The organism is Desulfuribacillus stibiiarsenatis (genome assembly GCF_001742305.1).
GTDB classification, from domain to species: domain Bacteria; phylum Bacillota; class Bacilli; order Desulfuribacillales; family Desulfuribacillaceae; genus Desulfuribacillus_A; species Desulfuribacillus_A stibiiarsenatis.
The window spans coordinates 1-48,654 of sequence record NZ_MJAT01000007.1 but is presented as its reverse complement, the minus strand read 5'-3'; the positions used below and the strand labels follow the sequence as shown (position 1 = coordinate 48,654).

Sequence of the window (48,654 nt, the reverse complement as noted above, 5' to 3'; positions counted from 1 at the left end):
ACAGCAAGTCACACCTGTAATGCCAATCTATCCTGTTCTACCAATGCCATTTGATCCTTTCTGCCCACAATTCTCTCCTCAAGAAGCATTGGAAAAAGGAACATTATTTAAATGGTTATACGATCCATATGTACCTACAATGCCTAGAAGAAGAGGTTTGTTCGGGTAATATTCAATGAACTAAACAAATTATTTTTCATGAGGCTGTTGCTCAACGAATTAAAATTTCGATGAGTAACAGCCTTTTTGTTATTTTTATTTGTCGAATATTGACATCTTATGTCGACAAGGAAGGATTTTCCACTATTTTTGTCGAAAGGTTTGGAAAATCAATTGCATATTCAGTGTTCATGGCATAAATGATTAAAACTCAAAGCGTAGAAATGTCTATAATGGGCAGTTATGAATAGATTTATTAATTTAGTTGTAATTTCGGCTTTAATTTTCACGACAATCTTTGCATATCCGATTAATGCAAATGCTGCACCAAAAAATAATGTATCAGAGTTTACGTTTACGGTTGATGATGTAATTTATACTGCTAGTATTATAGAACATGGCAAGGGCTCAATAACTACAACTGTAACGGGTAGTGATGGATCTCATGAGGTTTCAAAAGCTACTCGCAATAAAGACATTGTCACTATAGAAACCGAAGGAAAAACTACTTTAATAGATGTATCTATTAAAGAAATAGATTCAATGTTTGTTCCAGAAGTAGCGCTTATGTCAAATTACATTCATAAAGGAATTATTAACTATAATCCACCTATTGGTCATGGTGACATAGCAAGAATTGATTATTTATATAGAATAGTGGATAGATCAGAAGTAAATGTTGATTTACATGCGATATTAGGACTTACAGTATCCGCTGCTATTACTGTCATTGCATTCGTACGTACACCTCAATTAGCTCCCATGTATTGGCAAGCACTAGTTACGGGATCAGTATTTATATCAAGTGGAATAGTGGTTTACGTTATCGCAAATAGTGTAACAGCCATACGTAATGTGTATGAGGTTAAGGGTAGGAGAAATGGAGTAATAGGTAGTAGTAGCTACGCTGGAGATAAATATTTTATCAGAAATGCATATGGTGTTACAACTGGAGAACATAACTTGGGTTTCGTACCAGAATATTGGACAGATGAAACAATTGCATTTCTATTATTCAAAGATTTTTTTGCTCAAGCACTATACAATGGTGTTAGATCGCATACTTGGTTGCTATTTGATTAATGATTATAGTGCAAGGCCTCTAGTTTTTAAGACAAATTAGAGGCTTTGCATAAATTATTCCAACGGGGGTTCGAAATGAGGAATATTGGCACATATGCCTTTGAAGGATTAACTTTCATTATTTGGTTATTAGCCATTGGAACGCTATTCAATGTAAATATTTTTTATTTCAAGGAATATCGACTTGAGTATGCGAATCTAGAGTCAGCTATAAAGGAGATTTGGCCTTCTTCAGAAATAGTTAATGAATGGGATTTAAAGGGCAATAAATTATTTGTTTTTAAAACACCCACGGAGTATCGATATATTTTTTTTCCAAAAGGTTTAATAAGTAATCGTTATGCTTTAAATGATAATAGTATATTGCATTCCTATAGTCTATTTGATGTAAATAGACCGATTAGAAGACAACTCAAGCATTTCACTGGCACATATTATGTTGAAATTAGTACTGAAGAACTAATAATAGAGAAACACGATAGATGGGAAAACTTATCGTTGTATCCGCTTTTTTTTCAGATTTTAATTTCTATTGGATTTATTAGTTATTACACAAACACTTTTATAGAAAGGTATAAAATTCGCAAGATGAAACGAGATTTGGATAATAGAGAAAACATAGGGTAGGACTAAATATATAACTCTGTAATTCTATAATTGAAAAAGAAATATTTTTTAATTAAATTACGGTAATTGATAAGTGATTCTTCTAGTAATAGAAAATAAAGTACGTTGAAAGTAATTATTAAGTAGGTGAGAATTCTGGTTAGTGAGATTCAAGAAATTAATAGCATTCTAAGTGATTTATTTATACTTACCATTCATATCAGGGTACAACGATTTTCCGTTTCTCAAGGGAAATTGACCCAGAGTGATGTTAAGAACTATTTAATGAGATCCGGATATCTTTTCAATCGATAAGTGATTGTCTCAAAAGATATACCGGATTTTTTATTGAATTTCCTAAAGGGAATATTTTTAAGAAGTTAAAGTTCGTGGCCCACTAAAGTAATTTATCGACATAGGATCAAGGTAATCCTTGGACGGCGCGCATATTCAAGCGAAAGGCGACCCGATTGCTGACTAACAGAAAACATCGCTGCTGAAGAAAAAGCCAGGACAGCCCACAGGTAAAGGGCTGTCCTTTTCGCTTGATACCTGCATCAAGGTTTTATTCTAAATTGTTGTCTGGATTAAAGTCTGGCATAGAACGAATAAACTGCTTGCCATTACGTGTAAATACTTGATAATCGGAGTACTTATCAATGTTCTCGATTACTTGTTCGCGGGTAAGAATCTCACCTGTGACAGTATCTTCAAACTTCTCATTTCCTCCAGTACTACTTTCCTCTACAACCTTTAATCTTGGCTGTCCAGAATTCATATTATCACCTCATTCGTAGATACAGGCATCATTCTCAGTATCTCTTTATTGTGATAATTTATCCGAATAGAACACTGATGAAAGTTAATTCGACAAAAAACTACTATAGAGCAGTATTCCTGTCGAATAATATGATTTCCCACGGAATAAGTTGAATGGATAGGTAACAATCAATAAGAAGGGTGGTTTCCTATGGAATTAAAACCATTTGACTTAATTCTCGTCCGTGGAGGAAGTCCAATCTCTAAACTAATTCAAAAACATACCAATTCCCCGTATTCTCATGTCACAATTGTACTTGATCAGCTTCATCTGATGGAAAATAGCTGGTATTTCCCGGTTTCCATCCGACATTTAGAATATCAGGAAGAGAGCTTTGATGTATTTCGACCGAAATCACTCACTATGGAAGAAAAGCAAATTATTTCAAAATTCTTAATGGCTCATATCAATACTAAGTATGATTATTTTCAAGTGTTTACGCATTGGCTACATCTACTCTTTGACTTTCGAATTATAAATTCGAATACTCGATTTCATTGCGCAGAATTGATTAATGAAGCATTTCAAGCTGCTGGAATATTCTTGGTTAAGGGTTTTCCGACTCCAGGGGAAATATCGAAATCGGAATTTCTAAAAAAGGTAACGTAAAATACTAAAAAAAGAAATAAATCTCATAAGTATGTTAAAACTAGAAGGAATTAGAAATTAAATCGAGAATTTCGTTAGAAAAGGAAAAAAGGACGTGAATTAGTGAAACGAGTGACATTTGATTGGTCCAATGCAAAAGACTATATTAACTTACAGGAAATCCAAGCATATTCAGAAAAGGTAGAAAAATGCCATGCGGAGTTGCATGAAGGAACAGGACAGGGGAATGACTTTCTTGGTTGGTTAGAGCTGCCACAGAAATATAATCAAGAAGAATTTAATAGGATTTTAAAAGAAGCCAAAAGAATACAAGAAAACTCCGACATTCTGATTGTAGTAGGTATCGGTGGTTCATATTTGGGCGCACGCGCTGTCATTGAATCATTACAGCATACGTTCTATTCTCTGTTACCAAAAGAAAAGCGCACCGCTCCACAAATCCTTTATTTAGGAAATAATATTAGTTCACGATATATAAATGATTTGCTTGATGTGATAATAGATAGAGACGTATCTGTGAATGTTATATCTAAATCTGGTACTACAACAGAACCGGCGATTGCTTTTAGAATAATAAAAGATTGGTTAGAAAACAAGTATGGAAAAGAAATTGCAAAGAGCCGAATTTACGCCACCACAGATCAACAAAAAGGAGCATTAAAACAACTTGCAAACGAAGAAGGATATGAAACTTTTGTAGTGCCAGATGATGTAGGTGGGCGATACTCTGTTCTAACGGCTGTAGGATTATTACCGATTGCGGTTTCAGGAATTAATATAGAGGAATTGATGCAGGGAGCAAAGGATGCCTATGCAGATTTACTTGCACCTAATCTTATGAAAAATGACGCATATCTCTACGCAGCAATTCGTAATACTCTTTACAATAAAGGGAAAACAATAGAAGTGTTTGCGTCATACGAGCCTTCCTTGACGTATATATCCGAATGGTGGAAGCAACTATTTGGTGAAAGTGAAGGAAAAGATGGAAAAGGTATATTTCCAGCCGCAGTAAACTTTACGACTGACTTACATTCTATGGGCCAATATGTGCAAGATGGTCTAAGAAATTTATTTGAGACCGTTGTATACGTTGAAACCTCAAATCGTGAAATAGTCATAGAAGCTAAGGAACAAGATGCGGATGAACTCAATTATCTTGCAGGAAAGTCTTTAGATTTTATTAATTACAAAGCACTGCAAGGCACTATGTTAGCCCATACTGACGGGCATGTACCGAACCTTACAATTATGATTCCGGAATTGTCACCGTACTATATAGGCTATCTACTTTACTTTTACCAAAAAACCTGTGCGATTAGCGGTTATTTATTAGGAGTAAATCCGTTTGATCAACCAGGAGTAGAAGCATATAAGAAGAATATGTTTGCACTTCTAGGAAAGCCTGGTTATGAAGATAGGAAAGCTGAACTTGAAAAACGACTAAAGGGTTAAAAAAAACCAGAAAATTACGTAGCAGGGAGAAATAAATAGTGGATCCGCAAATGATATTAACATTTACTATCCTATTGATCACAACAGTATTATTCATTTTTGGACGGTTTCGCACAGATATCGTTGCTTTAGGATCTTTATTAGCATTGACTTTAACGGGCATATTGACGACTGGGGAAGCACTAGCCGGCTTCTCCAATCCTATAGTTATCATGATTGCGGGACTTTTTGTTGTTGGTGCAGGCATATTTCAAACTGGATTAGCCCGCGTAGTTGGGAAGCAACTATTAAAGGTAGCAGGAAATAATGAGACCAAACTATTAATTATGATTATGCTTGTTGTTGCATTTTTGAGTGCTTTCATTAGTAATACAGGAACTGTAGCGGTCTTAATGCCAGTCGTTGTGTTACTATCCTTCGAACTAAAAATTAACCCAGCTAAGTTCCTTATTCCCTTAGCTTATGCAAGTAGTCTTGGTGGAGTATTAACGTTAATTGGGACAGCCCCAAACTTAGTCATTAGTCAAACGCTTGTTCAATATGGATATGGACGCTTGTCTTTTTTTGACTTTACTCCTATTGGTGCGATTGCGCTCTTTACAGGAATAATATTTATCGTTCTAGTGAGAAACTTCTTACTACCTAATGATAAAAATCCTCAAAATTCAGCGAGTGGTGCTGATTTATCGTTAGATGAATTAATAGATTCGTATCATCTGCAGAGTAATATCTATCGCTTAACGATTTCACCAGAGTCAGAAATGATTCGAAAATCGCTAGCAGAATTAAAACTACCGAACACGTACCGTGTTAGTGTAATAGGAATCGAAAGAAAACATACGACAGGTAAAGCAGTGATTCATGGTTATAACGGTTATTCGAATATTATTCCTGGACCAGCCACGGTCATTGAAGAATCTGACATTTTATATGTGCAAGGCGCGTTAGATCAAATAAAGATATTATGTCGAGAGAACCAACTAAAGTTAGAGGATACCATTACTCCAAACTCTATAGAAACTGGATCTATACATAAACAGTTAATCAATAAGTATATAGGAATTGCTGAGGTTTTATTGACGCCAAATTCAAACTTAGTCAATCATTCCATAGAAGAGATTCACTTCCGTGAAAAATACAACCTGAATGTGATTAGCATTAATCGTAAAGGTCATTATATTCAGAAAGACGTCTCGAAGAAGAAACTACTCTTTGGAGATGCTTTATTAGTCCAAGGAAATTGGAAAGACATTGAATTGCTTTCTAAAGACAACCAGGATGTTGTTGTCCTCGGTCAAACAAGTAAGCATGCGAGTATGGCTGCCGCTAGCGGAAAAGCTCCGATGGCAGCACTGATTATGCTATTTATGTTGGGTTTAATGACTTTAGAAATCGTGCCACCTGTCATAGCAGTATTAATATCAGCCATGTTTATGTTAATTACAGGTTGTGTTCGTAATATGGATGACGCGTATCGCACCATTAATTGGGAAAGTGTTATCTTAATTGCTGCCATGTTACCGATGGCTACGGCTCTTGAGAAAACTGGTGGAGTTGCATTTCTGTCAGAGACTATTATACAGAAAATAGGCATATACGGACCGTTAGCTGTACTTGCTGGATTCTACATTATGACCACAGCATTCAGTCAATTTATTAGTAACACGGCAACTGCAGTGATTTTTGCACCGATTGCTATTACCACAGCTTTGAGTCTTGGGGTACATCCTTTACCTTTTCTTATGACAGTGGCGGTGTCAGCAAGTATGGCATTTGCAACGCCTGTAGCTTCACCTACGAATGCATTGGTTATGACAGCAGGGAATTATAAGTTTAGTGATTTCGTTAAAGTTGGCTTACCGCTACAAATTGTAATTGGTATTGTTATGATTTTAACTTTACCTATGATATATCCATTTTAATAGTTTGAATATTTGAAAAATATCTTAAAATTCCACAAAAAAATGAAGGATAACTTGTCTTAATCTCGAATAGATTGTACTGAGGGTACTTAAATCTATTGGGGGGATGAAATGGATGAATGGTTATCAAGGAAAGTTATTACGTGTAGATTTATCAAGTAATTCAGTGAACGTTGAACCATTATCATTGGAAAAGGCAGTTGCATTTATCGGAGGCAGAGGATTAGCAGGGAAATTAATTGCTGAGGAAATTCCAGCGGGAATCGACGCGCTAAGCGAGCAGAACAAATTGATTATTGCTACTGGCTTACTTACGGGAACTACTGCGCCTACTGCAGGTCGCTATATGGTTGTAACGAAATCTCCTTTAAATAACACGATTGCATCTTCTAACTCCGGTGGGTTCTGGGGCGCTGAATTAAAGTTTGCTGGATACGATATGGTGATTATTGAAGGTAAAGCAAGTGCGCCTGTGTATATTTACATAAACGATGACCAAATCGAAATTCGGCCAGCAGATAAGTACTGGGGTAAATGGGTAGCTGAGACTACCGATGAGCTACTTGAGGAAGTTGGAGATGCTAAGGCTAGAGTTCTAACAATAGGCCCTGCCGGAGAGAAACTTTCACGCATCGCTTCGATTATGAATGAGAAAGATCGTGCAGCTGGAAGAACGGGCGTAGGAGCTGTAATGGGCTCTAAAAACCTTAAAGCAATCGTAGTTCGAGGAACGAATAAAGTAGAAGTTGCAGATGCAGATAAATATAAAGAAGTTATTAGCGGTATCATGAAGAAAATTCGTGAAAATGGTGTTACAGGGCAAGGCTTACCTGCGTATGGAACTGCAATTTTAGTAAATATCATTAACGAGAACGGTTCATTGCCGACGAATAACTTCCAAGAAAGCTATTTTGATGAAGCTGATCAAATTTCAGGTGAAGAACTCGCTGAAAAGTATTTAGAGCGTAAAGACCCTTGTTTCCGCTGTCCTATTGCTTGTGGACGTTATTGTAAGTTTGATGGCGACGAAAGCGGAGGACCAGAATATGAATCCGTATGGGCATATGGTTCAAACTGTGGAGTATCCGATTTAACAGCTATTTTAAAAGCGAATAAAATGTGTAATGAATTGGGCCTTGATACAATCTCAGCGGGTGCTACTATTGCTGCTGCAATGGAGTTAGTACAACGTGGAATTATAAAGCCTGAAGAAGTTGATGGACCAGCCCTAGAATGGGGTAGTAGTGAAGCGATTGTAGAATGGACGAGAAAAATGGGTCTAGGAGAAGGTCTAGGGGCTAAGCTCGCAATGGGTTCTGCGAACTTATGTGCAGAGTATGGCAGTCCTGAGCTTTCTATGTCCGTGAAAAAGCAAGAGCTACCAGCGTACGATCCGCGCGGTATTCAAGGTATTGGATTGAATTATGCAACATCGAATCGTGGTGGCTGCCACGTACGTGGATACTTAGTATCTCCTGAAATTTTAGGAATTCCAGAGAAATTAGATAGATTCTCTATAGAAGGTAAGGCTGAATGGGCGAAGGTATTCCAAGACCTAACGGCTGTCATTGATAGCTTAGGGCTATGCTTATTTACTTCTTTTGCATTAAGTGCTCAGGATTATGTAGATCTTTATAACGCTGTAAGTGGCAAGAACATTACTGTAGATGATTTATTAACTACTGGAGACCGCATTTGGAATGTGGAAAGATTATTTAATATGCAAGAAGGATATACGTCAAAGGACGATACTCTTCCTAAGAGATTACTAGAAGAAGAAATTTCTAGCGGTCCATCTAAAGGTAATGTAAGTAGATTAGCAGAAATGCTACCGTTATATTACAAAGCTCGTGGTTGGGATGAGAATGGTGTTCCGACAGAGGAGAAAAAACAAGGTCTTGGTTTATAGATTAAATATTAAGAGTTTAGAAATTAAGGGAGGGCTTTCTAGGAAGTCCTCTTTTCATTAAGGAGGTATTGAATGTATACTCCGATTCATAATCAAGAGTGGGAAGTAGTATTTAAACCTAACACGTATATTCGCAAATTATATATCGAACTTACGAACTTATGTAACCTGACGTGTATTATGTGTTATCGACATAGCTGGCATACATCCGAAGGGGAAATGAGCTCGGAGACTTTTCATAAGATTATATTAGAATTACCGAAACTAGTAAATTTGCAAGAGATTGTTCTGGGTGGATTAGGAGAGGCAATGAGTCATAGCGAGTTTTACGCGATGCTAGAAGAGCTCCATCGGACTGTTCCAAAAGTAGATATAACTTTGACAACTAATGGAGTGCTTTTATCTGTTGAAGACATCGATAGATTATACGAATTAGGTGTCAAGAAAATTGTAGTATCAGTTGATGGCGCTGAGGCTGTTACCCAAAGAATTGTGCGGGGTGAGATTGCGGGTTACGTGAACGATAAATTAGAAAGTCTAGGCCACTCTATGAAAGCTAAGAAAATCCTTTGGTGGTGGGAAACAGTTTGGCAGCGCAAAAATAAAGATCAGCTACTACCATTAATAGAACTAGCTGCTAAATGCCAAGTGGATCATGTAATGATTAGTCATCTTATGCCTACATCAGAGACGATGCTGCACGAAAATTTATGCCTCCCAGAAGAAGCAGAAGAAAATGATAAGATTTTCGCAAAGGTACGGAATCTAGCATTGCGCCATCGCATTACTGTTGATTTTCCTAAAAACTCTCTTAATACAGAAAGAACATGTAATTTCGTAGAGCAGAAAAGTCTAGTGATTAGCTGGCAAGGGAATATAGCCAGTTGTTATCGCTTCTTACACGGATGTACAGAGCTTTATATGAATCGCAAAAAAGAAGTGTTGCCATTTTACTTTGGCAATATTAGAAATCAATCGATACTAGATATCTGGAACAAAAATGATTATATGCATTTCCGCTATCGTGTAGCAAATAATTTATATCCTTCTTGTCCAGATTGCATTTTAATTAACGGTTGTGATAACGTCACTCGGGCTGACAGTGACTGTGATGGAGGAATACCATCTTGTGGGGATTGTTTATGGGCCCGTGGCTTCATACAATGTCCATAACTTACGTATGGAGAGGTGATCAACATGCAAATTACTATAAAATTATTCGCCACTTTACGAAATCAAAGGTTCAAAGTTGAAGTGCAAGAATACCCTGAGGGTTCAAGTGTAAAAGATGTGGCATCAGCCCTTGATATACAGGAAGAAGATCTAGCGATTATCCTGGTGAATGGAAGAGATGCTGACTTAGATACAATCCTCGTGAATGATGCTGTATTATGTTTTTTTCCACCGGTCGGGGGTGGATAAGATGGATAACAAAACAATAGCACAAATGGAGATTATTCGCGGTAGGTTAGAACAAGCAGCTGCGACAGATTCGAAAGGGAAATTACTGTCATGGGAAGATCACATACTGATTGCTAAAGATAGTCGTGTATCTGTTAGAAAAATCGAGCATATCGCATTACAAAACGGCATCATGCCGGCGAAATATCAACGGAATCGCAATACAATTACAATAGAAGAGCAACTGAAGCTTTTTCAATCTAAAGTAGCAGTTGTCGGTTGTGGCGGCTTAGGTGGTTATGTAATAGAAGAATTAACTCGATTAGGGGTGGGCACACTAACTTTAATAGATCCAGATATATTTGAAGAGCACAATTTAAATCGCCAAGTATTATCTTCTGTGAAAGATTTAAAAAGCTATAAAGCCAAAGTTGCCGCCAAAAGAGTGAAACAAATCAATCCTGCAGTAAAGGTCCGACCAATCGTTGATTATTATTCACTAGTGAATGGAAAAGAAAACTTTGAAGATGTAGACTTAGTGATTGATGCATTAGACAATATTTCTACGCGTTTGGATTTAGCTCAGACATGTAAGGACATATCCGTTCCGCTCATACATGGCGCGATTGCTGGTTGGTTTGGCCAAGTCACTACCCAGTATCCAGAAGAACATACAATAGAGAAGTGGTATGGAAGAGTAAAGGAAAAGAAAGGAATAGAAGGGGTACTAGGTAATCCATCGTTTACTCCTGCTGTAGTTGCTAGTATTCAAGTAGCGGAAGCTTGTAAAGTCCTATTAGACAAGGGAGAAACCCTAAGAAATAAAGTAATGTCAATCAATTTATTAGATATGGAGTTTGAACTCTTTACAATTTAATCACTAGTTATATATGGCTATTTTCAGATTGATTATCCACGAAATGAAAATGTGATGATATACTTTATGAAATCTAATCTTTTCAAAAGTAATTCAATGTAATTCAAAGGTAAGGGGAGGTGCCATGAAAACAAGATGGTAAAACAAGCAAGAATTAATCAATTGGTCGATCCAAATAGCTTTAACCCCATTGGCCAGGTCGAAGGAGTATTTGCAGGCTTTGGAAGTATCAATGGGAACACAGTTTGTGTATTTGCCACTGATGGTGGAGGAATTGGACAGCGTCAAGGTCAAATTATTGCACAAACCATTCAAATGGCTACGAAAGCGGGTATTCCAATCATTGGGTTATGGGATTCCTCCGGTATTTTAGTAGAGGAAGGAATTAGCGGACTTGAAGGATACGGTCAAATTGTACAAAGTTTAACCCAAGCTTCTGGAATTGTTCCTCGAATAATGGGATTATTAGGGTCAAGTATAGGTACTGCAGCGTTGATTCCACCGCTTGTTGATTATTTAGTAGCGGTCAGAGGATTAAGTAAGACGTATTGCAATACTCCGCACGTCACCAAAAACCTAACAGGTGAAATATTAGACGTAGAAAGTATGGCAAATGCAGATGTTCAGGAACAAATTCTTGCAACCGCTCATGTGGTTACAGATAACGAATCTTTATGCTTCCAAACCATAAGGGATTTAGTAACTTATCTGCCAAGTAATCATCTTTCAGAAGCACAGAAGGTTGATGCAATGCCAAGAATCGAAAAATTTGATGGTCAAGATATCAATGACACAGAACAAGTCGTACGTTTTATTTCTGATCAAGGATCATTTATGCCGATTCAGTACAATTATGGCAAAAGCATGTTGATAGGGTTCTCGCGCATTGCTGGACAAACCATCGGCATTGTGGCGAACCAATCAAACGTAAATGACGGGCTGCTTGAGATTCAAGGTGTAGGGAAGGCTGTTCGATTCATTAGATTCTGTAACGCATTCAACATACCGATAGTATCACTTGTAAACTCACAAGGTATTTTGCCAGGTGTTAGTCAGGAATTAGGGGGTATTAGTAAACAAGTTGCTAAACTAGTTCATGCGTATAGTGAGTCTACTATACCAAAGATTACAATTATTTCTGGTAAAGCTCTTGGGAGTTCATTGTTAGCGATGGGTAGTAAATGGGTCGGGGCAGATCTAGTCTATGCGTGGCCAAAAGCAGAGATAGCACCAGCCAATTTAGAAGCTATGGTAAGTCTATTATATTATAATCAACTTACTTCTGATGAAGATCCAGCAAAGTTTAGAGAAGAGAAATTAGATACCCATAGAGAAGAGTTCGCCACACCTAAAGGCGCATTGTTAAAAGGGTATATAGATCAAGTAATCTCCCCAGAAGAAACTGCTATCGCGATTAACAATGGGCTATATCTACTTCAAGGGAAAAGGGTCGCTAAACTGAATAGAAAATCAAGTAATATTCCACTATAGATTAGGGTGATTATATTGGATCGACTCATAATGGCTTTAGAGGTAGGAGTTTTGGGTATTGTTATAGTGTTTATGATTCTTGCACTGTTAATTATTTTAATACGAGTACAAGGCATATTCTTGAATTCTTTGGAAAAACGTAGAGACAATGTGCGTACTGACCAAGTTGAGCAAGTAGAGGCAGTGAAACAAACACAAATAGAAATGCATCAAAATGATTCATCGAGCGAAGCAGGCGATATTACACCTAGAGAGGTTGCTATCATTACTGCTGCAATCAGTGCTTACTTAGGAACGAGCTTGCGCATTCACTCGATTCGTCCATTGCCTCAAAACATAGCAAAAAACGATACAATGACTAGCTGGAAACTGCAAAGTCGACTGGAACAAAACTATTAGGAAGGAGAGTGTGAATGAAAAAATTTAGAATTACCGTAGAAGGAAAGACCTTTGAGGTAGAAGTAGAAGAATTAGGTGGTTCAAACGAATCTACCAGTGTAGCTTCCTACATACCTTCAAATCCTGTTGCAGCTCCTACTGTTATAGCACCTACGATGATGCCAACAGTGAATAGTACTCCAAAAGCTTCTGACCAAAACTCTCCAACTGCACCAACGGCTCAATCAGGAGTATCCGGAGGAAAAGAAATAAAAGCTCCAGTAACGGGTACGATTTTGCGTGTAGAAGTAAAGGTCGGGGATGTTATTAATTCTGGGCAGAACTTAATCATTCTAGAAGCGATGAAGATGGAAACAGAGATACAATCTCCTGTAGCAGGAAAAGTTACTCAGATTCTTACCAAAAATGGTGAGGCAGTGAATTCTGGGCAAACTTTATTGGTACTTGAAACCGCTGGAATGTAGGTGGCTCTATGAATTTAGAAGGATTACTTACATTATATACGAACTCAGGTTTTGCTGTTGTCACATGGGGAAACCTTGTCATGCTCGCTATAGCATTTGTTTTATTATATCTTGCAATAGCCAAGAAATATGAGCCGCTATTACTACTTCCGATTGCTTTTGGCGCACTAATGGTAAATATTCCTGGTGGACAATTCCTTATGGAACCGGGCGGACTATTATATTATTTTTATCAGGGAATTAAACTCGGAATATTTCCACCACTTATATTTTTGGGCATTGGTGCAATGACAGACTTTGGCCCAATGATTGCGAATCCCAAAACAATGCTATTAGGGGCTGCCGCACAAATGGGAATTATGGGTGCTTTTATTCTAGCAATACTTATTGGATTCGATCCGAGGCAAGCTGCTTCGATTGGCATCATAGGTGGCGCCGACGGCCCGACGGCCATTTATTTAACAAGTCAACTAGCGCCAGAAATGCTTGGTGCCATTGCAATTGCCGCATATTCTTATATGGCATTAGTACCAATCATTCAACCGCCAATTATGAAGGCACTTACCACTAAAAAAGAGCGCCAGATTGAAATGGTTCAATTGAAACCAGTGTCTAAACGCACGAAAATTATCTTCCCGATTATGGTTACTGTTGTGATAGGCATTCTATTGCCAACGACTCTTCCGTTAATAGGCATGCTAATGCTTGGGAATCTTTTAAGGGAAAGTGGAGTTGTAGAACGTTTAAAAGACGCAGCTCAAAATGCGTTAATTAATATTATTACAATATTCCTAGGTTTAAGTGTAGGAGCAACAGCATCTGCTCAATATTTCCTAACGGTTGAGACGTTAGGAATTATAGCGCTCGGTTTACTAGCGTTTTGTATAGGTACTGCATCTGGTGTTTTATTTGGAAAGTTGATGTGCTGGTGGACGAAAGGTGAAATCAATCCATTAATAGGTGCTGCAGGTGTATCTGCCGTACCAATGGCTGCTAGGGTTGTTCAAGTAGTTGGACAAAAGGAAAATCCTCAAAACTTTTTACTTATGCATGCTATGGGTCCAAATGTCGCCGGTGTCATTGGTTCCGCTATTGCGGCAGGAGTATTGTTAGCATTATTCGGTTAAAGGAAGTGATAAAATGGACAAAAATCGACGCGTTGGAGTTACAGATACGACATTAAGGGATGCACATCAGTCCCTTTTAGCTACTCGAATGAAGATAGAGCACATGTTGCCAATTGCTGAACAAATCGAAGAAATAGGTTTTCATTCAGCAGAAGTATGGGGTGGAGCAACTTTTGACACTTGTATGCGATTTCTTGACGAAGACCCGTGGGCACGTTTACGTGCACTAAAGAAGGTTTTTAAGAAGACTCCATTACAAATGTTATTACGAGGACAGAATCTGGTAGGCTACAAACATTATGCAGATGATGTAGTCGATGAATTTGTGAAACGTGCAATTGGTAATGGTATCAATATTTTAAGAATTTTTGATGCGTTAAATGATACACGTAATATGGAGAGAGCATGTAAAGCGACGATTGCAGAAGGTGGCCATGCACAACTAGCACTTTCTTATACGATTAGTGACCTACATGACCTTAACTATTATTTGAAAAAAGCTGAGGAATTCAAGCAAATTGGGGCACATTCCATATGTATTAAAGACATGGCAGGAATCTTAAGTCCTTATGGAGCCTATGAGCTTGTTTCGGAGTTAAAGGAGAAGATAGGGCTACCAGTGCAGCTACACTCTCATTATACGAGTGGTATGGCCTCTATGATGTATCTAAAAGCTGTTGAGGCAGGTCTTGATGTATTTGATACTGCTATTTCAACAATGGCACTAGGTTCCTCCCAGCCAGCTACAGAGACGATGGTCGCATCATTACAAGGGACTCCATACGATACTGGGTTAGCGCTAGATAAACTTTCTTTGATAGCAGAATATTTCAAGAAAGCTAGGAAAGATTACAAAGAGTTTGATATAAGTGATAGTACTGTTGACGTTAACGTACTCTTATATCAAATCCCAGGTGGGATGATTTCTAACTTTATCACACAACTTTCGCAGCAAAATGCACTCGATCGACTACCCGAAGTATTCGTAGAAGTGCCAAAAGTTCGTGAAGATTTTGGGTACCCACCACTTGTCACACCTTCTAGTCAGATAGTTGGTACACAAGCGGTCTTGAATGTACTGAGTGGAGAACGCTATAAATCTGTAACAAATGAAGTAAAGGCATATATGAAGGGGCAATACGGGGCACCTCCAGGAAAAGTAAATGAGGAAGTGCGCAAGAAGATTATTGGTGATGAAACTCCAATTACTGTGCGTCCAGCTGACCTTCTAGAACCACAATTAGAATCTTCAAAAGCTGAAATTGCTCATGTGATGCAAAAGCCAGAAGATTTACTATCATACATTATGTTCCCGCAGTTTGCTAAAGGGTTCTTAGAGAAGCAACTTGAAAAGAAAGCGAAACTAGATTTATCTTGTATCAGCATTGGTGAATCGAATAAAGTACAATATCCATTGTAATGCGATAATAATAAAAAACGAGACCCAGCGGGTCTCGTTTTTTATGTATCTATTTTTTTAACCATAGGGGAATGTAATATCCTATGAATAGGCCGGAAAGATGACCAACAGTACTTACTTGTGGAATCAATAGCGTTATGATAACGTTAACAACAACTAACGGAAGAATGATACTGTTGGATCCGTACCCACGTTTGCGTGCGAGTAAATCATAATATAAAATGTAGCCTAATAATGCAAATATAGCACCAGACGCACCAACAGAAATACCGTCAACAAATAGTCCTGAGCATAACGATACGAAAAGTCCTGTGAATATATAAAATTGCAGAAATTCTTTGGACTTATTCTTCTGTTCAAAATATGCGCCAGCATGCATGAGGATAACCATGTTAAACACTAGATGCATGACGCTACTATGAATAAACATAGAAGTAAGGAAGCGCCAGTATTCATTCGTCTGAAAAATATATTCAATTGGCGCCATGCCACCTAAGGAAATGATATCTCTATGAATACCTAATACATTACTAATTAAAAAAATAATGACATTTACTGCAATTATAATTAAAGTGACGGGCGAATATTTCTTCATATAATCTAGCGAAATGACACCGCCAAAAGCTCCACGATAGTAGTTCATGACAACACCTCGATTTTTCATTATAATATATTATACTAATAAAGAATCCATGAATGCAATGAATCCAATGAATCCTACATTTCATAATCAGAATCTGTACATAGTGAGAGGAACAAATATGCCTTATATAGATATTAGTATAGAAGAGCTACATACTATAAGTAACGCTAAAATTGTTGACATTAGAGCGCCTATCGAATGGGAAAATGGGGCGTTACCTAATTCAATCAATATACCTATCTTTGATAACGAGGAAAGAAGTCGTATCGGTATAATATACAAATCTGTTGGTCCAGAAAAAGCCCAAGAACTTGGCTTAGAGATTGTATCAGCTAAATTACCAGCCATTGTAAAAGAAATAAAAGAAATTTCTCAAACACATACGATCGTGATTTATTGTTGGCGTGGTGGTATGAGAAGTAAAAGTATAGCAGTAATTCTTGATTTACTTGGAATTCCAGTATATCGCATATGCGGGGGATATCGAGCCTATAGAAAACATGTAGTCAATCAATTGCAAAGCAATGTATTCCAGAAGACGTTTATTGTTTTGCATGGAATGACTGGTGTCGGGAAAACAGTGATTCTTAAGGAATTACAAGCAGAAGGATATCCCGTGTTAAATCTTGAAGAATTCGCTGGTCATCGAGGGTCTTCTTTCGGATCAATTGGTCTAAAGGCACCAAACAATCAAAAACAATTTGAATCACTTCTTTGGCAAAGAATTAGGGAAATTGGGGATACTAGCTATTATATTATTGAAGCAGAAAGTAAGCGAATTGGTAAGGTGTTGATACCTGATGCTCTCATGGATGCTAAACATAATGGTAAGCATATATACTTGACAGCATGCATTGAAAAGAGAGTAGATCGAATTATACAGGACTATCAGAGTACCTATACTGTAGACCAACTATTAAATGAAATTCAAGCACCAATAAGCCTCTTAAAGAAAAAACTACCTCTGGGCACTGTGGAATGTATACAAGATGCCATAATAAAAAAAGATATAAAAACTGTAGTACAAGCTTTAATGATAGAATATTATGACCCTAGATACATTTTTAAAAGCAATCAATATCCAGGTGGCTTCTATGAAATAGACGCGAACGACTTAGATAATGCCAAACAGGAAATTATAAAATATGCAGTGCAGCATCACATATTCGCTTAGGTGGGTGATTATTTGACGACACTAACGAAAATCATGAATCATAATCAACAATTTGTAAATAAAGATCAACTCAAATGTGGAACAGTTCTAGAATCATTTCATGTATCAAAGAAACCTAGTGAAAACCTCGCGATTTTAACTTGTATGGATACTCGCTTAGTTGAGTTTTTAGAGCAAGCTACAGGTATACGTAGGGGCGAAGCTAAGATTATTAAGAATGCAGGCAATATTATAGCTGGAGATTTTGGCGAGACGATAAGAAGTCTGTTGATTTCCATATTTGAACTTGGAGTCCAAGAAGTGATTGTCATCGGACATCACGATTGTGGCATGGCAAGTACTTCATCAGAAATTTTAAAGGAGAAAATGCTAGAAAGAGGCATTGCCATTGAAGCTATTCGAAGGATTGAAGATGAGTTGGATCTTTGGGTCGATGCATACCACGATCCTGCGGGTAATGTTTTAAAGGTTGTAAAGCAGATTAAGGAAAACCCTTTAATTCCTAAAGATATACTAGTTCATGGACTGATTTTTTGCCCTAATGAAGGGAATTTAGAAGTTCTATACCATGATAAGAAGATATAAATTACGCATAAAATTCCAAACGAATAAAACATTTTTAGAACATATGATTTCTGCAAATTCATATGTTCTATTTTTTTGACACGGATTTGCCACTGTATTTTCACAAAGTTGTGTCACCTTTGTGACACTTTGGAAATCTTCACAAGTTTTTCACATTTGGCGTATAACCTATAGAATATATAGTACATTAATATAGATTGAGATGAAACTGTATATATTTAGATGTTACTTAGGAGAAGGTGATTATTTTGCCGCAGGCGCTTATGAGGCACAAGATTACAATGTGCTTACTCACGACACTTTTGATCCTTTATCCAATGTCTACGACAGCCTTTCAACTACCTGAAGGAAAATCACCATACCATAATGCATTGTCTTTAGATGAACTATTTGTTCAAGTATTACCAGAATTCGAAACACCGAAAACCTGGGATTCTGGTATGCCAAGCGTTCTTATAAGTTATTATGGGGAATTTGTGAACCGTACGGACACTGTGTATGAAGACTACATTTATATGCCGATACCGACCAATCAACCATTGTTTCAGCTAAGTATGGTTTGTGAAACAGACCGAGGAATTGTATATAAGCCCAATGAAATTGTTGATCAGCATCTAAAATGGAAGCCTTCAGCACCAATTGGTATTAACGAGAAATACTCGTTTATGATTGAATATTTTTATAACCCAATTGAATTTCGAGAGAATGGATTGAAGGATTTTACATTCCAATTTCACACAGATAAGACCATTCCTATTGTTTACATTGATGTTCATATGCCGAACTCATCAACGAATCATCATTTACACCCAGAATATATCCGACATTTTACGATCAATCAGAATGTTGAAGTATATTCGTTCATTTTTAATGATACTAGCAAAACAAAGCCGGTCAATTTAAATGTTCAATACCAGAAGCATAACAATTTGCCGACTAACGTAAGTAATGATAGATTCGATTATGAGTTTTGGAAGATGCCAATTCATCCTGACTTTATTGGCTTAATCATATTTACGCTAATTCTGATCATTATTGGCTACTCAGTGATAACGATATCATCTAGCAATAAGCATAATAGGCATATGATTGTTGACGATGGGAAGGAAATTGAATTTGATCAACTTCTAGATGAACAACAATCCCGTAGAAGAGAATTACGATCACTATTATTACAAGGCAAAATTAACGAAGAAACTTATCGGTCACTATTAGAAGAAGAATAAAAAAACGTTTAACATAACTAATGGAGGGATATGCTGATGAATAAAAAAGTATTAATTGGCTCGTTTATTATTATCACTGCAGTATTTTCGTTGTTATTATTTGCTACACCTGGTGCTACTGGTGTTGAGGTAAGTATCAGTGAAATCGTTGCTACACCAGAGAAGTTTGACGGCAAATACATTTTAGCTACAGGAGATTTAGTGCAAGATTCGGTTACTTGGGATTCTAAAGCTATCGAACTACGATTTGCAGTATCTCATGAAGGGTCTGTAATGAATGTATTACACAAAGGTATCCGACCTGACAACTTTGAAGGTGACGTAATCGTTATTTTAGAAGGTAAATATGATACGGATCAGCAGGTTTTCGTAGCAGACCGTTTAAAGACAAGATGCCCTTCTAAATACGAAGGCGGCCACCCTGATGGTGTGCAAAAGGATTACTAAGATTTTAAAGACATAGTAGCATTGGTTATTTTAGTTATAATAGGAGGCACTATTCAATGATCGCACAGCTTGGTTATATTGCAATTCTGATTTCTTTAGCGTTAGCAATCTATGGTTTTGGAGCATTTTTATACGGAGTTAAAAACGAAGATTACAAGCTTATTAATAGTGCGAAAGGAGCAATAAAATCTATTGCTCTTTTAAGTACGGTCGCTGCATCTATACTGTTTTATGTATTGGCAACTAGTGATTTCCGAGTACTGAGTGTTTATAAGTATACAAGTACAGATTTACCTATGATGTATAAGTTATCGGCCTTCTGGGCTGGCAACGCTGGTTCTCTCATGTTATGGGGATGGGTATTATCACTATTTACTTTTTTCATCATTTTTTCTCCGAAATTAAAGAACAGTAAACTACTTCCTTATGTTGGGATTATGTTCTTGTTAAATCAAATCTTTTTCTTCTTCGTTCTATGTTTTACAGCAAACCCATTTGCATTAAATCCTGATCCAACAGTTACGGAAGGGTCTGGATTAAACCCTATGCTGCAACATCCTGGTATGGTATTCCATCCATTAACTTTATATATTGGATATGTTGGATTCGTTGTTCCATTTGCTTTTGCAATGGCAGCATTAATTACGAAAGCAGTTGACGACTTCTGGATTAAGATGACTAGACGTTGGACGGTTATCGCTTGGTTGTTTCTAACTCTTGGAAACCTTTATGGTGCTCAATGGGCATACGTTGAGTTAGGTTGGGGTGGTTATTGGGCATGGGACCCAGTTGAAAATGCATCTTTCATGCCTTGGTTAACTGGTACAGCTTTCTTGCATTCAATTATGATTCAAGAACGTAAAAACATGTTGAAAATATGGAACATGTCATTAATTATACTTACTTATGGTTTAACCTTATTTGGAACATTTTTAGTACGAAGTGGGGTTTTAACTTCTGTACATGCTTTTGCCGATTCGAATATTGGTTCATACTTCCTAGTATTCCTAGTATTTATGATGGCGATTTCAATTTACTTCGTAATCAACAATTTACAAACACTTAGTGAAGGTGGCCAATTTAAGTCACTACTATCAAAAGAAAGTAGTTTCTTATTGAACAACTTATTATTAGTAGGGGCAGCATTTGCTGTGTTCTGGGGTACTATTTTCCCAATCGTTTCAGAAGCGATTCAGGGCACACGTGTTACTGTAGGGATACCGTTCTTCGACAGAGTGAATGGTCCGATTCTTTTAACAATGTTATTAGTTATGGGAATATGTCCACTTATTGCATGGCAAAAATCAACGATTAAAAACTTAGTAGATAACTTCTTAATTCCTGCTTTGCTAGGAGTTACTGTTGGTGCTGCTCTATTTGCTTATGGCATTCGTAACCCTTGGGCAATTATCTCTTATGCTGTCATAACGTTTGTATTAATTATTCATATTATTGAATTCTACAGAGGTACTAGAGCTAGAATGAAAATGACTCGTGAAAACGTATTTACTGCATTCTACCGACTTATTACTCGTAGTCGTAGAAGATATGGTGGCTACATCATTCATATAGGTATCATCCTAATGGCTGTCGGTATTGTTGCATCAAACATGTATGATACAGAAGAATTAAAGACTTTAGCGTTTGGGGAAAGTCTTACTATTAAAGATTATGTATTAACTTATGAGAGCTTAGAACAGGTGCAGGAAGGCGTAAATGATATAGTATATGCTGACCTTAGAGTAGAAAAAGGCGGATCATATCTAATGCAGTTACAACCAGAAAAGATATTCTATCCAACTTGGCATCAACCTCGCACTGAAGTGGCTCTTCATTCTACTTTAATTGAAGATTTATATGTTGTATTAAGTGGATGGGAAAATGACGGTACCGCTACATTTAAAGTAAAAGTAAATCCTCTAGTAGCATGGATTTGGTATGGCGGTTATATCGTAGTACTTGGAACTATTCTTGCGGTATGGCCTGGTAGATACGGAAACTATGTACCGAGATATCGTGATTAACATCAATTTCAGTAAGGGTGTGTGAATATGGAATTAGGTATCGTTCTAGTTGGTTCAGGAATATTACTCATGGTTAGCTTCTATTGGATAGTAAAGCCATTAAGAACATATGAGGAAGCAAGAACAGAAGTTATAAATGAGAGAGATGCGAAGGAAGCAATTTTCTCTACATTAAATGAAATCGAATTCGACTACCAAACGAAGAAAATTTCAGAAGAAGATTATCAAGCATTAAAGCAAGATTATGAAGTAGAAGCTATGCTTTTACTAAAACAAGAAGAATCAGAGACGAAGCATTTCGAAGTAAACCAAGAACTGGAAGAAGAAATTGAGAAAGAGATTGAGCGTGAATTAGAACAAGAAATCGAGGCAGAATTAGATAAAAGGAGAAAGGGAAAATAATGAAAATAAAAAAGATTATAACAATCCTTACATTTTCTTTACTACTCTTATTGTCTTCGTTCGCTATGGCGAATGAGCAAAACCTTTCTCTTGAAGTTGAATATATCGTCTTAGATCAAAAAGGCGACAATATCATATCGTTTATGCATATGGTCAGTTTCAAGAACATTTCAAGTGAAGAAATCGTATCTACTGTTGACAATCCAGTCATACGTTTTCCACTGCCTGACAATGCGCAACATGTAACGGTAGAAGTAGATACTGGTACGATAAATCACGAGGTCATTGACAATGAAGTGGTAATTATACATCAGATTCCAGCAGATCGTAGTATTGAGCTTGTAATTAACTACTTTTTAAGTTCGGAACAAGCTTTGCAATATACGTTTGAAAGACAACATCCTGTGAAAATGTTAAATGTATTTGCGTTAGCTACCAGTGGCATTAAAGTGACGAATGAAAGATTTGTTGATACAGGTACAACTACGGTAGATAATCAAAATTACAATTATCATGTAATTTCTAACATTCCTAGTAACGACGTAATTACTTTGAATATAGAAAAGGGACAATCTGCAGTATCGTTAAATCCGCAGGGTCAAGGAAACCGTCTAGCTCAAGGCTATGATGGGTTTCATAATCCTGGACATATTCGTTTTTGGAATAACTCTGCTTTTGCACGATTTGATCCACATTTAATGACGGGTCTATTCATCGCTCTACTTGTGTTTAGCATTGGATATTACTTCTATCGTTGGGCACGGGAAGAAAAAATGGCGAAAGAACGTAATCAGTCTAACGAAGACGATGTGTTCTTAAGATTGTATAAAGAAGAGTCAGTACTTAAGAAGAAAATTACAGAACTTCAATTTAAGTATGATAGTGGTGAAATGGATGAAGCAGATTTTACAAAGCGCCGTGAAGTATATAAGAAGAAATTAGTTGCAGTTAAGTTGAAAATCAAAGAATTTACCGAGTAGTGAACCGGGGAGGTTCTACATGTTAGCAGTAAAAGATATATCGAAATCCATTGGTGGCAAAAATATTATACACCCTGTATCTTTTGAAGTCCCTGAGGGACAATTTGTAACAGTTCTAGGGCCCAACGGTGCTGGGAAAAGTACACTTTTTAAATTGCTATCTCTAGCAACTCCTCCAACAACTGGTTCTATCACAATAAACGGGAAGTCTGCTAAAGATAAAAGCGTAGCATTGCGCAAGGAAATCGGAGTGATAAGTCATCATACATTTTTGTATGATAACTTATCTGCTCTTGAGAATTTACGCTTTTACGGGCAAGCCTATGAAGTGAAGAATTTAGAAAGTAGAATTAAAGAGGTATTAAGATATGTAGGATTACAGCTATATATCCATGATCCAGTACGAACATTTTCAAGAGGAATGCAACAGAGACTATCAATAGCACGGGCAATTTTACATAGCCCGTCATTATTATTTCTAGATGAACCATACACGGGGTTAGATCAACAAGCGATACAAATTTTAAATGATGTTTTACAATCTTTGCATAATGAAAAACGCACATTATTTATGATAACTCACAACTATGAAGAGGCTTTAACATTGAGTAATCGTCTACTCGTCTTAGCAAAAGGGTCAATTATTTATGACGATATCTCTACAGGTATCCGTTCAGATGAATTTAGGCGGCTTTACTTACAACTTGTTGGAGGTGAAGTGACGCGTGCTTAGTGCTCTGAAAGCAATTATAGGTAAAGATATAATCATGGAATTTAAGACTAAGCAAATGACTAGTGCAATGCTTATATTTAGCGGTCTAGTAATTGTGATATTTAGCTTTGCGTTTGACCTGAGTATGGATGTATTGCAAAAGGTATTGCCAGGGATGATTTGGGTTGCACTTATATTTTCATCAATTTTAGGTTTAAATCGCTCGTTTACTATGGAGAAGAGTAATGATTGTATGCAAGGATTATTACTCATCCCAAGTGATCGTACGATGATATTTTTAGGAAAATTCATTAGTAATCTAATCTTTGTCTTACTAACACAAATTGTTATCGTTCCAGGATTCTTTATATTGTTTGATTACAGATTCCAAGGAAGCGTAGCACTGCTTTCTCTTGTTTTATTAGTAGGTACGATTGGATTTATTGCTATAGGTACATTCTTAGCAGCTTTAGCTTCTAATTCAAGAATGAGTGATATGCTCTTGCCAATTATTTTGTTCCCTGTATCCGTTCCATTGATTATTGCAGGTGTGCAAAGTACAAGCTTCATTTTTCAAGGGCAGGGCTTTGAAGCTTTTAGTTCATGGTTATATTTAATGATTGTGTTTGATGTGATTTTTCTAGTAATTCCTTATATGTTGTTTGACTATGTCATGGAGGTGTAGTTGTGAATCAATCGATTAGTTTGGGAAACTGGCATAAAATCTTAGGTTGGATAACCTTTGTACTTGTCAGTGTGTCACTATATTTCATATTTATTTATACTCCAGAAGATGTACGTCTAGGAGTTGTACAAAAGATTTTTTACTTTCACGTAGCATCTGCATGGTTAGCTTTTTTTGCGTTTTTCGTGGTATTTGTCACAAGTATAATTTTTTTACTGAAGAGAAGTCGTGTATATGATGTAATCGCTGTTGCATCAGCAGAGATTGGAGTATTATTCACTACAATCGTTTTGACTACTGGTCCAATTTGGGGAAGATCTTCTTGGAATGCTTGGTGGTCTTGGGAACCTAGATTAACGACTACGCTAATCCTTTGGTTTATCTATATCGCTTATATTATGATCCGTGTATCAGATATGGAATGGGAAAAGAAAGCCAGATTATCTGCAGTATTTGGAATCATAGGGTTTATTGATGTGCCAATTGTGTTCTTCTCAATTAAATGGTGGAACTCTAAGCTACATCCTACTGTGATAAAAGAAGGTGGCGGTGGACTTGCCCCAGAGATGTTATTTACGCTAATTCTTAGTGTAATAACGTTTACATTCTTATATTTCTACCTGTTACAAAAGGGTATAGCCATTGGTAATATGAGAAACAAAGTAAATGAGATTAAAGATAAACTAAAAAACGCTATGTAAAGGGGATGTAAATCATGGGCTTAAACTATTTATTTGCAGCATATTTCATCATCTGGACGATGATTTTCTTTTACACTCTATCACTTGGAAGAAGACAATCACAGCTTGCTAAGGAATTAGACGTAATTAGTGAACAACTACAGTCTTTAGAATCGAAAAAGTAATTCAGAATAATACTTTAAAAAAATTGGAGGGGATTTCATTGGTACAAGATAAGAAACAAGAATTCTCTGATGGTAAACGTAACAAAGGGTTGAATCTTGTAGTAGTAGGAATCGTGATCTTGATCGTGGCAGGATTAGCAGTTTACTTCTTATCAGGTGAAGAAGATATTGCGAGAGGTCGTTATACGCCGGGAGATTTTAATACTGGAGCTGCCTTTGATTATGGAACAGTGACTCCAATGACGCAAGTGGAAAATCACTTAGATGGAGATAAAGTAATTCTTTCATTACAGGAAGTAGAAGCAGCTGGTTTAATTTATTCGCAAGTTCCTGTTGGGGACAGCTATATGCCAATTACTTCTTTTATTGCACCTTCAGGAAGGTTAGTAGTTGCTTTTAGTATCTGTGAACCGTGCAGATCAGAAACGTTTAGAATAGACGGAGTAAGAGATCAAATTATCTGTGAATCTTGTGGTACGATTTGGACGATGGAGCCACTAGTCGGAGTTAGTGGTGGTTGCTTAGATCATCCTCCTGAAGAAATCTATTACGAAGTGCTAGGAGACGAGATTCAAATTCCATTTCAGCAAATTAAAGATTGGAAACCACGCGAGTTCTAACATTATGATTATTGAATGTTAAAAATAGAAGAGGTGTGGCTATGAGACTAGAAGCAATAGCTATAAAAAGTATTTTAAGGCGCCGTCAACGCGCCTTATTTCTTATCTTAATCCTTGTTACAGCAGTGGCCATAGTGAATACCTTATATCAACTCAATCGTTCCATGAGCCTTGAAATTGGAGATACCTTTGATAAGTTGGGTCCTAATATTATCATTTCAGCTGCATCGTCAGATCATGATTTGTCATATGGGGGGGTCTCTTTATCCAGCAAAAACACGGAAGCGAATCATTTGATTGCTGATGACTATATGAAAGTATACCAAATTCATGATCGAGACAGTATTGCCGTTGTATCTCCTAAATTAGTCGATGTCGGAGTCATTGACAATCAGCAGAAAGCTCTGCTATTAGGAATATATTTTCAATTTGAAGAACAGCTTAAGCCTTGGTGGAATTGGCAAGGCAAGCTTCCATTCAAAGAAAACGAAGTTCTGCTTGGTTATGAATTAGCCCAAAAGCTTAAAAAGACCGTTGGAGGTACTCTTATCCTAGAAAATAAGGAATTTCAAATTACTGGGGTATTAGAACGGAACGGTACGGATGAAGATCAGATTTTATTTTTGCCATTGTTAACGTTGCAAGATATTAAGAATCACGGGGAACGTATATCGTTCATTGAAGTGGCTGCTCTATGTAGTACGTGTCCGTTACCTGAAATTACTGAGCAAATCCGTCATGTTCTACCACATTCTAATGTAACTGGCCTACAAGAATCAGTGAAAATGAGAACAGATACAGTAGAGAGAATTCAAGAATTTATGGTGATTGGCACGATTGTCATTATCATTATTAGCAGTTTCGTCATTGGCATGACCATGATGAATTATGTATATGATCGTAGGGTAGAAATTGGGATCTTAAGAGCAGTAGGATATAGAAGATTATATATTTTTGAAATGCTTTTAACAGAAGCACTCATATTAGGTACGGTTGGAGGCCTAGTAGGGTACAGCCTAGGAACATTTTTCGCTGATTTCATTACTCCTTACTTGATTCATATTCCTCTGACGATTACTTATAGTTGGACGTTAGGTCTGACTTCGGTTGCTGCTACTGTTGGATTAACAATCTTAGCAAGTCTAGTTCCAATAATTCGTGCTACGAAAATTGATCCGGTCGAAGCATTAAAAATATAGATGTGAGGGGTTATGATATGAGTTTCATTCAATTAAAGGATGTTACAAAGGTATATGACAGCAAAGGCGTATCATTTACTGCCTTACAAAAGGTTGATTTAACTATTGAACGGGGAGAGTTTGTATCCTTAATGGGACCTTCAGGTTCAGGAAAGAGTACACTTCTAACGATTTTAGGAACTTTAAACCCTCCTAGTACTGGTAAACTTATGATAGATGATATTGATATCTATCAATTATCACAAGAACGACGTGCAGATTTCCGTTATTCATATACGGGCTTTGTCTTTCAACAGATGCACTTATTGCCATATCTGTCAGCCATAGAAAATGTTATGCTACCATTATCCGTAAGTAAGTACAGTGGGAAAGAACAATTGACTATGGCTGAACAGGTGCTAGATAAAGTAGGTCTATTAAATAAGAAACATCGCCTTCCTAATGAGATGTCCGGAGGAGAGCAGCAGAGAGTAGCAATTGCAAGAGCAATCGTCAACAATCCACCGATTGTATTTGCCGATGAACCTACGGGAAGCTTAGATACGAAAACTGGCGAAGAAATATTAGAGCTATTTAAGTCATTGAACAAACAAGGCCATACAATCATTATGGTTACCCATAATCCGGAAACAGTTGAGTACGTTTCAAGGGTGGTTGTCATACGTGATGGCTTGATTGAATCCGATACCTACAGAAGTAAAGGAGAGTGATCTCCTATGAAACTGTTGGATATTGCACATAAAAGTATAGTGGAACGTAAGGGTAAATCTTTTTTTCTACTTACAGGATTGGCCCTTGGATTTATTACAATTATCACGTTAATGAGTGTGACGGAATATTTAGAGGATTCAATTGACCAAAATTTGCGAAAACATGGAATTAACCTGTTAATCAGCCCTTATAGCGAAGAAATTAACCTAGTCTATAATGGAATTACGATTGCAAGTGATAACCTTCAAGAAAGCTCGTTTTTAGCAAACGAAGACCTGACATTGATTCAAAATATCCTTCAAGGATATAATCATACGTCAATCGTTAAGTCTGTAGTATTGGGGTCAATTAATAATCAAGATGCACTATTCGTAATTACTGATTTGGAAAAGGAAGTAGCATCTAAGAGTTATTGGGCAGTTGATCAAGATACTTTAAAAAGAGTTCTTAATGATGGGATACTACTTGGTTATAATCATAATATTACACTTTATGGGCAGCTTCCAGAAAAGCATTCGGAACATGGCCAACAAACCAATGTAGAAATAGTGGTAGAAAAGAATGATTTACACGAAGACGAAGAGAATTGCGATGAGATTAAACTTGGTTTTGAATCTTCAGTGATTGAGATAGAACAGTATGCAATCATTGAAGAGCAAGGAAATGAGACAGATTTCCTTGTATATATAGATCGAAAATATTGGGAAAGTATATTTCCAGCCCAAGATGTAAGAAACGTAATGGAGCTTCACATCAATACAAGTAGTATGGAGGAAGTACACTCGATAGTTGAGCGTATCTCTTTACAAGCACCGAATACGCAAGTAAAGATTCAACAAGGGAGTATGGAAGCGAGACAGAATTTATTCCAAGAATTTAAAGGATATACAAACTTCACAATTATTACGATTACGATTGTAGGGTTATTTCTTGTCATGACAACGATGATTTCGTCTGTCAATGAACGAGTGAGGGAATTTGGGATTATGCGTACAGCAGGATTCCGTAAATCGCATATTGCAAAAGTGATCTTAATGGAAACGATTACTCTAGTGCTTATTGCGATTGTGTTTGCCACGATTATAGGGATTATAGCGGGTAATTATGTTATATATCGCATTGAAGCAGAGAGTTTAACGCTGTTTGTTCCATGGCAGTCTTTACTATATATCACTGGCTTAGGAAGCTTTATTAGTGTATTGGCCGCCCTTTATCCAGCTATGCGTGCAGCGAACTTAGATCCAATCGAATCGATTAGAAGCATATAATAATAAGGGCTGAAAGCTTATCAAAATGTAACGATAAGCTTTCAGCTCTTAATTTTATAGTATCAGATAGTATAAGTTTATTTATGATTCAATATCAATTGGTTGAGCCGCCGGCATCGTAAGGGTGACGGTTGTCCCTTTCTGGAGTGTGCTTTCAATTTCGATTTTCCAGTGATGTGCATCTACAAGACTTTTTACTATAGCTAGACCAATACCGGAACCACCAGTTTCTCGATTTCTCGATTTATCTCCACGATAAAATCTTTCAAAAATATATGGTAAATCTTCAGCAGATATCCCTAAACCAGTGTCAATGATTTTAAGCGTAATAATATCATCGGATTGCATTAGCTTTATGGATACCTTGTCCGTTGGCTCACTATATTTCAAAGCATTGGAAATCAAATTGATCAGGATTTGTGTTAGTTTACGCTTATCTGCGAGTACATAAGATTTTTTGTTAGCATAGAAAGAAAGGGCTATGTCTTTCTGACGAAATTGTCCTTGGAAGCTATCAACAATTTGATGTGTCAAATCAGATAGAGATAAAACTTCTTGATCTAGCTCTAAAGAGGCGCTCTCGGCTGTTGTTAACTGTTCTAAATCACTTACTAGGGAAGTTAAACGGATTACTTCCTCTTGACAGCTCGTTAAGGTCTCAGGGGTTGGATCGAGAATCCCATCAATGATTGCCTCAAGCTGTCCTTGCAGGGTCATGAGTGGAGTTCTTAACTCATGAGCGATATCTGCGGTTATATTCTTTCTTAGCTTTTCTTCTCTTTCAAGCGTTTCTGCTAAGTGGTTAATAGCAATTGCAAGCTCTGACACTTCATCATTACTAGCCCCAACGGCCATACGATGTTTCAAATCGCCTTTACGGAGCTGGATGGCTATTTTCGTCATTTTCATCAAAGGCATCGTAATGCCACTTGAGAATATGATACTTAAAAATATCGCAAATATAGTAGAAAATATTGCGGTAGAAATAAGAGATTTATTGACAGAGTTTCGAAAACCAGAATCAATATCTGTTAGTGGGATTGTGCCTAGATAAGTAATATCTACATATCCTACAATCTCTCGATTGACTGAGATTGGGTAGGTGATAGTGTGAATCTTATCATCGGGTTGTAAAGAGAATAATTGTGCTAAGTCTTTGTGGTAGCTAATTGAATTCCATACGACAAAATTACTAGTATCACGAACTCGTAGACTAATATTGTCTGATTTCACAAAAGTCGCCACATCAGCACCTGTATCGGCATACCATTGCCCGTCCTGTTCATAAGCAAAGGCTAACGCATTTGCTATCCGTTCATTATTAGCCCGAATGGTAGCTTGTATGTATTGATTAAATTGTTCGTCAATCGATTGATTCAATATCAAACTATACAATAGTAGAGTTACTACAATTGCAAATAAAAAAGCAAGTGTAATTTTAGGCGCTAACCCTTTCATTCCTAGACCCCTTCAAATTTATAACCCATACCATATACCGTACGTACATACTTTGGATTCTTTTGATCAATCTCAATTTTCTTCCTAAGATTTTTAATATGAGCATCAATCGTACGGTCATATCCTTCAAAGTTATAGCCTTGGACTTTTTCAAGCAATTCTGTTCTTGTAAAGATACGATTAGGATTCTTAGCAAGCACTAATAAAAGTTTAAATTCATTCGGCGTTAAATCTATAACTTTACCTCCGAGTTTTACTTCATGACGAGTTGCATCGATTTCTAAATCACCATCATTAAATGTTAAGATATCCGCCATTACTTCATTTGGTTGGAAACGACGAAGAACAGTGCGCACCCTGACGACTAACTCGCGAGGACTAAAAGGTTTGACAAGATAATCGTCAGCACCGATGGATAGACCCTTAATTCGCTCATTTTCATCACTCTTTGCCGTAAGCATGATAATAGGTACGTTAGATTCTTTTCGAATGGCCTCACAAGTTTGTTCGCCAGTCATTTCTGGCATCATCAAATCAAGAATAATCAACGAAGGCTTCCATTCGCGAAACACTTTTAATGCTTCTTTACCATTGTAAGCTGTTTTTACTAAAAAGCCGTCCTTTTTTAAATAAAGGGAAACGATATCAACAATCTTTGGTTCATCATCTACAACGAGAATCTTCTTTTCCTGTGTCATACAAACCACCTCATTTAGTGTATTTTTATCTTCTTTTTATCTTCATTTTATCCCTAGTAAATAAACATAATCATTAATAACAATATTTATCTCTATAGTAATATAAAATAGCTGAGTAGTTCAATAGGAATTTCTTCATAATTTACTCTGAAGAATATTTAACATTTCAATTTGACAATTAGATGAACTCCTATTAACATAGAAAAAAGAGCCTCATGAAGTATTCATGGGACCCAATTGGGAGGGAAACGAAAATGAAAACGATATTAATAAAAGTAGAAGGTATGTCTTGCGGACATTGTAAAATGTCAATTGAGAATACCCTAAATGCTGTTGAGGGAATTACAAAAGCGGAAGTGAATCTAGCTGACAAAACAGCAACTGTTACATATACTGAGGAGATAATAATACCAGAAGACATAAAAAACTTAATCGATGATCTTGGTTTTGATGCTTATTTGTAACGGAACCAACATTTGTTTAACATCTTAATTTGATATTTATCTCTTTGGTAAAAAGCTTTTCTAAGTTGAACAAATAGCCAGTTAGGCAAGCAAATCACCATCCTAACGTTAGTGTATTATGTTTTTCTTATTATATGTAAGTTACCTATAATGTGTTAGAGAAAATTAGGCGATTTGACATAAAGGTAAGGTTACTGTAATATAGATATATAAATACTAAATGACGCGGGATGGAGCAGTTGGTAGCTCGTCGGGCTCATAACCCGAAGGTCACAGGTTCAAGTCCTGTTCCCGCAACCATTGAAAAAACCTCATCGATTTGATGAGGTTTTTTTATTTTAGAATTTTCAAGTAGTTTAGAGTATAATGAAATGATAGAGTTGGAGGTGGGAATATGTTTACCCCAGAAGTGCTTTTCGCTTTAGGTATAACAACATTTGCTGGGCTTTCTACTGGAATTGGAGGGCTAATAGCATTTTTCACAAAGGGAACAACTCCTAAGTTTCTAGCAGGATCCTTAGGTTTCTCAGCAGGTGTAATGCTGTATGTATCTATGATTGAAATATTTCCAAAGGCCAATGAAGCAATGTCGGATTTTTATGGAGAAACCTTTGGTTACTTTATGACGACAGTAGCGTTTTTTGCTGGAATGGCTTTTATCGCTATTATCGATAAACTAGTACCGTCTAATGACAATCCACATGAGTTGAATAATGGTCTAGAATCAGATATGAACTGTGAAGAAGAAATAAAGAAGAGAAAATTTTATCGATTAGGTATTTTTTCGGCTATTGCGATTACTATACATAACTTCCCCGAAGGGATTGCGACATTTATGGCTACCTTACAAGACCCGATGCTAGGAGTCACAATCGCGATTGCAATTGCAATTCATAACATTCCTGAAGGTATTGCAGTTTCGGTGCCGCTATATTATGCGACTGGTAGTAAAAAGAAAGCTTTGGCTCTATCTTTTTCGTCGGGTCTGGCAGAACCGATAGGAGCTTTACTTGCGTTTTTTGTTCTGATGCAATTTATCAATGATGCTGTTTTTGGTTTTGTATTTGCGTCAGTCGCGGGAATTATGGTTTTCATATCTCTTGATCAATTATTACCGACAGCAGAGAAGTACGGGGAGCACCATGTTGCAATGTATGGGTTGGTGGCTGGTATGGTCTTGATGGCTGCAAGCTTAGTAATCTTTGCTTAACAATATGAACCGAATGAAAATACTTTTAAAATATCAGTACCAACATAGAAAAGACTGAAGGTGATTTGTTTGAGTACATTTGCTTTAATTCTAGGAGGAATCGGTTTATTTCTTCTAGGGATGAATTTAATGACAGAAGGGTTAAAGGCTTTAGCTGGGGAGTCACTGAAAAACTGGCTAAGTAAATTCACTGGTGGAACGTTTTCTTCGATATTTTCAGGAGCGACCATAACTGCAATTATTCAATCATCAAGTGCTACTACATTTATGACAATAGGTTTTGTGAGTGCGGGGCTGTTAACATTTACCCAGGCCATCGGTGTAATCATCGGTGCGAATCTAGGTAGCACTAGCACAGGTTGGATTGTAACTATTATTGGTTTCAAAGTTAATATGGGAGCGATTGCACTACCGGTGATTGGTGTCGGTATTCTAATGAAGTTACTAAGTAGCAATCGCTTGGGTCCTCAAGGATATGCCCTTGCTGGTTTTGGATTAATATTCCTAGGGATTTCAGTATTACAAGATGGAATGTCAGATTTCACAAATTATATCGACTTGACTAGGTTTTCAGGGGATCAGTGGTGGGTAATGCCAGCCCTTGTTCTAATTGGGATTGTTATGACTGTAGTGATGCAATCCTCTTCCGCTGCAGTTGTGACGACTTTAACAGCCCTTCATACAGGAGTGATTGGTCTTGAACAAGCAGCTATTCTTGTTATAGGACAGAACGTTGGAACTACCATTAAAGCATATCTAGCAACACTAGGTGGTACTGTTGCATCGAAACAAACAGCTACTGCACATATTTTATTCAATTTACTTACTGGAATCATAGCTTTAGTATTCTTGCCGTGGTTGATTCGTCTAGTGTTTGTCATTAGTGAAGCAATCTATATTGATGAATTAGCAACAACATTAGCGCTTTTTCATACCGTCTTTAACGTCATTGGAGCTATAGCGATTGTCTTAATCCTTCCATGGTTTAAAGCTGTGGTACTTAAGATATTCCCAGACGAGGAAGATACACATTGTCAATACTTGCACAAGAGTTTAGCTACTGTAGGACCTGTTGGGATAGAGGCTGCAAGAAGGGCATTATTGGACTTATGGATTGACATAGTAGACGTAGCGTTATCAGCCATTACGAATATGAAAGTCAGTGCTTCAAAGAATAACAAATTAGAACTTTTAGAAAGAGCGTTAGTGGATATTCAGAATTTCTTATTGACAGTAAGTGATAGTATTGAGTCAAAAGAGGAATACATCTCCCTAGTACACTCCATCGATCATATTGAGCGCGTTTTACATGTGATGAAGGAAGAATATAATCCGACTCAAGCAGCTGCTAAGAACATGAATATCGATCATATTATTCGCCGTTTAACAGCGACATATCAAGATGTAGAAATTGAGGAAGAGAGTTATAATCTACCGGAAGAACTACTAGAGCAATTAGCTGAACAATCTCGGACGATAGCTGAGATTCGTAAAGAAGGAAGAAAAGAAATTTACAGGAATGCAGCAGACCAACAAACTCTATTAAAAGTAGATGAGGCAATTCATTTAGTGCAAACCATCCATTGGTTGGACCGTTTAGCTTACCATCTATGGAGATCAGCGAATCATTTAACTAGAGAGTAAATTACACGCATGATACCTAGAACATACATAGGTATTTTTCTTTTTTAACAGGAAGTCGTTGAGAAAAGGCGAATATATGTAAAACTAGGCTATGAATAATCATAGCTAAGTTCCGGAGGTGTTGTATGACGACATTAACAATAGCATTCTTAGCAATCACTGGAATTATCATTATTTTTATATACAATCAATTTGTAACATTACGGCAAAGGGTAAAAAACTCCTGGGCGCAGATTGAGGTAGAATTACACAGAAGATATGAATTGATTCCAAATCTAATCGACACAGTTAAGGCATACGCCAACCATGAACAAGAAACATTAGAGAATGTTACGAAAGCTCGAGTGGGAGCATTATCTTCTCAAAATGTACAGGAGCAGGCGGGTGCAGAATCAATTTTGACAGCAACATTGAAAAATCTATTTGCTGTGGCAGAGAAGTATCCGGAACTGAAGGCGGATGTGAATTTTCAAAAACTACAGCAGGAACTTGTGAATACGGAAGGTAATATTGCTTTTGCGCGCCAATTTTATAATGACACGGTACAAAAGTATAATACTAGGATTGAAATGTTTCCTTATAATTTATTTGCAGGTATCTTTAACTTTTATTCCTCTGAGTATTTCAGTTTAACAGAACGGGAAGCACGTGAGGCTGTTGCTGTTGAATTTCGTAGTAATAGTAAGGAATAAGAATAGAAAGGAAGGAGTTACATGAATTTTCAGCATATTGTCAGAATCTTCATTTGTATTTTTGTTGCCATTCTAACCATAGGTACTATGCAAGATGTCGTAGAAGCACGGAGCTATCACTTTCCTAAACTAGAAATCCTTGCAGAAGTCCAAAAAGACGGTTCGATGGTTGTGACAGAGCAACGAACTACCAATTTTAACGGAACGTTTAGTGGTCTATATCAGTGGATCAATAAGCAATCTGGTGAACAAATTGTAGATATATTGGTTTCTGAGGAAGGTCAAGAGTACTCTTTTCATCCTGGAGATGAGTTTGGTCCATCCGGGACCTATATCATACAAGATCGTGGCGATTCTACCTATATTGACTGGAGCTTTGACGCTACAGATGAAGTAAGAACTTTTACACTACAATATAAAGTCTTGAACGTCGTAAAGGTTCACGATGATATTGCGGAATTGTATTATCAATTTATTGGCGATCAATGGGAACAACGTATAGATTATGTGCAAGTTACACTTCGGTTACCTGATGGCGCATCAGTAGAAGACATCCGCGCTTGGGGCCATGGACCACTTCATGGAAACGTATCAATCGAAAACCATAGACAGGTGATTTGGGAAATATCAGGACTACCTGCGAAAACCTACCTTACGGGCAGGGTCACTTTTCCTAGGGAATTAGTTCCTCAAGGGAATCGTTTTACAAATGAAGCTGCATTACCAAATATCTTAGAGCAAGAACAGAAGTGGGCGGACGATGCGAATAGCCAACGTCTGTACGCGGAAATGAATTGGATACTAACAGCAATGCTATTTTTTGGAGGTCTAATATACACGATAATCAGTGCGATTCGCTATTCCAAATCATATACAACAGATTTTCAAGGGGATTATTATCGAGAGCTTCCAGCTCAGTATACGCCAGCTGAAATGGCCGTGTTATGGCGTTTCAAACAAATTACCCCGGCAGATCTAACGGCAACGATACTTGATCTGGTAAGGCGAGGATATGTCAGAATTGACGAGATTACTAATGAGGCAAAAGGAATTCTACGCAAGAAACCAACGAAAACTTATCAACTTACAATAATTGATTCAGGTTCATTTACATTCGATGAAGTATTAACGGGAAAAGTGCAGAGCCTACTAAATCATGAGAATCGTCTCTTAGTATTTTTATTTCATGAAATAGCTAATAAGAAACCAACTTTGACATTTCAACAAATAGAGAGCTATGCAAAACGTAAAAGGACTGTGTTTGCGAGTTTTTGGAATGATTGGTCAGAAGCGTTAAAAAAACGTGGTGATGAGTTAGGATTCTTTGATCAGCATTCAGGCGGAAAAGTATTGAAACATGTGATGCCAGGGATAGTATTATTCTTAATTGGATTTATTACATTGATTTGGCAAGTAATCACTCTAGGTCCTTTTATTGCTCTGACAATTTCTGCAATGATTACTGGTATCCTATGCATGATTGGCGTTGCATTTCATGCTAGGCGCTCCCCAGAAGGGCAGGAGCAATTTGTAAGGTGGAAGGCATTTAGACGTTTCCTGCAGCACTTCTCCAATATGGATAAGCATGATATTCCGTCTTTAGTCATATGGGAGCACTACCTTGTGTACGCGATTTCTTTAGGTGTAGCGAAAGAAGTAATTAAGCAGTTAAATATCGTGTTTCCTTCGATGGAGCAAGGTAATCACCGTTTTGGCTATGGATGGTATTATTTGAACACGAATAATGGGGACTTCACCGATTTCACAAATAGCTTTGAGAATATGACCAATTCCGTAACCAAGAGCATCCAACAGTCAATATCTACAGCTACCAGCCAGACATCTTCAGGTTCAGGTGGGGGTGGCGGCTTTTCAGGCGGAGGTGGCGGTGGTTTCAGTGGTGGTGGAGGCGGTGGAGCAAGATAAGAAAGGCAAATAATAGTACTAAAAATGATAAAAAAGCCCTTATGGGCTTTTTTACGTTGGTAATATAATACTTGTTCTCGTGCCGATATCTAATCGACTGAGGACTTCAAAATGTCCGCCATGGCGTTCCACAATCCACTTCGCAATTGATAAGCCAAGCCCGGAACCACCAGTTTTCCGTGCCCGTGATTCATCAGAGCGATAGAAACGGTCAAAGATATGAGGGAGATCCTCAGGCGAAATCCCAATTCCGTGATCTTGAACAGTTACTTTCACTTGTTGATGATCTTTATTAACCTTAAGTGTTATTGTTTCATTGGCGGGCGTATACTTAATGCTATTATCTAGCAAAATACGAATCGATTGTTTTATTAATTGTCGATCTGCAACAATAGTGACGGGTCGGGCTAGCTGCACTTCAAACCGGTGCGATATATCAATCATCTGTGCTTCTCGGATAATTTCTTCAACCAGGTCGCAGATATCAAATGGAACTAAGTGAAGCTGCATCGACTCATTATCCCCACGGGCTAGGAAGAGTAAGTGCTCAACTAAACGCTTCATATTCTCTGTTTCACTTTTTATAGCATCGATTGATTCCTGTAGCGTTTTTTCATCATTTTTCCCCCAGCGGTCTAATAGATTTACATAACCTTGAATGACAGAAATCGGAGTCCTTAATTCATGGGAAGCATCCGAGACAAATCTTACCTGAGATTGATAAGATGCACTAATGCGATTGAGCATCAGGTTGATTGCTTGAGCAAGCTCTTTTAATTCATGCTGTGATTCATCAATAGAAATGCGTTGGTCCAGATGACTAGCGTCTATGGTACTAATAGCACCTGCCAAATTCTGAATACTACCATAATCTGTATTGTTCATAGAAGTTACTTGTGCATTTAAAGACATGGCTGTTTCTGCCATTTCAGATATAGGTCTAAGAACTTTACGGATAGATAAGGAACCTTTTATTAAGCCTTTTAATAATAGGAGAAGCTCAGCTACGAGTATAATAATAGATAATATCAATAAACGATACAAGTCATTGCCAATTTGATAGTGAATCTTATAAGTAGAATCTTCTATATTTACATAAATATAATACGTGATTTGTTGTACCCATTCTTTGAATCGGATTTCATACTTAGCCGTATCAAAAGCTGCAATACCACGAAGCGCCTCAGTATCATTGATAGGTAGGTGTTTTTGGATACCATGTGGTAGGTGGAATCCATCATCAGGTATAATATCTATAGGTTGCAGGGTAAATCCACTGATTGTGAGCTCTGTTTGTTCTGCATTATCACTGAATACATTAGATTCTTTGAAAGACTCTAGCACTTGTTGTGCACGTTCTTCAGTAGTATAAACTGTACTACCTATCGCCAGTAATATTAGTAGCATATTAATAGAAAAAAATGCGGAAAGTAGTATCGCGAACATCCGCATATTTAAGCGAAGCGTTAGGGAAGTCCCTAGTTTCTTTGGTTTATGTTTCACAGTATTACTCATCACGAATCACATATCCCACTCCTCGTACTGTCTGAATCAATTTAAGGTTGAATGGATCTTCAATCTTCGCTCGTAAATATCGAATGTATACATCGACTGCGTTAGAGCCGCCCGCGAAATCATAACCCCATATTTTTTCTAAAAGAATTTCTCGTTGAAGAACAATATTTTTATTTTCTAACAAATATTGTAGCAAATCGAATTCCCGCTTAGTAAGGTCAATCAGTTGTTGATTTATTCTGGCTTCTCTACGAATCGGATCAAGATGTAGCGGACCAACCCGCAGCACCTGTGGCGCTACGGGTACCGATACTGTATGTTTTTTACGCATTGTGGCACGAATCCGAGCAAGAAGCTCTTCAATAGCAAATGGCTTCGTTATGTAATCATCTGCGCCACTATCTAGGCCAGTGACCTTATCGATTACAGTGTCGCGAGCAGTTAAGAGAATTACAGGAATGTCGGAAAACTGTCGAATACGGCGCAATACTTCGATACCATTTAAACCTGGCAGCATGACATCTAAAAGGATTAGATCATAAGCATTCTGCTTTACCATTTCCAACCCATCTCTACCATTTAGCGCCTTTTCCACATGATAGCCCTCGTACTCAAGCTCTAATTGCGTAAATCTTGCTATTTTTTCCTCATCTTCAATGATTAGAATACTCTCCATATCTTCACCTTAATCCTTCGTAAGTAGTATGGGATTATTTGTTGATTTCGTTTTTGATATCGTTCTTTAAGTTCTCTGCAGCATCAGCAACAGTATCCATTGCACGATTTACAGAAGGAGTAGCCTCTGGACCTTCAAAAGAGTAACGATATCCGAAGAATAAACAGATGATCGCAATAGGAAGTATAATCCAAAAGGCAAAGAATAAAAGTAGAGCTAATGCAGTTAATGGAATAGAGGTGATTTTTTCGCCATTTCTCATCACTGTAAAATTGTTAGTGTTACCTTTGTGTATAATTCTTCCCATCCATCGGAAGAACCCTTTCACAGCATCTCCAAAGCCTGACCCATTCTCACTGCCTTCGCGATTGGCAATTGTCACAACAGCAGTTTGTTGACTTGCTTGTTGCGATGAGCGTGAATGGTAATACCCGCCATTATGCGGCGTTTTGATACGATTTTGTCTTTCTAAATTAATTACAGCTTCTAAAATGTCACCGTTTGTTTCCTCTAATGCTTTTTTCGCTTCTTCGTAAGATACGCCTGTGCGATCTCGTAATTTCTCTACAAGTTCTAACGTAACCATAATAATATCCTCCTTATTTAACATGTAAGTTTTCTTACTATGGTCAGTATAAATGGAAAGTATTTGAATCCAATTGATACAAGATTAAAAACACATTAGAATTTTTAATAATAATTTTAATAACGTGTTGTACATCGTACCATGACAAATATACTTACTTGAATCCATTATGACATTGCGGTATATTCTAGACAAGTCCTGGTCTGAGAACTTCCTCAAATGAGAGGAAGATGTAGTATTTCGCAAAGGAAATAGATGGTAATTGGAGTGATAAATGATATGGAAAGAGCTCATATACAGATAGGAACAAGGGTACGCGTCGTTCAAAAGCAGGATCAACGCTCAGGGAAATTAACAGAAGGTGTTGTGCAAAAGGTCCTCACGAAATCAGCTACTCATCCACATGGTATAAAAGTGATGCTAGAGAGTGGCGTCGTAGGTAGGATTAAAGATATTCTGTGAATAGGAGGGGGTTCTTACGAACAAGGTACATATATTAAAAGAGCAAAAGCGTCAATGGTCTGACAAGCAACTATTTACCCAGTCTTGGTACGTAGAAGGAGTAGAGATTATTGAGGAACTTATCATGGCTGACCCTGATAACCAATTGCAATATAGAATGGAGTTAGCTGAAATACATGTGGAGCTAGCCTACTTTCGAAAAAAGAAAAGTGAATATCAAAAAGCTTCAGAACATCTTTGGTTAGCGAGAAACATAGATCCCCAAAATCCAAGGCCATATTTTCATTTAGCCCATATTGCCAAGTTGTATGGTGATGATATGGCAGTTATTGAGGACGGAGAAACAGCTATTGCGTTACAGCGTTTTGATGAACTGTCTGATGTTAGAAAGATAAAATTATACTGCTTATTAGCTGTTAGTTATTCAAGAAACTTGCAAGATAGTAAAGGTCAGGAGTACATTACTAAGGCTGTGAAATTAAATGAAAAGTTAGGGTATCTAGAAATCACATTGATCGAGAATGCTATTGCATCTATGAACAGTTCTCCGAATAAGCCATATTTATTAGTAACCAATAAAGGAGAACGAAAGTTATATGACTCTGAGGGTCGGGATGAATTCTTAGAAGATATTGATAATAGGCATATATTGATATTGGATAATACACAACAAGGTCCTTATGTACAATATAACCAAAAAACTATTACAATCCAACCTGTAGAAGCAAGGATTTTACAACTTCTATTACAACACAATGAACCAGTCTCTAAAGAACAAATAAAAGAATTTGTTTGGCTCGACAATAATAGAGATCTTGGTGATTCAACAATTAGAAAAAATATAAGTAAGATACGTGCGAAATTGCGTAGTATATTAAAAGATTCAGTAGAGAACAATTCATATATTATAAATGTAAATGGGCGATATATTTGGAGCATTGAAATTAATATAGCAATTTTTACGATTATTTAGACTTCCTTATATTTTAAGGAGCCGTTACCACCTGGTAACGGCTTTTTTGTTTTAATAAAGATATCAAACATAGGAGGTTTTCAATATGAATCTATTCGAACAACAATTACTAGAGTTACTATCAATCAACGGTGCAAGTGGGCAAGAACAGGAAGTAACAAAATACCTAACACAAGCACTAAAAAACTTAGTTGATTCTCACTGGAACGACGAAGCTGGCAATCTTCTCGCTGAGAAAAAGGTTGGTAATCAACAGGGCATGACTATTCTATTATCTGCCCACATGGACACGGCAGGAACATTCTCTTCCAATCGAGAGATTATTAGAGAAGGCGATATACTAACATCCAGTGAAGGAATCCTCGGAGCAGATGATCGGGCAGGAATTGCAGTAATACTAGATGTATTAAGAAGAGTCGAGTCTACTAGATTCAACGGAACAATCAAGGTCTCATTTACCGTCCAAGAAGAAGTAGGGTGCATTGGATCAAGCATGATAAACCCACATTGGCTTGAAGGCGTCAATGCTGCCATTGTAGTAGATCGTAGAGGTTCAAGGGATATTGTCATCAATAATAGGAGCACAACGTTTTGCCATCGGGCTGTCGGAGACTTCTATGAATACGTAAGTACATCTATTGGTATGGAGGATTGGAAGGCAACTACTGGTGGATTAAGTGATACAGCAGTATATGCTAGATTAGGTATTAACTCTGTTAATCTATCCGTAGGATACCAGAATGAACACACTAATAGAGAAATACTTAACATAATACATGCTCAACAGACATCAGACTTTGTATTACAAGCATTACATTTGATTAACCACAATCCGAATGTATTTGCACTATCGAATCGATATGAAATCGCATAATCTGAATAGTCAACAGTACGAAGAATATTTCAAAACATGAAAGGTTGAGAAGAATGGAAACTACTCTATTGAAAAGCTGGGAGAATCTATTGATTAAAAGTGGTTTTGTTTTTGAAATAGGAAAGAGTGAAATTAAGCTTGAAATGGAAACAGAAGACAACGTGAAGTATTTAATGAAAATTTTACAAACAGTAGGTGTTGCATTTGAAATAACAGGTTATCAAAGTTTAAGAATTAAAGAAATAGTGGATGAAGATACTTGGTTTAATGCCATAGAACAATTACACACAGGTGCTGAAGGTGGGCCCCATGATGATATAAAAATCATGGATACGTATATGGCTGGAATTGTTAGAAGGGTTAATGAAATAGGCCTAAGAACAGATTTCAGTTGTGATGGTCACGGAACAAGAAGGCCGAGATTGAGTTTCTATAACAAAAGTGATGCAATCATTTTTGATTGTTGCCTTCAACTCTTATCAAATCAGGAATGGTCTTATAAGAGCAACTATGAGATCTGTAGAAATCAACGAAATGCACTAAGGCATATTAGAGATCCTAGAACGAGAAGTATAATAGAGAGAGATTTCAGCAGAGAATGGTTGCTAGATATTGCAGAGGCGTTATACACCCATAAGGCGGCACTGCAAAGGGTTGTTGAAGCATCAAAAAGAATAGATGTAGCAACCCACACATTTTAAATCATTAAGGATATATTTAGACGTCTTGTCTCACAAACAAGGCGTCTATTTGTAAATAATTTCTATAATTAAAAGGGAAATGGCAATAAGTGGCGAATTTGATATCACATGAAATTAAGAATATTAAATATTATTAGGCATAAATAACTATGTTTAGAACAAATAGGAGGTTTCTCGTGAAAGAACAGCTCATACGCTTACTAAAGATTATAACACTTGTACAGTCAAAACCAGGAATACGGTCAAAGGAACTGGCAGTGCGATGTGAGACCACGGAGCGTACTATTTTTCGCGATTTAGATTATTTATCGGCAGCCCATATTCCTATTACCTGTGAAGGCTATGGAAAAGGATATCGTTACAATAGTAATTTTTCCCTCTATCCATTAGATTGGACGGATGATGAAACATTGGCCTTTGCATTACTTCATTCAATTATTCTAGATATGAAGGACAATACCCCAGCACTACTCAATGCGTACGACAAAGTCATGGCAACGGCATATAAAGAAAAGCAAGCAAAGTCCATAGATCTAGCGAAACGAATTAATACACTGTTTTATATGGGTAGATCTACTTCATCAGATACAAAAACAATGTACTTAGAAGACATCGTTCAAGCCATTTTAGAAAATAAGCAGATTGAAACCATCTATCACACCCAAAGCCGTGATGAGACAACGACTCGAACGATTGATCCATACTACTTAGTACCGAGGGAACATCGCTTCTACCTAATAGGATACTGCCATCGTGCCAAAGGAATTCGAACATTCCGCGTGAGCCGTTTTAAAAGGTTAAATGTACTTCCTACAACTTACCAGATGAATAACTTTGATTTACACGCATATTTGAAAAATACTTGGTCCATAGAGCGAGGAGAAGAATCCATCCATTTTAAAATTCGATTTTCTCTAGATGTAGCTAGGTATATTCTCGAAGAAGAACTGTTTGTAATACCCAAAATTACGAAACAATCAGACGGATCAATCATCTTTCAAATAACAGTCAATAGTGCGCGGGAATTCCTCCAGTGGTTAAATCAATATGGTCCGGATGCACAAATTTTCGAGCCAGCTTACTATAGAGAAAAGCAGAAGGAATCCTTGCGGAAATGGTTAAATTTATACGAAATATAAAACATTTGTTCACTGACAGACTTATGTCATTATTATTTTAGTAGGATATAAATATATAAGTAGAATACAAGATTATCTCAATGAAGGTTGGTGTTAGACTTGAGCATCAATAAAGTTCGCAAAGCTCTTTATGGAATCGCAAAAATACTTGGAGACATTAACACTGTAAAAAGAGGTACAGTTGGTAAAAGAATTGCCCGAAGAGCTGCTGGAAAAGTTACAGGCAGAACGTTGAGGAAGTTAATGAAAAGTGGAGGGTTATAATTGAAAATTACAATTGAAATGAGCGAAGGGGCTTATGAAATAGCAAAAAAAGTCTTTTCGGGTGTTTATTCTAGGGTGGAAGGTAAAATTTTAATAGCCCAAAGAACGGGTATGAACGAAGGTTCGGCTCAAGACTTTATAACCATTTTTCTAGCTATGATGGATGGTAAAGTATATAAAAGGGCATTTAACAACGCTACAAATAAGTATCTATTAGAGAGTATCAGAAGAGATTATGGTAACGAAGTATGGTTGAAGGCATTAAGTGCAGCAGAAAAGCATATAAACTACTATTCAACTTTGGGCAAAGGAAATTTAACGGGTTACCAACAAATCGTTGATGAAATGAAAAATCAACTTAGAGCGTACGGGTGAATTGAAAATATACATAATCAATTGAATAAAGACTGTGTGTACTCACGAAAAATGTATCGAGACTGTGATAATTTTATATTAGAAAAAGAACAAGGAGATAGATTATGTACAATATTTTAGAAGGAATCAAAAGAGAATTAAGTGATACTTGTGGCAGGTTACTTCTTAAAAACGAACCTGATAATGTTTGGACAAAAGAAATATTATCCAAACTAGTTGAAATAGGTAATCAGCATAAATACGTAACTTGTGCCTCGGTGAAAAATGCTACAAATGGTGAATGGATGTATGACGTTTCATGGTTAAAATATAGTTCGCAAAGCCAAATATTAGAGTCTGTAGAACTAGTGGCAGAAAGTGAATGGGGCAATGAGCAGCGAATCATGGAAGACTACGAAAAACTAATCCAAAGCAAAGCAAAATACAAAATTATGATTATGCAATGTAAAGGTCTAAATCACTTCGAAATAATAAGGATAAAATTAAAAGAATCTGCATGTCTTTTCCGAGGAGTAACAGAAGAAAGTTATCTATTAGCAGCATTTATTAAAGATAAGTTTTACTACGATGAGTTTATAGTTGTGTAATTACTGATGAATAACTTTATAATGAAAAAGATTAGTTTTACTATTATCAATTTCACTCCCTTATTTTGAGGGAGTTTTTATTTACACTAAAACACATGTTAGAAACTAAACAAAAAGAACTAACATTCGCTGACGGAATATTGTCAGTGTCCAATTGCTACGATATCAGCAAAACTAATTCATAACGGCAAAGACACACGTAATTAATATTTTCTTGAAATGGAAGGAATTTTCATTTCTGTTGGAGAAGGAAACATTATACGTTTACAAAGGGTGGATCATAATGACATTACCAGTAGCAATATCTGAAAGATTAGTAGAATTGTTTGCAGAATGGAATCATAAAAGCACCAGGACGTTAGTATTTTTCAAAGGGTTTAGCAACATATTTTATCAAGAAGTTCTTCGTATTGAGCCTAATCAATTTCAATCAAATACCAACACATCAGATGACAGATATATAAATATCCCCAAACTCATTGAAAACAGTAGAAATTTACCGAGGTTATTCTATACGATAGACAAAAAAGTAACCTGGGGCTACTATGAGGAGTTCTTGTTATTAAGCGAATCTATCAATGACATTAAAGAACAATTCGAGGGCGATGTTATAGTTGTAGATAACAACCTGTTTGATCGTTACTACATTGTAGATATCGAACAAACGGTCAAAGACAAACTTCTACAATACTTTAACAGTGAAAAGACAGAAGCTGACAGTAATATTCAAGACTACACCCGTTTGTTTAGTCACGCTATTAAATATTCCAATGACCATATTGGTGTGGCGTACATAAATAGACACGTAGATCAAGAGGTTGAAAATATAAATTTCTATCCTGATCAAGAAGACGTAGAGTCTATATATTTTGAGGATAAAAGGGCCAACACACGAGTAATATCTGTGTCAGAAGCTGAATTCGTACTCTTTAAGGATCGGCTACAAAGGGATGGCCAATATCAAGATGTTCAACTGATTATAAATGCAGAAAAGGATCTTTGCAGAATAACTTCAGTTGCCTACCTATATCAAAAATCCAACGCTCGTTTAACGGTAATTAAACATAACCAATTCAGCCAATTTGAAGGACTTGACGAAAATAAGCATCTTCCTATTCTGCATCAATACTGGGGAAAAGAATGTTCATTTCGCGAATTGAAATTCTATCGGAATCCAGATTATACGAACGACTTAATCAATATTTCGCAGGGACATATCATATCAGACATAATACAACAATCCGTTAAAGCGTTAGATAGCAGTGAGGAATGGAGCGACATATTTGTTACAGCTCCAACAGGCGCTGGAAAGTCATTGCTTTTTCAAGTGCCAGCCATTCATTTAGCAGAGAAGCATAATGCAGTTACCATCGTAGTTACTCCATTGAAAGCACTCATGTTAGACCAAGTACTCAAACTACAGGAAGAGCATGGAATATCCTATGTTACAAGCATTAACTCCGATATATCCTTTCAGGAAAAGGAAACAAGGATCAATAAAATAAAAGAAGGAGAAATTTCATTAATTTATTTATCTCCAGAACTCCTACTAGGAACAAGTATTGAGAACATCATAGGCGAGCGAATAATAGGCCTATTTGTAATAGATGAAGCACATTTAGTTACGACATGGGGAAGGGATTTTCGTGCCGATTATTGGTTTATGAGTAACTACCTATATAAAATGCGTGTCGCTAATCAGAAGAAGTTTCCTGTATTATGCTTGACAGCAACGGCGGTGTATATGGGTTCAGAGGATATGGTCTTCGATACCATTACCAGCCTGAATTTAAGGAACCATAACTTATACTTAGGCTATGTTAGAAGGGATAACATAGGATTTGAAATTCATAGCTATTCCCATCGGTCAATAGAGGGTAGTGTTGATGATTTTAAGATAGAGAAAACAAGAGAACGCATACAGCAATTTCTATCAGAAAACAAAAAGGCCATAGTCTATTGTCCATATAAAAAACAGGTCAATGACATTTACAATGCACTGGATGAACACACACAAAGAAAAGTTAGTATGTACCACGCAGGTATAGATGCCGAAGAACGACAAGCGGCCCAAGAGGCATTCAAATATGGAAATAGCCGTATCATGATAGCAACCAAAGCCTTCGGCATGGGTGTTGATATCAGTGACATTGAAGTTGTTTATCATTTTGCTCCTACGGGAAATCTAGCAGACTATGTTCAGGAAATTGGTAGGGTAGCAAGAAAAGAGGCGATTTCGGGACTTGCGACAACAGATTTCACAGACAAGGACATGAAGTATGTGAGAATGCTCCATGGCCTATCTGGAATGAAACAATATCAACTGAAAGAAATCATTGGTAAACTCTATCATATCCAAAGGGAGAAAAAGAGTAGAAACTTCCTCATATCACCGGATATGTTTAGCTATCTGTTTTCAGAGCAAGAACTCGAGAATAAAGTCAAAAACGGATTACTTCTCATTTCAAAAGACCTAGAAGATAAATATGGATTCCCTGTTGTTATTGTAAGGCCGAAAAGCGTTTATACCAAAAACTTCATTAATGTTCCTATGGAAATAGAAAGTGAATTTTTAGCTAAATACAAGCAATATGCCGTGATAATTAATAAGGTCCCACCAAGGATTGTACTGAGCAAAAACCAGTGGGCAGGCGACACGGTTATTACTGATACAGGTAATATTTACGAATTCGATATGGCTAAGATGTGGGAAGAGAATTACGGTACCCTGTCTTTTCCACAATTTAAGTGGAAATTCTATAAGGGCGAATTATTCGATTTTTCCCAAGAAGCGAAGGTTGCTCCACGTGTAAATATCGTCATTCATTACAAGGACAACTTTGATATATTGCAACAAAAGTTTTCGCGGGATATGGATGTATAAATGCTAGGCTAATAATGTACAAAATTGATTGAATAAGAATGTACAATTTTCAACCCTACATGCATACTGGTTATGGGGTGAAATGTATGCATGTAAAACTAGACATAACAACAGAAATTGAAATTACTAGACTCTCAGATTTACCAAAACTGAAACTTCTCATGGAGAATCTCAATATGAAAATAAACAAAAGTGAATTAGCAAGGAAGTTCCAGGTAGACAGAAGAACTGTAGATAAATACC

The 48,654-nt window shown here is 36.9% G+C and carries 52 protein-coding genes, 1 tRNA gene and 1 pseudogene; 46 read left to right on the top strand and 8 right to left on the bottom strand.

Going from position 1 to position 48,654, the window contains the following annotated elements:
* The first annotated feature begins 19 nt into the window (after positions 1-19).
* The 3 genes from BHU72_RS16500 (at position 20) to BHU72_RS05030 (ending at position 1,869) form a co-directional block, all read left to right on the top strand.
* The gene (locus BHU72_RS16500) at positions 20-169 is read left to right on the top strand and encodes a spore coat associated protein CotJA (RefSeq protein WP_083248268.1); all 150 of its coding nucleotides are present in this window, start codon (positions 20-22) and stop codon (positions 167-169) included.
* A gap of 233 nt (positions 170-402) precedes the next feature.
* Positions 403-1,242, top strand: a complete 840-nt coding sequence (locus tag BHU72_RS05035) for a hypothetical protein (RefSeq protein WP_069701547.1) — start codon at positions 403-405, stop codon at positions 1,240-1,242.
* A gap of 75 nt (positions 1,243-1,317) precedes the next feature.
* Entirely contained in the window at positions 1,318-1,869 is a 552-nt protein-coding gene (locus BHU72_RS05030; RefSeq protein ID WP_069701546.1) for a hypothetical protein, read from the top strand.
* Between the two features lie 544 nt (positions 1,870-2,413).
* Here the strand turns inward: BHU72_RS05030 and BHU72_RS05025 are convergent.
* Positions 2,414-2,626, bottom strand: a complete 213-nt coding sequence (locus BHU72_RS05025; protein WP_069701545.1) for a DUF3892 domain-containing protein — start codon at positions 2,624-2,626, stop codon at positions 2,414-2,416.
* A gap of 192 nt (positions 2,627-2,818) precedes the next feature.
* Between BHU72_RS05025 and BHU72_RS05020 the strand changes: the two genes are divergently transcribed.
* The 12 genes from BHU72_RS05020 to BHU72_RS04965 all read left to right on the top strand — a co-directional run bounded on the left by BHU72_RS05020 (position 2,819) and on the right by BHU72_RS04965 (position 15,742).
* Positions 2,819-3,277 (top strand): C40 family peptidase, encoded by a 459-nt coding sequence (locus BHU72_RS05020; RefSeq protein ID WP_069701544.1) that lies wholly within the window; start codon positions 2,819-2,821, stop codon positions 3,275-3,277.
* Positions 3,278-3,379: 102 nt separating this feature from the next.
* Positions 3,380-4,732, top strand: coding sequence for a glucose-6-phosphate isomerase (locus tag BHU72_RS05015; protein ID WP_069701543.1), 1,353 nt, complete (start codon positions 3,380-3,382; stop codon positions 4,730-4,732).
* 38 nt (positions 4,733-4,770) lie between these two features.
* Positions 4,771-6,654 (top strand): SLC13 family permease, encoded by a 1,884-nt coding sequence (locus BHU72_RS05010; protein WP_218076102.1) that lies wholly within the window; start codon positions 4,771-4,773, stop codon positions 6,652-6,654.
* Between the two features lie 115 nt (positions 6,655-6,769).
* Complete coding sequence (locus tag BHU72_RS05005) at positions 6,770-8,563, top strand: aldehyde ferredoxin oxidoreductase family protein (RefSeq protein ID WP_069701542.1); 1,794 nt, start codon at positions 6,770-6,772, stop codon at positions 8,561-8,563.
* A gap of 72 nt (positions 8,564-8,635) precedes the next feature.
* Positions 8,636-9,736: a radical SAM protein gene (locus BHU72_RS05000; protein ID WP_069701541.1), complete on the top strand. Its 1,101-nt coding sequence runs from the start codon at positions 8,636-8,638 to the stop codon at positions 9,734-9,736.
* A gap of 24 nt (positions 9,737-9,760) precedes the next feature.
* Entirely contained in the window at positions 9,761-9,985 is a 225-nt protein-coding gene (locus BHU72_RS04995; RefSeq protein WP_069701540.1) for a MoaD/ThiS family protein, read from the top strand.
* Between the two features lies 1 nt (position 9,986).
* Complete coding sequence (locus tag BHU72_RS04990) at positions 9,987-10,841, top strand: HesA/MoeB/ThiF family protein (RefSeq protein WP_218076101.1); 855 nt, start codon at positions 9,987-9,989, stop codon at positions 10,839-10,841.
* Between the two features lie 135 nt (positions 10,842-10,976).
* Positions 10,977-12,332, top strand: coding sequence for a carboxyl transferase domain-containing protein (locus tag BHU72_RS04985; RefSeq protein ID WP_069701539.1), 1,356 nt, complete (start codon positions 10,977-10,979; stop codon positions 12,330-12,332).
* A gap of 15 nt (positions 12,333-12,347) precedes the next feature.
* Positions 12,348-12,731, top strand: a complete 384-nt coding sequence (locus BHU72_RS04980) for an OadG family transporter subunit (protein ID WP_069701538.1) — start codon at positions 12,348-12,350, stop codon at positions 12,729-12,731.
* Positions 12,732-12,745: 14 nt separating this feature from the next.
* Positions 12,746-13,195: a biotin/lipoyl-containing protein gene (locus tag BHU72_RS04975; RefSeq protein ID WP_069701537.1), complete on the top strand. Its 450-nt coding sequence runs from the start codon at positions 12,746-12,748 to the stop codon at positions 13,193-13,195.
* An 8-nt stretch (positions 13,196-13,203) separates the two neighbouring features.
* Positions 13,204-14,322, top strand: a complete 1,119-nt coding sequence (locus BHU72_RS04970; protein ID WP_069701536.1) for a sodium ion-translocating decarboxylase subunit beta — start codon at positions 13,204-13,206, stop codon at positions 14,320-14,322.
* A gap of 13 nt (positions 14,323-14,335) precedes the next feature.
* The gene (locus BHU72_RS04965; RefSeq protein ID WP_069701535.1) at positions 14,336-15,742 is read left to right on the top strand and encodes an oxaloacetate decarboxylase subunit alpha; all 1,407 of its coding nucleotides are present in this window, start codon (positions 14,336-14,338) and stop codon (positions 15,740-15,742) included.
* Positions 15,743-15,791: 49 nt separating this feature from the next.
* Here the strand turns inward: BHU72_RS04965 and BHU72_RS04960 are convergent, their stop codons facing one another.
* A complete protein-coding gene (locus tag BHU72_RS04960; RefSeq protein ID WP_083248267.1) occupies positions 15,792-16,406 on the bottom strand; it encodes a rhomboid family intramembrane serine protease in 615 nt (204 codons plus the stop codon).
* 97 nt (positions 16,407-16,503) lie between these two features.
* On the opposite strand from BHU72_RS04960, the gene mnmH reads away from it, so the two are divergent.
* The 15 genes from mnmH (at position 16,504) to BHU72_RS04890 (ending at position 29,283) form a co-directional block, all read left to right on the top strand.
* Entirely contained in the window at positions 16,504-17,559 is a 1,056-nt protein-coding gene (gene mnmH, locus BHU72_RS04955) for a tRNA 2-selenouridine(34) synthase MnmH (RefSeq protein WP_069701533.1), read from the top strand.
* A 12-nt stretch (positions 17,560-17,571) separates the two neighbouring features.
* Positions 17,572-18,144, top strand: a complete 573-nt coding sequence (locus tag BHU72_RS04950) for a beta-class carbonic anhydrase (RefSeq protein WP_069701532.1) — start codon at positions 17,572-17,574, stop codon at positions 18,142-18,144.
* 317 nt (positions 18,145-18,461) lie between these two features.
* Positions 18,462-19,370 (top strand): hypothetical protein, encoded by a 909-nt coding sequence (locus tag BHU72_RS04945; protein WP_176720406.1) that lies wholly within the window; start codon positions 18,462-18,464, stop codon positions 19,368-19,370.
* Between the two features lie 36 nt (positions 19,371-19,406).
* Positions 19,407-19,817, top strand: a complete 411-nt coding sequence (locus BHU72_RS04940; protein ID WP_176720405.1) for a cytochrome c maturation protein CcmE — start codon at positions 19,407-19,409, stop codon at positions 19,815-19,817.
* Between the two features lie 56 nt (positions 19,818-19,873).
* Complete coding sequence (locus BHU72_RS04935) at positions 19,874-21,841, top strand: heme lyase CcmF/NrfE family subunit (RefSeq protein WP_069701530.1); 1,968 nt, start codon at positions 19,874-19,876, stop codon at positions 21,839-21,841.
* A 27-nt stretch (positions 21,842-21,868) separates the two neighbouring features.
* Positions 21,869-22,243, top strand: coding sequence for a hypothetical protein (locus tag BHU72_RS04930; protein ID WP_069701529.1), 375 nt, complete (start codon positions 21,869-21,871; stop codon positions 22,241-22,243).
* Positions 22,243-23,223 carry an adaptor complexes medium subunit family protein gene (locus tag BHU72_RS04925; protein ID WP_069701528.1) on the top strand — a complete coding sequence of 327 codons (981 nt, stop codon included), beginning with the start codon at positions 22,243-22,245 and terminating at the stop codon, positions 23,221-23,223. Before BHU72_RS04930 ends, BHU72_RS04925 begins: the two co-directional genes overlap by 1 nt.
* A gap of 19 nt (positions 23,224-23,242) precedes the next feature.
* Positions 23,243-23,956 carry an ABC transporter ATP-binding protein gene (locus tag BHU72_RS04920; RefSeq protein WP_069701527.1) on the top strand — a complete coding sequence of 238 codons (714 nt, stop codon included), beginning with the start codon at positions 23,243-23,245 and terminating at the stop codon, positions 23,954-23,956.
* Positions 23,949-24,620 (top strand): heme exporter protein CcmB, encoded by a 672-nt coding sequence (locus tag BHU72_RS04915; RefSeq protein ID WP_245671859.1) that lies wholly within the window; start codon positions 23,949-23,951, stop codon positions 24,618-24,620. The genes BHU72_RS04920 and BHU72_RS04915 overlap by 8 nt, the downstream gene beginning before the upstream one ends.
* Before the next feature lie 2 nt (positions 24,621-24,622).
* Positions 24,623-25,321 (top strand): cytochrome c biogenesis protein CcsA, encoded by a 699-nt coding sequence (ccsA, locus tag BHU72_RS04910; RefSeq protein WP_083248264.1) that lies wholly within the window; start codon positions 24,623-24,625, stop codon positions 25,319-25,321.
* 14 nt (positions 25,322-25,335) lie between these two features.
* Positions 25,336-25,485 carry a CcmD family protein gene (locus BHU72_RS15400; RefSeq protein ID WP_083248263.1) on the top strand — a complete coding sequence of 50 codons (150 nt, stop codon included), beginning with the start codon at positions 25,336-25,338 and terminating at the stop codon, positions 25,483-25,485.
* A 38-nt stretch (positions 25,486-25,523) separates the two neighbouring features.
* Positions 25,524-26,105 (top strand): Fe-S-containing protein, encoded by a 582-nt coding sequence (locus BHU72_RS04905; protein ID WP_069701526.1) that lies wholly within the window; start codon positions 25,524-25,526, stop codon positions 26,103-26,105.
* Between the two features lie 41 nt (positions 26,106-26,146).
* Positions 26,147-27,304, top strand: coding sequence for an ABC transporter permease (locus BHU72_RS04900; RefSeq protein WP_069701525.1), 1,158 nt, complete (start codon positions 26,147-26,149; stop codon positions 27,302-27,304).
* Between the two features lie 17 nt (positions 27,305-27,321).
* Positions 27,322-28,014, top strand: a complete 693-nt coding sequence (locus tag BHU72_RS04895; RefSeq protein WP_069701524.1) for an ABC transporter ATP-binding protein — start codon at positions 27,322-27,324, stop codon at positions 28,012-28,014.
* Positions 28,015-28,020: 6 nt separating this feature from the next.
* Positions 28,021-29,283, top strand: coding sequence for an ABC transporter permease (locus tag BHU72_RS04890; RefSeq protein WP_069701523.1), 1,263 nt, complete (start codon positions 28,021-28,023; stop codon positions 29,281-29,283).
* An 81-nt stretch (positions 29,284-29,364) separates the two neighbouring features.
* Here BHU72_RS04890 and BHU72_RS04885 read toward each other — a convergent pair whose 3' ends face one another.
* Together BHU72_RS04885 and BHU72_RS04880 are read right to left on the bottom strand one after the other, a co-directional pair.
* Entirely contained in the window at positions 29,365-30,741 is a 1,377-nt protein-coding gene (locus BHU72_RS04885; protein ID WP_069701522.1) for a sensor histidine kinase, read from the bottom strand.
* 2 nt (positions 30,742-30,743) lie between these two features.
* Positions 30,744-31,439, bottom strand: a complete 696-nt coding sequence (locus BHU72_RS04880) for a response regulator (RefSeq protein WP_069701521.1) — start codon at positions 31,437-31,439, stop codon at positions 30,744-30,746.
* Between the two features lie 254 nt (positions 31,440-31,693).
* Between BHU72_RS04880 and BHU72_RS04875 the strand changes: the two genes are divergently transcribed.
* Complete coding sequence (locus BHU72_RS04875; protein WP_069701520.1) at positions 31,694-31,903, top strand: heavy-metal-associated domain-containing protein; 210 nt, start codon at positions 31,694-31,696, stop codon at positions 31,901-31,903.
* On the opposite strand, the gene cmpA is transcribed toward BHU72_RS04875, so the two are convergent.
* The gene (cmpA, locus tag BHU72_RS15605; RefSeq protein ID WP_141709250.1) at positions 31,894-31,992 is read right to left on the bottom strand and encodes a cortex morphogenetic protein CmpA; all 99 of its coding nucleotides are present in this window, start codon (positions 31,990-31,992) and stop codon (positions 31,894-31,896) included. The genes BHU72_RS04875 and cmpA overlap by 10 nt on opposite strands.
* A gap of 135 nt (positions 31,993-32,127) precedes the next feature.
* On the opposite strand from cmpA, the gene BHU72_RS04870 reads away from it, so the two are divergent.
* The 5 genes from BHU72_RS04870 (at position 32,128) to BHU72_RS15800 (ending at position 37,375) form a co-directional block, all read left to right on the top strand.
* Positions 32,128-32,203: transfer RNA gene (locus BHU72_RS04870), tRNA-Met, on the top strand.
* A 94-nt stretch (positions 32,204-32,297) separates the two neighbouring features.
* Complete coding sequence (zupT, locus tag BHU72_RS04865; RefSeq protein ID WP_069701519.1) at positions 32,298-33,113, top strand: zinc transporter ZupT; 816 nt, start codon at positions 32,298-32,300, stop codon at positions 33,111-33,113.
* Positions 33,114-33,182: 69 nt separating this feature from the next.
* A complete protein-coding gene (locus tag BHU72_RS04860) occupies positions 33,183-34,757 on the top strand; it encodes a Na/Pi cotransporter family protein (protein ID WP_069701518.1) in 1,575 nt (524 codons plus the stop codon).
* 125 nt (positions 34,758-34,882) lie between these two features.
* Positions 34,883-35,449 carry a LemA family protein gene (locus tag BHU72_RS04855; RefSeq protein ID WP_069701517.1) on the top strand — a complete coding sequence of 189 codons (567 nt, stop codon included), beginning with the start codon at positions 34,883-34,885 and terminating at the stop codon, positions 35,447-35,449.
* A 21-nt stretch (positions 35,450-35,470) separates the two neighbouring features.
* Positions 35,471-37,375 carry a DUF2207 domain-containing protein gene (locus BHU72_RS15800; RefSeq protein WP_069701516.1) on the top strand — a complete coding sequence of 635 codons (1,905 nt, stop codon included), beginning with the start codon at positions 35,471-35,473 and terminating at the stop codon, positions 37,373-37,375.
* Between the two features lie 51 nt (positions 37,376-37,426).
* On the opposite strand, the gene BHU72_RS04845 is transcribed toward BHU72_RS15800, so the two are convergent.
* From BHU72_RS04845 to BHU72_RS04835, 3 genes are all read right to left on the bottom strand, one after another.
* Entirely contained in the window at positions 37,427-38,821 is a 1,395-nt protein-coding gene (locus tag BHU72_RS04845) for a sensor histidine kinase (RefSeq protein ID WP_218076100.1), read from the bottom strand.
* 61 nt (positions 38,822-38,882) lie between these two features.
* Positions 38,883-39,566, bottom strand: a complete 684-nt coding sequence (locus tag BHU72_RS04840) for a response regulator transcription factor (RefSeq protein ID WP_069701514.1) — start codon at positions 39,564-39,566, stop codon at positions 38,883-38,885.
* Positions 39,567-39,600: 34 nt separating this feature from the next.
* Positions 39,601-40,152: a DUF4342 domain-containing protein gene (locus BHU72_RS04835; protein WP_083248262.1), complete on the bottom strand. Its 552-nt coding sequence runs from the start codon at positions 40,150-40,152 to the stop codon at positions 39,601-39,603.
* 279 nt (positions 40,153-40,431) lie between these two features.
* Between BHU72_RS04835 and BHU72_RS04830 the strand changes: the two genes are divergently transcribed.
* From BHU72_RS04830 to BHU72_RS16130, 10 genes and pseudogenes are all read left to right on the top strand, one after another.
* Positions 40,432-40,614: a YwbE family protein gene (locus tag BHU72_RS04830; RefSeq protein WP_069701513.1), complete on the top strand. Its 183-nt coding sequence runs from the start codon at positions 40,432-40,434 to the stop codon at positions 40,612-40,614.
* 124 nt (positions 40,615-40,738) lie between these two features.
* A complete protein-coding gene (locus tag BHU72_RS04825; RefSeq protein ID WP_069701512.1) occupies positions 40,739-41,587 on the top strand; it encodes a helix-turn-helix domain-containing protein in 849 nt (282 codons plus the stop codon).
* Positions 41,588-41,672: 85 nt separating this feature from the next.
* The gene (locus tag BHU72_RS04820) at positions 41,673-42,461 is read left to right on the top strand and encodes a M28 family peptidase (protein WP_069701511.1); all 789 of its coding nucleotides are present in this window, start codon (positions 41,673-41,675) and stop codon (positions 42,459-42,461) included.
* A 53-nt stretch (positions 42,462-42,514) separates the two neighbouring features.
* The gene (locus BHU72_RS04815) at positions 42,515-43,162 is read left to right on the top strand and encodes a hypothetical protein (protein ID WP_069701510.1); all 648 of its coding nucleotides are present in this window, start codon (positions 42,515-42,517) and stop codon (positions 43,160-43,162) included.
* Positions 43,163-43,338: 176 nt separating this feature from the next.
* Positions 43,339-44,301: a helix-turn-helix transcriptional regulator gene (locus BHU72_RS04810; RefSeq protein WP_069701509.1), complete on the top strand. Its 963-nt coding sequence runs from the start codon at positions 43,339-43,341 to the stop codon at positions 44,299-44,301.
* 99 nt (positions 44,302-44,400) lie between these two features.
* Positions 44,401-44,565 (top strand): hypothetical protein, encoded by a 165-nt coding sequence (locus BHU72_RS15795; protein WP_176720404.1) that lies wholly within the window; start codon positions 44,401-44,403, stop codon positions 44,563-44,565.
* Positions 44,566-44,940: a hypothetical protein gene (locus tag BHU72_RS04805; protein WP_069701508.1), complete on the top strand. Its 375-nt coding sequence runs from the start codon at positions 44,566-44,568 to the stop codon at positions 44,938-44,940.
* A 104-nt stretch (positions 44,941-45,044) separates the two neighbouring features.
* Positions 45,045-45,527: a hypothetical protein gene (locus tag BHU72_RS04800; protein ID WP_069701507.1), complete on the top strand. Its 483-nt coding sequence runs from the start codon at positions 45,045-45,047 to the stop codon at positions 45,525-45,527.
* Positions 45,528-45,810: 283 nt separating this feature from the next.
* Entirely contained in the window at positions 45,811-48,411 is a 2,601-nt protein-coding gene (locus BHU72_RS04795; RefSeq protein ID WP_069701506.1) for a helicase-related protein, read from the top strand.
* 86 nt (positions 48,412-48,497) lie between these two features.
* A pseudogene (locus BHU72_RS16130) lies at positions 48,498-48,654 on the top strand (IS21 family transposase); the annotation flags it as partial.

Excerpts from the sequence above, each read along its gene's own strand:
- BHU72_RS16500 (WP_083248268.1), top strand. The coding sequence starts at position 20 with ATGCCAATCTATCCTGTTCTACCAATGCCATTTGATCCTTTCTGCCCA.
- BHU72_RS05035 (WP_069701547.1), top strand. The coding sequence starts at position 403 with ATGAATAGATTTATTAATTTAGTTGTAATTTCGGCTTTAATTTTCACG.
- BHU72_RS05030 (WP_069701546.1), top strand. The coding sequence starts at position 1,318 with ATGAGGAATATTGGCACATATGCCTTTGAAGGATTAACTTTCATTATT.
- BHU72_RS05025 (WP_069701545.1), bottom strand. The coding sequence starts at position 2,626 with ATGAATTCTGGACAGCCAAGATTAAAGGTTGTAGAGGAAAGTAGTACT.
- BHU72_RS05020 (WP_069701544.1), top strand. The coding sequence starts at position 2,819 with ATGGAATTAAAACCATTTGACTTAATTCTCGTCCGTGGAGGAAGTCCA.
- BHU72_RS05005 (WP_069701542.1), top strand. The coding sequence starts at position 6,770 with ATGAATGGTTATCAAGGAAAGTTATTACGTGTAGATTTATCAAGTAAT.
- BHU72_RS05000 (WP_069701541.1), top strand. The coding sequence starts at position 8,636 with ATGTATACTCCGATTCATAATCAAGAGTGGGAAGTAGTATTTAAACCT.
- BHU72_RS04995 (WP_069701540.1), top strand. The coding sequence starts at position 9,761 with ATGCAAATTACTATAAAATTATTCGCCACTTTACGAAATCAAAGGTTC.
- BHU72_RS04990 (WP_218076101.1), top strand. The coding sequence starts at position 9,987 with ATGGATAACAAAACAATAGCACAAATGGAGATTATTCGCGGTAGGTTA.
- BHU72_RS04985 (WP_069701539.1), top strand. The coding sequence starts at position 10,977 with ATGGTAAAACAAGCAAGAATTAATCAATTGGTCGATCCAAATAGCTTT.
- BHU72_RS04975 (WP_069701537.1), top strand. The coding sequence starts at position 12,746 with ATGAAAAAATTTAGAATTACCGTAGAAGGAAAGACCTTTGAGGTAGAA.
- BHU72_RS04970 (WP_069701536.1), top strand. The coding sequence starts at position 13,204 with ATGAATTTAGAAGGATTACTTACATTATATACGAACTCAGGTTTTGCT.
- BHU72_RS04965 (WP_069701535.1), top strand. The coding sequence starts at position 14,336 with ATGGACAAAAATCGACGCGTTGGAGTTACAGATACGACATTAAGGGAT.
- BHU72_RS04960 (WP_083248267.1), bottom strand. The coding sequence starts at position 16,406 with ATGAAAAATCGAGGTGTTGTCATGAACTACTATCGTGGAGCTTTTGGC.
- mnmH (WP_069701533.1), top strand. The coding sequence starts at position 16,504 with ATGCCTTATATAGATATTAGTATAGAAGAGCTACATACTATAAGTAAC.
- BHU72_RS04945 (WP_176720406.1), top strand. The coding sequence starts at position 18,462 with ATGTCTACGACAGCCTTTCAACTACCTGAAGGAAAATCACCATACCAT.
- BHU72_RS04940 (WP_176720405.1), top strand. The coding sequence starts at position 19,407 with ATGAATAAAAAAGTATTAATTGGCTCGTTTATTATTATCACTGCAGTA.
- BHU72_RS04935 (WP_069701530.1), top strand. The coding sequence starts at position 19,874 with ATGATCGCACAGCTTGGTTATATTGCAATTCTGATTTCTTTAGCGTTA.
- BHU72_RS04930 (WP_069701529.1), top strand. The coding sequence starts at position 21,869 with ATGGAATTAGGTATCGTTCTAGTTGGTTCAGGAATATTACTCATGGTT.
- BHU72_RS04925 (WP_069701528.1), top strand. The coding sequence starts at position 22,243 with ATGAAAATAAAAAAGATTATAACAATCCTTACATTTTCTTTACTACTC.
- BHU72_RS04920 (WP_069701527.1), top strand. The coding sequence starts at position 23,243 with ATGTTAGCAGTAAAAGATATATCGAAATCCATTGGTGGCAAAAATATT.
- BHU72_RS15400 (WP_083248263.1), top strand. The coding sequence starts at position 25,336 with ATGGGCTTAAACTATTTATTTGCAGCATATTTCATCATCTGGACGATG.
- BHU72_RS04900 (WP_069701525.1), top strand. The coding sequence starts at position 26,147 with ATGAGACTAGAAGCAATAGCTATAAAAAGTATTTTAAGGCGCCGTCAA.
- BHU72_RS04895 (WP_069701524.1), top strand. The coding sequence starts at position 27,322 with ATGAGTTTCATTCAATTAAAGGATGTTACAAAGGTATATGACAGCAAA.
- BHU72_RS04890 (WP_069701523.1), top strand. The coding sequence starts at position 28,021 with ATGAAACTGTTGGATATTGCACATAAAAGTATAGTGGAACGTAAGGGT.
- BHU72_RS04885 (WP_069701522.1), bottom strand. The coding sequence starts at position 30,741 with ATGAAAGGGTTAGCGCCTAAAATTACACTTGCTTTTTTATTTGCAATT.
- BHU72_RS04880 (WP_069701521.1), bottom strand. The coding sequence starts at position 31,439 with ATGACACAGGAAAAGAAGATTCTCGTTGTAGATGATGAACCAAAGATT.
- BHU72_RS04875 (WP_069701520.1), top strand. The coding sequence starts at position 31,694 with ATGAAAACGATATTAATAAAAGTAGAAGGTATGTCTTGCGGACATTGT.
- zupT (WP_069701519.1), top strand. The coding sequence starts at position 32,298 with ATGTTTACCCCAGAAGTGCTTTTCGCTTTAGGTATAACAACATTTGCT.
- BHU72_RS04855 (WP_069701517.1), top strand. The coding sequence starts at position 34,883 with ATGACGACATTAACAATAGCATTCTTAGCAATCACTGGAATTATCATT.
- BHU72_RS15800 (WP_069701516.1), top strand. The coding sequence starts at position 35,471 with ATGAATTTTCAGCATATTGTCAGAATCTTCATTTGTATTTTTGTTGCC.
- BHU72_RS04845 (WP_218076100.1), bottom strand. The coding sequence starts at position 38,821 with ATGTTCGCGATACTACTTTCCGCATTTTTTTCTATTAATATGCTACTA.
- BHU72_RS04840 (WP_069701514.1), bottom strand. The coding sequence starts at position 39,566 with ATGGAGAGTATTCTAATCATTGAAGATGAGGAAAAAATAGCAAGATTT.
- BHU72_RS04835 (WP_083248262.1), bottom strand. The coding sequence starts at position 40,152 with ATGGTTACGTTAGAACTTGTAGAGAAATTACGAGATCGCACAGGCGTA.
- BHU72_RS04830 (WP_069701513.1), top strand. The coding sequence starts at position 40,432 with ATGGAAAGAGCTCATATACAGATAGGAACAAGGGTACGCGTCGTTCAA.
- BHU72_RS04825 (WP_069701512.1), top strand. The coding sequence starts at position 40,739 with ATGGCTGACCCTGATAACCAATTGCAATATAGAATGGAGTTAGCTGAA.
- BHU72_RS04820 (WP_069701511.1), top strand. The coding sequence starts at position 41,673 with ATGAATCTATTCGAACAACAATTACTAGAGTTACTATCAATCAACGGT.
- BHU72_RS04815 (WP_069701510.1), top strand. The coding sequence starts at position 42,515 with ATGGAAACTACTCTATTGAAAAGCTGGGAGAATCTATTGATTAAAAGT.
- BHU72_RS04800 (WP_069701507.1), top strand. The coding sequence starts at position 45,045 with ATGTACAATATTTTAGAAGGAATCAAAAGAGAATTAAGTGATACTTGT.
- BHU72_RS04795 (WP_069701506.1), top strand. The coding sequence starts at position 45,811 with ATGACATTACCAGTAGCAATATCTGAAAGATTAGTAGAATTGTTTGCA.